Origin of the sequence: Streptomyces sp. NPDC047043, assembly GCF_040644055.1 — a bacterium.
In the GTDB taxonomy this organism is placed as follows: Bacteria; Actinomycetota; Actinomycetes; order Streptomycetales; family Streptomycetaceae; genus Streptomyces.
Map to the genome: position 1 here is coordinate 111,665 of NZ_JBEYVO010000020.1, position 57,671 is coordinate 169,335.

Annotated in this window: 45 protein-coding genes, 3 pseudogenes and 1 riboswitch (2 of these 49 running past the window's edge); of the genes and pseudogenes, 25 read left to right on the forward strand and 23 right to left on the reverse strand. The window is 70.0% G+C overall.

Translation table 11 applies throughout. The features are described from left to right. Positions 1 to 187: the start of a helix-turn-helix domain-containing protein gene (locus ABZ880_RS29715; protein WP_361268681.1), read on the reverse strand. The gene continues 1,568 nt to the left of window position 1, outside the view; 187 of the gene's 1,755 nt are visible here — the first part of the coding sequence; its start codon is at positions 185 to 187; its stop codon lies off the left edge, out of view. Between the two features lie 144 nt (positions 188 to 331). On the opposite strand from ABZ880_RS29715, the gene ABZ880_RS29720 reads away from it, so the two are divergent. Both ABZ880_RS29720 and ABZ880_RS29725 read left to right on the forward strand, forming a co-directional pair. Then, positions 332 to 1,153 carry a HAMP domain-containing sensor histidine kinase gene (locus ABZ880_RS29720; protein WP_361268683.1) on the forward strand — a complete coding sequence of 274 codons (822 nt, stop codon included), beginning with the start codon at positions 332 to 334 and terminating at the stop codon, positions 1,151 to 1,153. Positions 1,154 to 1,161: 8 nt separating this feature from the next. Continuing rightward, positions 1,162 to 1,473, forward strand: a complete 312-nt coding sequence (locus ABZ880_RS29725) for a hypothetical protein (RefSeq protein ID WP_361268685.1) — start codon at positions 1,162 to 1,164, stop codon at positions 1,471 to 1,473. 39 nt (positions 1,474 to 1,512) lie between these two features. Here ABZ880_RS29725 and ABZ880_RS29730 read toward each other — a convergent pair whose 3' ends face one another. Together ABZ880_RS29730 and ABZ880_RS29735 are read right to left on the reverse strand one after the other, a co-directional pair. Then, on the reverse strand, positions 1,513 to 1,821 hold the full coding sequence (locus ABZ880_RS29730) for a MoaD/ThiS family protein (RefSeq protein WP_361268688.1): 309 nt from the start codon (positions 1,819 to 1,821) through the stop codon (positions 1,513 to 1,515). 36 nt (positions 1,822 to 1,857) lie between these two features. Continuing rightward, positions 1,858 to 3,255 carry a hypothetical protein gene (locus ABZ880_RS29735; protein WP_361268691.1) on the reverse strand — a complete coding sequence of 466 codons (1,398 nt, stop codon included), beginning with the start codon at positions 3,253 to 3,255 and terminating at the stop codon, positions 1,858 to 1,860. A 166-nt stretch (positions 3,256 to 3,421) separates the two neighbouring features. Between ABZ880_RS29735 and ABZ880_RS29740 the strand changes: the two genes are divergently transcribed. From ABZ880_RS29740 to ABZ880_RS29750, 3 genes are all read left to right on the forward strand, one after another. Beyond that, positions 3,422 to 3,913 (forward strand): flavin reductase family protein, encoded by a 492-nt coding sequence (locus ABZ880_RS29740; RefSeq protein ID WP_361268694.1) that lies wholly within the window; start codon positions 3,422 to 3,424, stop codon positions 3,911 to 3,913. Positions 3,914 to 4,026: 113 nt separating this feature from the next. Beyond that, entirely contained in the window at positions 4,027 to 4,446 is a 420-nt protein-coding gene (locus ABZ880_RS29745) for a nuclear transport factor 2 family protein (RefSeq protein ID WP_361268697.1), read from the forward strand. A 117-nt stretch (positions 4,447 to 4,563) separates the two neighbouring features. Next, positions 4,564 to 4,797 carry a DUF5302 domain-containing protein gene (locus ABZ880_RS29750; protein WP_361268699.1) on the forward strand — a complete coding sequence of 78 codons (234 nt, stop codon included), beginning with the start codon at positions 4,564 to 4,566 and terminating at the stop codon, positions 4,795 to 4,797. Between the two features lie 136 nt (positions 4,798 to 4,933). Here ABZ880_RS29750 and ABZ880_RS29755 read toward each other — a convergent pair whose 3' ends face one another. The 5 genes from ABZ880_RS29755 to ABZ880_RS29775 all read right to left on the reverse strand — a co-directional run bounded on the left by ABZ880_RS29755 (position 4,934) and on the right by ABZ880_RS29775 (position 10,011). After that, positions 4,934 to 5,380 carry an SRPBCC family protein gene (locus ABZ880_RS29755; RefSeq protein ID WP_361268702.1) on the reverse strand — a complete coding sequence of 149 codons (447 nt, stop codon included), beginning with the start codon at positions 5,378 to 5,380 and terminating at the stop codon, positions 4,934 to 4,936. Between the two features lie 105 nt (positions 5,381 to 5,485). Next, positions 5,486 to 6,364 (reverse strand): MBL fold metallo-hydrolase, encoded by an 879-nt coding sequence (locus ABZ880_RS29760; RefSeq protein WP_361268705.1) that lies wholly within the window; start codon positions 6,362 to 6,364, stop codon positions 5,486 to 5,488. Positions 6,365 to 6,376: 12 nt separating this feature from the next. After that, positions 6,377 to 6,445, reverse strand: a riboswitch (guanidine-III (ykkC-III) riboswitch). A gap of 54 nt (positions 6,446 to 6,499) precedes the next feature. Further along, entirely contained in the window at positions 6,500 to 7,336 is an 837-nt protein-coding gene (locus tag ABZ880_RS29765) for a maleylpyruvate isomerase family mycothiol-dependent enzyme (RefSeq protein ID WP_361268708.1), read from the reverse strand. Positions 7,337 to 7,826: 490 nt separating this feature from the next. Beyond that, positions 7,827 to 8,948, reverse strand: coding sequence for an acyl-CoA desaturase (locus ABZ880_RS29770; RefSeq protein WP_361268711.1), 1,122 nt, complete (start codon positions 8,946 to 8,948; stop codon positions 7,827 to 7,829). A gap of 7 nt (positions 8,949 to 8,955) precedes the next feature. Beyond that, a complete protein-coding gene (locus ABZ880_RS29775; protein WP_361268714.1) occupies positions 8,956 to 10,011 on the reverse strand; it encodes a ferredoxin reductase in 1,056 nt (351 codons plus the stop codon). 87 nt (positions 10,012 to 10,098) lie between these two features. Here ABZ880_RS29775 and ABZ880_RS29780 point away from each other — a divergent pair, with 87 nt between their 5' ends. The 4 genes and pseudogenes from ABZ880_RS29780 (at position 10,099) to ABZ880_RS29795 (ending at position 12,385) form a co-directional block, all read left to right on the forward strand. Next, a complete protein-coding gene (locus ABZ880_RS29780; RefSeq protein ID WP_361268717.1) occupies positions 10,099 to 11,238 on the forward strand; it encodes a helix-turn-helix domain-containing protein in 1,140 nt (379 codons plus the stop codon). Between the two features lie 269 nt (positions 11,239 to 11,507). Then, entirely contained in the window at positions 11,508 to 11,846 is a 339-nt protein-coding gene (locus ABZ880_RS29785) for a thioredoxin domain-containing protein (RefSeq protein WP_361268720.1), read from the forward strand. Positions 11,847 to 11,853: 7 nt separating this feature from the next. Next, positions 11,854 to 12,111: pseudogene (locus tag ABZ880_RS29790) on the forward strand (CocE/NonD family hydrolase C-terminal non-catalytic domain-containing protein); the annotation flags it as partial. A gap of 121 nt (positions 12,112 to 12,232) precedes the next feature. After that, entirely contained in the window at positions 12,233 to 12,385 is a 153-nt protein-coding gene (locus ABZ880_RS29795) for a hypothetical protein (RefSeq protein ID WP_361268722.1), read from the forward strand. A 74-nt stretch (positions 12,386 to 12,459) separates the two neighbouring features. On the opposite strand, the gene ABZ880_RS29800 is transcribed toward ABZ880_RS29795, so the two are convergent. Next, positions 12,460 to 13,059 carry a hypothetical protein gene (locus ABZ880_RS29800; RefSeq protein WP_361268725.1) on the reverse strand — a complete coding sequence of 200 codons (600 nt, stop codon included), beginning with the start codon at positions 13,057 to 13,059 and terminating at the stop codon, positions 12,460 to 12,462. 43 nt (positions 13,060 to 13,102) lie between these two features. Then, positions 13,103 to 18,304 carry a family 43 glycosylhydrolase gene (locus ABZ880_RS29805; RefSeq protein WP_361268728.1) on the reverse strand — a complete coding sequence of 1,734 codons (5,202 nt, stop codon included), beginning with the start codon at positions 18,302 to 18,304 and terminating at the stop codon, positions 13,103 to 13,105. A 290-nt stretch (positions 18,305 to 18,594) separates the two neighbouring features. Here ABZ880_RS29805 and ABZ880_RS29810 point away from each other — a divergent pair, with 290 nt between their 5' ends. Beyond that, positions 18,595 to 19,005, forward strand: a complete 411-nt coding sequence (locus ABZ880_RS29810) for a hypothetical protein (RefSeq protein WP_361268730.1) — start codon at positions 18,595 to 18,597, stop codon at positions 19,003 to 19,005. A gap of 79 nt (positions 19,006 to 19,084) precedes the next feature. Then, on the forward strand, positions 19,085 to 19,876 hold the full coding sequence (locus ABZ880_RS29815) for a VOC family protein (protein ID WP_361268733.1): 792 nt from the start codon (positions 19,085 to 19,087) through the stop codon (positions 19,874 to 19,876). Positions 19,877 to 19,910: 34 nt separating this feature from the next. Here the strand turns inward: ABZ880_RS29815 and ABZ880_RS29820 are convergent, their stop codons facing one another. Both ABZ880_RS29820 and ABZ880_RS29825 read right to left on the reverse strand, forming a co-directional pair. After that, complete coding sequence (locus ABZ880_RS29820) at positions 19,911 to 20,165, reverse strand: EF-hand domain-containing protein (protein WP_361268736.1); 255 nt, start codon at positions 20,163 to 20,165, stop codon at positions 19,911 to 19,913. 93 nt (positions 20,166 to 20,258) lie between these two features. Then, entirely contained in the window at positions 20,259 to 22,445 is a 2,187-nt protein-coding gene (locus ABZ880_RS29825; RefSeq protein ID WP_361268739.1) for a SpoIIE family protein phosphatase, read from the reverse strand. 209 nt (positions 22,446 to 22,654) lie between these two features. Here ABZ880_RS29825 and ABZ880_RS29830 point away from each other — a divergent pair, with 209 nt between their 5' ends. After that, positions 22,655 to 25,117: a SpoIIE family protein phosphatase gene (locus tag ABZ880_RS29830; protein ID WP_361268742.1), complete on the forward strand. Its 2,463-nt coding sequence runs from the start codon at positions 22,655 to 22,657 to the stop codon at positions 25,115 to 25,117. 22 nt (positions 25,118 to 25,139) lie between these two features. On the opposite strand, the gene ABZ880_RS29835 is transcribed toward ABZ880_RS29830, so the two are convergent. Next, positions 25,140 to 25,352 carry a hypothetical protein gene (locus tag ABZ880_RS29835; RefSeq protein ID WP_361268745.1) on the reverse strand — a complete coding sequence of 71 codons (213 nt, stop codon included), beginning with the start codon at positions 25,350 to 25,352 and terminating at the stop codon, positions 25,140 to 25,142. Positions 25,353 to 25,734: 382 nt separating this feature from the next. Between ABZ880_RS29835 and ABZ880_RS29840 the strand changes: the two genes are divergently transcribed. Beyond that, entirely contained in the window at positions 25,735 to 27,207 is a 1,473-nt protein-coding gene (locus ABZ880_RS29840; RefSeq protein ID WP_361268748.1) for an FAD-binding protein, read from the forward strand. A gap of 251 nt (positions 27,208 to 27,458) precedes the next feature. Here ABZ880_RS29840 and ABZ880_RS29845 read toward each other — a convergent pair whose 3' ends face one another. The 3 genes from ABZ880_RS29845 to ABZ880_RS29855 all read right to left on the reverse strand — a co-directional run bounded on the left by ABZ880_RS29845 (position 27,459) and on the right by ABZ880_RS29855 (position 33,206). Continuing rightward, complete coding sequence (locus ABZ880_RS29845) at positions 27,459 to 28,079, reverse strand: hypothetical protein (protein WP_361268751.1); 621 nt, start codon at positions 28,077 to 28,079, stop codon at positions 27,459 to 27,461. Continuing rightward, a complete protein-coding gene (locus ABZ880_RS29850) occupies positions 28,076 to 29,779 on the reverse strand; it encodes a PHP domain-containing protein (protein WP_361268754.1) in 1,704 nt (567 codons plus the stop codon). Before ABZ880_RS29850 ends, ABZ880_RS29845 begins: the two co-directional genes overlap by 4 nt. 1,216 nt (positions 29,780 to 30,995) lie before the next feature. Further along, positions 30,996 to 33,206 carry an NACHT domain-containing protein gene (locus ABZ880_RS29855; RefSeq protein WP_361268756.1) on the reverse strand — a complete coding sequence of 737 codons (2,211 nt, stop codon included), beginning with the start codon at positions 33,204 to 33,206 and terminating at the stop codon, positions 30,996 to 30,998. A gap of 590 nt (positions 33,207 to 33,796) precedes the next feature. Between ABZ880_RS29855 and ABZ880_RS29860 the strand changes: the two genes are divergently transcribed. Next, a complete protein-coding gene (locus ABZ880_RS29860; RefSeq protein WP_361268759.1) occupies positions 33,797 to 34,216 on the forward strand; it encodes a hypothetical protein in 420 nt (139 codons plus the stop codon). Beyond that, positions 34,209 to 38,738, forward strand: coding sequence for a hypothetical protein (locus ABZ880_RS29865; RefSeq protein WP_361268762.1), 4,530 nt, complete (start codon positions 34,209 to 34,211; stop codon positions 38,736 to 38,738). Before ABZ880_RS29860 ends, ABZ880_RS29865 begins: the two co-directional genes overlap by 8 nt. A 186-nt stretch (positions 38,739 to 38,924) precedes the next feature. Here the strand turns inward: ABZ880_RS29865 and ABZ880_RS29870 are convergent, their stop codons facing one another. Then, positions 38,925 to 39,947 carry a LacI family DNA-binding transcriptional regulator gene (locus ABZ880_RS29870; RefSeq protein ID WP_361268765.1) on the reverse strand — a complete coding sequence of 341 codons (1,023 nt, stop codon included), beginning with the start codon at positions 39,945 to 39,947 and terminating at the stop codon, positions 38,925 to 38,927. 432 nt (positions 39,948 to 40,379) lie between these two features. Between ABZ880_RS29870 and ABZ880_RS29875 the strand changes: the two genes are divergently transcribed. The 5 genes from ABZ880_RS29875 to ABZ880_RS29895 all read left to right on the forward strand — a co-directional run bounded on the left by ABZ880_RS29875 (position 40,380) and on the right by ABZ880_RS29895 (position 47,115). After that, on the forward strand, positions 40,380 to 41,648 hold the full coding sequence (locus ABZ880_RS29875; RefSeq protein WP_361268768.1) for an extracellular solute-binding protein: 1,269 nt from the start codon (positions 40,380 to 40,382) through the stop codon (positions 41,646 to 41,648). A gap of 88 nt (positions 41,649 to 41,736) precedes the next feature. Continuing rightward, entirely contained in the window at positions 41,737 to 42,609 is an 873-nt protein-coding gene (locus ABZ880_RS29880) for a sugar ABC transporter permease (RefSeq protein WP_361268770.1), read from the forward strand. Positions 42,610 to 42,641: 32 nt separating this feature from the next. Then, positions 42,642 to 43,568 (forward strand): carbohydrate ABC transporter permease, encoded by a 927-nt coding sequence (locus ABZ880_RS29885; protein ID WP_361268773.1) that lies wholly within the window; start codon positions 42,642 to 42,644, stop codon positions 43,566 to 43,568. A 95-nt stretch (positions 43,569 to 43,663) separates the two neighbouring features. Further along, positions 43,664 to 44,521 (forward strand): glycoside hydrolase family 43 protein, encoded by an 858-nt coding sequence (locus tag ABZ880_RS29890; protein WP_361268776.1) that lies wholly within the window; start codon positions 43,664 to 43,666, stop codon positions 44,519 to 44,521. A 116-nt stretch (positions 44,522 to 44,637) separates the two neighbouring features. Then, positions 44,638 to 47,115, forward strand: a complete 2,478-nt coding sequence (locus tag ABZ880_RS29895; protein ID WP_361268779.1) for a carbohydrate binding domain-containing protein — start codon at positions 44,638 to 44,640, stop codon at positions 47,113 to 47,115. A 66-nt stretch (positions 47,116 to 47,181) separates the two neighbouring features. Here ABZ880_RS29895 and ABZ880_RS29900 read toward each other — a convergent pair whose 3' ends face one another. Further along, positions 47,182 to 47,445: a hypothetical protein gene (locus ABZ880_RS29900; RefSeq protein ID WP_361268781.1), complete on the reverse strand. Its 264-nt coding sequence runs from the start codon at positions 47,443 to 47,445 to the stop codon at positions 47,182 to 47,184. Between the two features lie 27 nt (positions 47,446 to 47,472). Here ABZ880_RS29900 and ABZ880_RS29905 point away from each other — a divergent pair, with 27 nt between their 5' ends. Then, positions 47,473 to 48,276, forward strand: a complete 804-nt coding sequence (locus ABZ880_RS29905; protein ID WP_361268783.1) for a TetR/AcrR family transcriptional regulator — start codon at positions 47,473 to 47,475, stop codon at positions 48,274 to 48,276. Here the strand turns inward: ABZ880_RS29905 and ABZ880_RS29910 are convergent. Further along, positions 48,165 to 50,087, reverse strand: a complete 1,923-nt coding sequence (locus tag ABZ880_RS29910; RefSeq protein WP_361268785.1) for a cellulase family glycosylhydrolase — start codon at positions 50,085 to 50,087, stop codon at positions 48,165 to 48,167. The two genes, ABZ880_RS29905 and ABZ880_RS29910, sit on opposite strands and share 112 nt — an antisense overlap. 355 nt (positions 50,088 to 50,442) lie before the next feature. Between ABZ880_RS29910 and ABZ880_RS29915 the strand changes: the two are divergent. Together ABZ880_RS29915 and ABZ880_RS29920 are read left to right on the forward strand one after the other, a co-directional pair. Beyond that, positions 50,443 to 51,066, forward strand: a pseudogene (locus ABZ880_RS29915) (hypothetical protein); the annotation flags it as partial. Between the two features lie 63 nt (positions 51,067 to 51,129). Then, positions 51,130 to 51,993, forward strand: coding sequence for a peptidase (locus ABZ880_RS29920; RefSeq protein WP_361268788.1), 864 nt, complete (start codon positions 51,130 to 51,132; stop codon positions 51,991 to 51,993). Positions 51,994 to 52,085: 92 nt separating this feature from the next. Here the strand turns inward: ABZ880_RS29920 and ABZ880_RS29925 are convergent, their stop codons facing one another. Beyond that, complete coding sequence (locus ABZ880_RS29925) at positions 52,086 to 53,066, reverse strand: DUF4436 family protein (protein ID WP_361268790.1); 981 nt, start codon at positions 53,064 to 53,066, stop codon at positions 52,086 to 52,088. A gap of 362 nt (positions 53,067 to 53,428) precedes the next feature. Continuing rightward, complete coding sequence (locus ABZ880_RS29930; protein ID WP_361268793.1) at positions 53,429 to 53,836, reverse strand: VOC family protein; 408 nt, start codon at positions 53,834 to 53,836, stop codon at positions 53,429 to 53,431. 253 nt (positions 53,837 to 54,089) lie between these two features. On the opposite strand from ABZ880_RS29930, the gene ABZ880_RS29935 reads away from it, so the two are divergent. Together ABZ880_RS29935 and ABZ880_RS29940 are read left to right on the forward strand one after the other, a co-directional pair. Then, positions 54,090 to 55,196: an FAD-dependent oxidoreductase gene (locus tag ABZ880_RS29935; protein ID WP_361268796.1), complete on the forward strand. Its 1,107-nt coding sequence runs from the start codon at positions 54,090 to 54,092 to the stop codon at positions 55,194 to 55,196. 75 nt (positions 55,197 to 55,271) lie between these two features. Next, positions 55,272 to 56,051, forward strand: a complete 780-nt coding sequence (locus ABZ880_RS29940; RefSeq protein WP_361268799.1) for an SDR family oxidoreductase — start codon at positions 55,272 to 55,274, stop codon at positions 56,049 to 56,051. A gap of 33 nt (positions 56,052 to 56,084) precedes the next feature. Here ABZ880_RS29940 and ABZ880_RS29945 read toward each other — a convergent pair. Together ABZ880_RS29945 and ABZ880_RS29950 are read right to left on the reverse strand one after the other, a co-directional pair. Continuing rightward, positions 56,085 to 56,198: pseudogene (locus ABZ880_RS29945) on the reverse strand (alpha/beta hydrolase); the annotation flags it as partial. 21 nt (positions 56,199 to 56,219) lie between these two features. Next, positions 56,220 to 57,671, reverse strand: partial view of a SpoIIE family protein phosphatase gene (locus ABZ880_RS29950; RefSeq protein WP_361268802.1) — the end only. Its footprint extends 1,467 nt past the window's final position; 1,452 of the gene's 2,919 nt are visible here — the last part of the coding sequence; its start codon lies beyond the right edge, outside the window; the stop codon is at positions 56,220 to 56,222.

A 57,671-nucleotide genomic window follows, 5' to 3' on the forward strand; every position in this document is an offset into this window, starting at 1 on the left:
CGGCGCAGGTCGCGAGGGAACCCTCGAAGTCGAGATCCGGCTCGTAGGGGATGTCGAACCGCTCGGCGGGGACACCGGCCGTCAGGGACCGGCGCCAGGAGGCGAGGATCTGCGTGCGCACGGAGGCGCCGGGGCTGTCGCCGCTGAGGAACCGCTCACGGGCGTGCTCGACGTGGGCACGTTCCATCTCACCACCACCTTGCGGTGCGGGCCGCGTTGCAGGAGGAGCAAGTCAACGATACGGCGCAGTGGTGTTTCCGGAAGAAGCGAACTGTCTCAATCTGGAACAGCCATGGCGGGATCCGTCCCGTGTCCTTGTTCCATGACTTCGATGACGCAATCCACTGCGGATGTACGGCCGTTGCTGCACGAGATGGCCAATGAGTTCGGCGTCCTGTACGGCACCGCGGAACTGTTCGCGGTGTCGCCCGGACTGTCCGAGCAGCAGCGTCACGACGCGAACGTCATGCTGGACGCCCTGCGCAGACTGGCGGAGTTGCTCGCGTCCGACGGCGCCGAGGCGAACCCGTACCGGCTGACGGCCGAGTTGGCGCACGAGCTGCGGACACCCCTGCAGGCCGTCATCGGATTCGCCGAGATGCTGCAGGCGGGCGAGGCGCGGGACGACTGTCTGCGCGGTGTGGTGACCGCCGGGCGGCACATGGCCGGACTGCTGGACGACGCGATCGTGGGTCGTGCGGGGCAGACCAGGACGTCGGTGGGCGCGGCGGTGGCACAGGCGGTTCTGCTGGCCTCGCCGCTGGCCCGGGCGGCAGACGTCCGCCTGGTGGCGATCCGGCGCACGGCACAGGATCTGGTCGGTGCCGATCCGCTCCGGTTGCGGCAGGCGGTGCTCAACCTCCTCACCAACGCCGTGGCCTGCAGTCGGCCGGAGGGCGAAGTGAACGTCGTGGTGAGCAGGCGGGCGGGCACCGTGACCATCGCCTGTCACGACTGCGGGCCGGGTCTGACCGCCGACGAGATCACGGAGTTGCTGAACCTGCGCCGTGGCGACCGGGCGCACGGCCTGGGCCTGGTGATCACCCGTGAACTCGTCGGCGGAATGGGCGGAGCCCTGGGCATCCGGAGCGTCCCGGGCCGCGGTTCGTGCTTCTCGATCGATCTTCCGGCGCTGTCACAGGGCCGGGACTAGCGCCCCCGATGGCCCGGATCCTCGTCGTGGAGGACGACGATCGGCTACGTGAGCTGCTGGAACGCCAGCTGGTGAGGCTCGGGCACCACGTGCTCGCCGTCGCGGACGTGGCCACGGCGCTGGGGCGCGGCCGGGCGGGGGAGTTGGCCGTCGTGCACCTCGGAGTGCCCGGCGGCGGATGGGACCGCCTGGGGGTTCCCGTCGTGGGGACCTCGGGCGGGCCGCGGCATGCCCCGGTGCCGCCCGGTGTCGTAGAGCTGCTCCACAAGCCGTACACGCTCGCGGAGTTGGACGAGGTCATCGGCCGGCACACGCGATAGGGGGCGCGGTGTGCCGGCCGATGGGCCGGGGAGCAGCGGTCAGAAGGGGTTCTTGCTCCCCATGGGCGCGGCCGCGGGGGCTGCCTCCATCACCGTGATGGCGACGATAGTGATTCCCTCCAGACGTGCCTGTTTCGCGTTCTCCTGCGGGATCTTCCGGCCGTCGAGGGCGATCCTGATCCAGCGGCCCGGATCGCCGGTTTCGGTGGACAGCCTCCACATCAGCTCGGGATGAGCGTCGGCCAGCCGTGCCCACAGCTCGCCCACGGTCGTGCCCTCGCCGTCGACGACCCGCTGCCCTCCGGTGCACCAGGCCATGCCGTGCGGTACCTGTACTTTGACCGTCATCTTCACTCCCCGGATGGTCGGATCCTGGATGGCCGCTCAGTGCCAGGTCGCGTCCTGGTTGCGGATGCGGTCGGTGATGTAGCCCGGGACGTAGAACTTGTCGTAGTACGCCGCGTCCACGTTGTGCAGCTGGATCATGAAGTTGCACTGCATGGGGCTGAAGTTGACCGGGTAGCGGCCGTACTTCTCGACGTTGTGCCGGACGTCGCGCTTGACCGCCTCGATGGTCCAGTCCTCGTAGCGCAGCCGGGGGTTGCCCCGGAAGCTCTCCAACTGCTCCCGCTTGAAGGGCAGTTCGTCGAGCTCAGAGCCCGAGGCCCCGCCCTTGCCGAAGAAGTCGCCCTTCTTTCCGTAGCGGTAGGCGACCACCGCGTCGACGAGTTCGTCGATGCTGCTCCACCAGGGCGCGGGATAGCCCCAGCTCTCGAAGACGTCCTCGCGGCCGATCGAGTAGCGCTGGCCGTTGACCTCGTTGAACTTGAAGCCGAGCCCGTTCGCGATCTCCGGGAGACTGCCGAGCACCAGGTCCTCGGCGAAGCCGCAGAAGTTCCAGTAGCCGAGACCGAGCGCCTCGGCGGCCAGCTTGGCGTTGCCGATGGCGTGCCCGACGACGTAGTCGCTCGCCTGCAGGCACAGCTCCTCGAACTTCTTGTGCGGGTAGGGGAGCGTGAGGTTGGGGTGCTCGCGCAGGAAGTCCGCGCCGACGTTGGGCTCGCCGTCGTCGTCGACGATGTACCAGCCGGCCCACTCGTAGAAGGTGAGGAGCAGGTTGATCTGCTCGAGCGCGATCTCGCCGACCGGGATGATGACGGTGGTGCCGGGCTTGTTGAAGTTCCACTGCCAGGCGCCCATCAGCCGGTTCGGCACGCCCCAGGAGAGGTCGATGCGCCGGTCGGAGAGCTGGATGAGCCCGTCGCGGTACCACTGGAGGATCTTGTAGTAGTCGTCCGGGCCCTCGATCTCGACCGGCTTCTCGCGCTTGCGGGTGGGCTTCCAGAAGAACGTGCCGCGGTCGTTGACCAGGAAGAAGTGCACCTGCGAGTCGTTGCAGGGGCCGGGGATCGTCCGGCCGGCGACGCACAGGAACGTCGCCATGTCGACCCCGCACGGGAGGTCCATGACGATCTGGCCGTTCGGGCCGCCGGCCGCCCACAGGACCAGCGCCTCCTGGACCTCGGTCAGCGGCACCGGCTCGGCCTGGGACTTGTACTTGAACTCGCCCTCGGGCAGGAGCTGGGGCAGCCCGGTGGCCGGGTGGATCTCCTCCTCGCCCGTCTCGTAGGTGAAGCCGCGGCCGAACCGGCGGGTCCTCAGCTGCGACAGCAACTGGAACACCGGCGGGGTGTCCTCGAACGCGCGGGCCAGGTCCGCCTGCTCCTTGTCGGTGGGCTGGACCTTGCCGTTGCTCTTGACGTCGTAGGTGATCGCCGACATCTGACCGCCTCCTGCTGGGTGTTCGTGAACCGACGCGGTCCACGCTGAACCCGCTCTCTCGGCTGGAGGTAACGCCGGTCACAACGTCCGCTCAACGCGGGCGCGTTGACGGACGGTTGAGACGGCGTTGGGACAGGCGTGAGAGGCCCGGCGCAGGCTCTGCCCCATGGTGGTACACGCAGATCTCTCGCCCCGATTCCGCGACGCCATGGCGGCCTTCCCCTCGGGCGTCACGATCATGACGACGGTGGACCGGTGGGGACGGCCCTGGGGCTTCACCGCCAGCTCGTTCTGCTCGCTGTCGCTGGACCCGCCCCTGGTCCTGGTCTGCCTCGCCAAGACCGCCCGGTGCCACCCGGCCTTCCTCGAGAGCGAAGAGTGGACCATCCAGATCGTGGCCCCGCGCCATCTCTCCCTGGTGACGAGATTCGCCACCAGTGGCGCCGACAAGTTCGCCGGAGGCGAGTTCACCCCCGACGACCGGGGCGTTCCCTTCCTGCCGGACGCCCCGGTCACCCTGGCCTGCGTGGCCCATGCCCGCCACGACGGCGGCGATCACAGCATCCTGGTCGCCCGCGTCCACGATGTCACCGTCCTGGACGACCAGCCCCTGCTGTATTTCCGGCGCACTTTCCGGCCGCTGACACGTCTTTCGTGATTCTCGCAGGTCAGAGGCGCCCTGCGGGACAGCTCGAGGCTGGTTACGCTGGTGACAGACCGCTCGGCTCAACCGCTGTTGACGCGGTATCGGGAGAGCAGCGAGGTGGCGTCATGGCCCAGGCACCTGGCAGTCAGGCCGACGTGAGCGCAGTCCGCGAGTACGACGAGGTGCGCGAGGTGGTGCAGCTCTTCCTCGACGGCGAGGCGAAGGGCGACACCGCGAAGCTGAAGGAGGCCTCGCACCCGGACGCCCGGATGTTCGGCTCGGTCGCAGGTACCCGCTACGACATGCCTGTCGCGCAGTTCATCGAGCTGGCGGCGAAGGAACCGGGCGACACGGGCAGCCATCGCGCGCGCATCCTCTCGGTGCAGCAGACGGGCGACGCGGCCACGGCCGTGGTGGCCGAGGAGGGCTACTGGGGTTCGCTCTCCTTCATCGACTACTTCCAGCTCGCGCGCGTCGAGGGGACCTGGAAGGTGGTCAGCAAACTGTTCGCCCACACGTCCGGGGACGTGCCGCCGTCGACGTAGCCCACATGACGCCGTGCCCTGGCCGACCGGCCTGGTCGGCGGTGGCGGTCATGGTGTTCCTTCCGGTGCTCGGCATGACACGCTGTGTCCTCAACCGTGCGAACGCAGGAGGTCACCATGACTGCCGATTCTTCACCGCAGGACGGTCCGGAGCCGGCTGACGCCGAGCGCCCTCCTCTGGCGCCCGACGAGGAGGGCCAGTACGACCTCAAGCGCAAGTTCCGTGAGGCCCTCGCGCGCAAGCGCGGCGGGCAGACGGAGGGTGCCGCGCACACGGACGGGTCGAAGATCCGTGGCACGCACGGCCCGGCCGCGAACCAGCGGACGTTTCGGCGTAAGAGCGGGGGCTGATCAACAGCTCGTGATGCCGCGTGCGGGGCGTGGGCGCCAGGGTGGCGCCGACGGCCCGCACCGGCCCCGCTCCACGCCGACACGCCGATCGCCGTGGTGCGCCGCCGCACTCGTGCCAGTGCCGCCCCTGCCCCTCTCAGGACGCCTCCACCGCCGCCTTGATGCGTTGGCCGAACGCGGGCGCGTCCTTGCGTGCCGCACTCAGTGCGAAGCCCACCAGCAGCTTTCCGATGCCGTGGCCTTCGAGGACGTTGAAGATCCTCACCCTGGTCGTGCCCGGACCGGTGGACTCCAGGTCGTAGCCGCCCTCGTCCGCCGTGACGATGTTCTTCGAGATCTCCGCCCAGCGGATTCGGTGGGGAGCCTCGAATTCGGTGATCCGGAACTTCCGGCCCGTCTTCATGCCGGCGTCCTTGACCGTGCTCGTGAAGACCGTGCCCACGGCCGTCGGCCCCTCCGGATCCTTCGTGATCGCCTGGACCCGCGGGCTGAACTTGGGGTCGTTGGTGCCGTCGGAGAGGAAGGCGAAGACTTCCTCGATGGGGCGGTTGATCTCGGCTGTCGCCTCAAACTGACCGGCCACGGTTCCTCCTGTGCTCAGGTCGCTGGTGTTCCGGCTGAGTGCACGCTGCCTTGCCGAGCGTTTTCAGCCTATCGGCGCGATGCCACCCGTGCTCCTCGTCGGCCTTCAGCCGCTGGTCCCTTCGGGCCAGAGGACGAAGTCGGCGAACGCCCGGCGAGCGGGGCGGGGCCCGATCTCGTCCAGGGCCGCGCGCACGGCGTGCAGGTGGGCCGGGGTCATTTCGAGCGGGGGTTCGTCCGGCTGGTACGTGGTGCGGACCGGGTAGTCGACGCCGGGCTCGCGGGTCATCTCGATGTGGCAGCCCAGGACGTGGGTGACCGGACGGCGGTCGGCGAATGCGATCAGCCGGTCGATGGTCCGTGAGAAGGCCGGCCAGTCCTCGATGTACAGCCGTCCGCGGTAGACGGTGTCCCCCGTCAGCAGGAACCCGGTCCACGGGTCGTAGAAGGTGATCGCCGCAGCGTCATGGCCCGGAGTCGCGAGCGCTTCCAGCACCCGGCCCCCGAGGTCGAGAGGCCGCACCGCCTCCGGGTCGTCGGCGAACCCGAAGCAGGCCCAGGCCGCATCCCGGTCGCCACCCACCACGACCGTGTCCGGCCGGCCCAGGAACTGGCCGTCGCCCGCGACGTGATCGCCGTGCGAGTGCGTGTGGAGTACGACGAGGCCATAGGAGTCACGGGGGTTACGGGCCAGCCATGTCTCGACAAGGTCGTCGACGGTCCGGCGGACCGGAAAGAACTCCGGTGACGCCGTGGCACCCGTGTCGATCAGGACCGCCTGGCGCTCCCCGAACAACAGGTACAGGAACGGAGCCTCGTAGTTGATGGCCTTGTTCTGCCTCAGCACCACCGTGTGCCCGTCGTACCAGTGCACCTGAAGATCGGGGTCGGTGTTGTGCTTGGCCGACGGCGACCCGTGAATCCAGTCGACGCCCAGTGGCTCCGCGCTGAACTTCCGGACCCCGAGCTCGCCCGCACCGGACACGATGCCTCCCGCAGTGCGTCGTCTTGGCGGGCCGGGTACGGCGCACATCTCGTCCGGGAAGACACGCGCTCGCGTCTCCATCCGGGACGCTATCAGCGCACCTCGAGTACGGGCGAGCAGTTGCCCGGTAGGGGATCAGGGCGCCGTGAACAGCGTCGGGAAGCGGGGCGCGAGCCAGGGTTTGCGTCCCCAGGCGACCACTTGTCCCCGCCCGATGGCCCCCCACGGGTTGCGACGGCCCAGCGCGATGAGCAGGAAGGTCACGGGCTCGATCAGGATGGTGCAGTCCGGACGTTCCAGCGGCGTCGGGCTCACGTGCACGGCGCCGTCGCCCAGGCCGACGCCGAATGCCGCACCGCCCCGCAGACGGATTGCATAGCGGGCGGCCAGACCGGCGGTGGCGGCCGCGTCGACGACGCGCGGCATCACGGCGAGCATGAACGGCATGCACAGCCCGACCCGCTCGCGGTCGATCATGTGCGGGCGGTGCAGCGCGCGAGCGAGGTCGTAGCCGTGGCCCAGCATGTGCGTCAGCAGGTAGGACGCCAGCACGTGCCGGTCCATGGGGCCCAGAGGCGTGACCAGGGCCGAGCCGGCGGTGCTCTCGTCGCTCGCGGCCCGGCCGACGGCGTCGAGGAACACATCGGCCTGCTCCGTGATCATCGACGCCAGGGGCTGCGCCCCGCGCTCCCCGAAGGCGTCGAGGGACTGGGCGTTGGCCGCGGCCAGACTCTGCGGCGTGCCGTCTCCGTAGGGGCGTTCGCGCCCGGCTGCGAGGTCGGCCATCAGCTCGTTGGCCAGGGCCAGATGGGCGGCCGCCTCACCGAGCGTCCACTGCGAATCCGGTACGGGAAGCGTCGTGTCGGACGCGCTCTTCAACAGCGTGGCGATGTCACCCGCCGTCTCGCGTATCGCCCGTGCGAGCCGTTCCGGAAGCGGCCCGCGGATGTCCTGCTGCGCCGTAGGCTGCACGCCTTCTGGTCCCTCCCGCCTGACGCGCCCCTCGCGTATCCGGCGCGCCGTACCCAATCAGACGCGAGGACGTGCGACAAGCCCTCGCGCTCCACGGCGCTGCGGAGGGCCCTTGTCTGACGCTTCGTCAGTTCCCTGCTTTCTTCCCCGGCCTTCGTGGCTGTCATCGGTCCGCGCGGCCACGGGTCAACCACTCCGGGCACGTGCCGTTCAGGTCGCGAGGAACCAGAGCTGCTCGACGGCTTCGCCGCCCTCCCGCCGGGTGAAGGTGGCCGAACGCTTGCCCACCTCGCTGCCGCGGACGACGACACTCCGGTCGGGAGCGCGGATGCCCGCGAACGCCGACCGAAATGACGGCGCAGCCGGACACGGGGCTGCCGGATCCCGTGTCGTACGGTCTGATGTCGCGGCCGCCCACTGTCCGCAACGGATCTCACCGAACCCGGCGGTGCCGCCGGTACCGCCGAAAGATCTGAACCAATACCGGGAATCAGGCCGCGACGAGCTCCTGCTCGCGCTCCGGCGTCGTGACCTCGGGCTTCTTCTTGTTCGGCAGCGAGAGCCGGAAGACCTTGCGCCACGCGGAGAACACCTGCTTGGGCAGCGGCCCGGTGACGTACTCCAGCTCGTACTTCTCGAACAGCGCGCGCACCTTCACCGCGACCTCGGCGTACCGGTTGCTCGGCAGGTCCGGGAACAGGTGGTGCTCGATCTGGTGCGACAGGTTGCCGGTCATGAAGTGCATGGCCCTGCTGCCGCTGATGTTCGCCGAGCCCATCATCTGGCGCAGGTACCACTGGCCGCGCGTCTCGCCCTTGATCGACCGGCGCTCGAAGACCTGCACGCCCTCGGGGAAGTGCCCGCACATGATCACCGAGTGGGACCAGATGTTGCGGACCAGGTTCGCGGTGAACGTGGCGCCGAGCGTGGTGAGGAACGACGGGCCCGACAGCAGCGGGTGGATCACGTAGTCCTTGAGCACCTGCTTGCGGATCTTGCGGCCCACGGCCCTGGCCCGCGCGCGGAACTCCGGGTTCTTGCGGCGGCGCTTGTTCAGGTTCTTGCCCAGCTCCAGGTCGTACGCGGCGATGCCGTACTCGAAGAAGCAGGCGTTGATGAAGTTCCACAGCGGCTGGCCGAGGTGGAACGGGTGCCACTTCTGGTCCTCGTCGACGCGCATGATGCCGTAGCCGAGGTCGTTGTCCTTGCCGATCACGTTGGTGTACGTGTGGTGGAGCTCGTTGTGCGAGTGCTTCCACTGGTCGGACGGCGAGACGTGGTCCCACTCCCAGGTGGTCGAGTGGATCTTCGGGTCTCGCATCCAGTCCCACTGGCCGTGCAGGACGTTGTGGCCGATCTCCATGTTGTCCATGATCTTCGCCACGGACAGACCGGCGGTGCCGAGCAGCCACGCGGGCGGGAAGATCGAGAACAGCAGCACGCCCCTGCTGACCAGCTCGAGCGTGCGCTGCGCCGAGATGACCTTACGGATGTAGGCGGCGTCCTTCTCGCCGCGGCCGGCGATGACCTCGTCGCGGATCGCGTCCAGCTCGCGGCCGAGCTCCTCGATCTGCTCCGCGGTCAGGTGGGCGGTGGGGTCGATGGCGGTCAAGGTGCTCCTACCGTTCGATGTCGCAGGGGCCCGCCGCGGCGGACACGCAGGTCTGGATGAGGACGCCCGGCTCTGCCTCGGTGACCTCGCCGGTGCGCAGGTCGCGTACGGCGCCGGACTTGAGCGGCGTGACGCAGCCGAAGCAGATGCCCATGCGGCACCCGGAGGGCATGAGCACGCCGGCCTCCTCGCCGACGTCCAGCAACGGCGTGGCGCCGTCCGCGTCGACGGTCTTGCCGGTGGCGCTGAACGTGACCTCGCCGCCGTCGCCGGTGGCGACGACGCTGGGGCGGAAGCGTTCCGTGTGCAGGCGCTCTGGGACGCCGTGCTCGCTCCAGTGCTTCTCGGCGGCGTCGAGCAGGCCCGCGGGCCCGCAGGCCCAGGTCTCGCGCTCGGCCCAGTCGGGCACGAGTTCGTCGAGACGGGCGATGTCGAGCATGCCGTCCGTGTCGGTGTGCACCTCGATGAGCCGCAGCTTCTTGTCCGCGACCAGCTCGTGCAGTTCGTTGCGGAAGATCACGTCCTGCGGCTGTGGCGCGCAGTGGACCATGACGACGTCGTCGAACTCGGTGTCGCGCAGCATGCCCATCACCGGCGTGATGCCGCTGCCGGCCGTCAGGTAGAGCACCTTGGCGGGCTTGGCCTGCGGCAGCACGAAGTCACCGGTCGCCTGGTCGAGCTGGATCAGCGTGCCCGGTGTCGCCCTGCGGACCAGGTGGTTGCTGACCTTGCCGTCCGGGATCGCCTTCACGGTGATCGTGACGCGGCCGTCCTGGCGCTTTGTCGGTGAAGTGAGCGAGTACGCACGCCACAGGCGCACCCCGTCGACGTCGACGCCGATCCGCACGTACTGACCGGCCGTGTGGCCGCGCCAGCCCCGTCCCGGCCTGATCACGATGGTCGCGGCGTCACCCGTCTCGGGGTGCACGGCCTCGATGCGCCCACGCAGGTCGGCGCCCGCACGCAGCGGGCTGACCAGGTCGAGGTAGTCCGACGGCAGCAGCGGCGTCGTGACCATCTCCAGCAGCTTCCACGCCCTGCTGCGGAGGGCTGTACTCGTCATGGCTCCAGCTTGCTGCGCCTTGAGGCGTAAAGTCCTGACCGCAGGACGTGAATCTGGTCGGTGGAATTGTTCGCAGGGAATAAAAACGTGAGCCATGCAATCCGGAGGGTCAGCGAACTGGCCCTGGACGAGACAACGGTCACCGCACTTCGGGCCGCGCTGAAGACCACCGCCGACGAGGTCGTCCAGGCGATCATCGACGAGGTCCCTCCCTACGCCAACGCGCTGTCGGGCCATATGGGCGCCACCATCCGCCGAGCCGTCCGCACCGCGCTGGGGCACTACCTGGACCTCGCGAGCGGGAACGCCACGGGCGGCGACGCCGGTGACGCAGCCTACGAGCTGGGCCGCGGCGAGGTGCGCGACGGCCGCTCGATGGACGCCCTGCTCAGCGCCTACCGCGTCGGTGCCCGCGTGGCGTGGCGATGCCTGGCAGCGGGTGCCGTACCCGCAGGTCTGCCCGCCGCCGAGGTCGCCAAGTTCGCCGAGCTGACCTTCGCCTACATCGACGAGCTCTCGGCCGCGAGCGCCGCGGGCCACGCCGACGAACTGGCCGCCCGGGGCAGGGCCCACGAGCGCCACCTGGAACACCTGGCCCGCGACCTCCTCGCCGGCGCGAGCCCCGACGTGCTGCTGGCCTCCGCTCAACGGGCCGGGTGGCAGCCTCCGGTTTCGCTGACCGCGGTCCTGCTGCCCACCGCCCAGGCCCGGCCTGCCTATCGCACGCTCGACCCGAGCACCCTCGTCCTCGACGATCTGCCGGACGCCACCGGTGTGCTGCTCGTCCCCGATGCCGACCGATCACATCTCCTGCGGCAGCTGACCGACCGCACCGCCGTGGTCGGCCCGGCCCGGCCATGGGCTCGTGCGTCCGCCTCGTACGCACGAGCCGTACGGGCGCGCTCCCTCTCCTCTGATATTCGCGACACCGAGGACCACCTGCCCGAGCTGGTGCTGAGCGCCGACGTGGACGCGTTCGCAGACCTGCGTGCCCGAGCCCTCGCACCGTTGCGGACCTTGCCTGTCGCGACCGCACGGCGGCTGGAGGAGACGTTGCGGGCGTGGCTGCTGCACCAGGGCAGACGGGACGAGGTGGCGGCGGCGTTGTTCGTCCATCCCCAGACAGTCCGGTACCGGATGTCGCAACTGCGGGAGCTGTTTCCCGATCTCGCATCGCCACACCGGGTCCTCGAACTGACGCTGGCGGTCGGTCTCCGGGCCGGCTGACGCGTACTTCGACCGTCCACGACCGCGTCCGCGAGCGGCCCGGGAACCGTGCCTCGTTCTCGGTGCCATCAGCTGGCTCATGCGGCCCGGGAAGAGCGGTATGAGCCAGCTGAGACCCGGGCGTGCCAGGGCAGACGGGACGAGGCGGCGGCGCTGCGACGGCCCCGCGCCTTCCTTCCGACAGGTCAACCGGACCGACCGGGCCGGCCTGGCACACCGCGCGAGGGATGATGGGGATGGAATGACGGAACGTGAGGTCAGGAGCTTCCATGACGAAGCGGGTTCACCGACCCCGTGAGGACGCGGAGTTCAATTTCATCCTCGGGATGAGCGCAGTTCCGGTCCTCGCATACTTCACCGGGACATGGCCCAAGGCAATCGAGCCCTGCCGGGTGATGGACCTCGTCGTGGGTGGCATCGCCGACGACTACGCGGGCCGCCTGACGGCCGTCCGCGCCGACATCACGCGTTGTCCGGCCGCAACCGAGCGATACGGGATCACCGGAGCCCCGTCCTACGTCCTGCTCAAGAAGGGAGAGGTGGCGGCGCACGGAACGGGGCCGATGACCACCGCCGAGGTACGGAAGTTCCTGGACGGCCACCTCTGAGCGGCCGCTGCGGCACGTACGGCTCCTCGACGTGGCCCCCGACGGGAGCGCACGCATGATCGTTCGCGGTAGCGCCACCGCCGAGCCGGAGCCCCGGCGCAGGTCCATCTCGGACACCGGTTACCGGATGCGGCCGGGCCACCGCATCGCACTGTCGATCGCGAGCAGTGACTTCCCGAACCATCTTCCCAACTCCGGTACTGCTGACGACCCCTGGCTCACGCCTGCGTTCAAGCGGAGCACCCAGACCCTGCACGCAGGCCCCACAGACGGTTCCTGGCTCCGCCTCACCGGAAGAACCGAGCGACCAGGACGTACGAGCGCCTCACCATCCCTGCCAGAGGGCGTCGCGGCGAGCGTGGTGGGTGGCCGACGAAGGGCCGGGGTTGACCGCGCACGATGCCGCCCATGTCTTCGAGCGGTTCTTCCGCGTCGACCCCTCCCGCTCGCGGGCCCGCGGCGGCCACCTCGAACTCGACATCGCACCCGGCGAAGGCTGCACCTTCCGCCTCGTACTGCCCGGCGATCCGTCGGCGTGAGAAGGGGGCGAACACCACGGGCGCACCCGGAGCACCTGGCCCCGGATGCGCCCGCCGACGTACCGGCCTTGCAGCTACAGACCGTCGCGGACCATCGCGGCGACGATCTGGACGTGGCGGTCGGCCGCCGTGTTGGAGAACTCGTTCTCGTAGTTCAGGCCGTAGGGCCAGAAGTGGCCGCCGCCGGTGGACAGCGTGGCGCCCGAGCCGTCGAACTGCTTGACCAGCGCGGTGGCCTGCGCGCCGCGCCAAGTCCCCCCGCCGGCCAGGGTGTTCCAGCTGGCGTTGGTGCCCACGCCGATGGTGTGGGCCATCTCGTGCAGGGCGGTCCGCTCGGTCATGTAGCTGCGGTTGCTGCCGAAGCGGATGGTGCCGTTGTTGCTGCCGTCGGCGGTGCCCACGCCGGGGTCGTAGCGGACGGTGATGCTCTTGCCGAGGTCGCTGAGGTTGTTGTAGCGGGCGACCGCGGCGTTCATCGCCTTGGTGATCAGGTCGTACGCCGACTGCTGGTCCTGGGTCGGGTGGCTCGCCCGCTCCAGGGTCCAGGTGATGGTGGCCGCCGCCACCTGCTCCTGCGGCGCCGGGACCGTCTGCGGGGCGGCCTGGGCGATGCCCGGACCCGCCAGCAGGGCGGCCGCCAGCGCGGCGGCGGCCACTGTCTTTCGTGAACTCATGTGGGGGGTCCTCCTGTGGGGGTAGGAGTTCAACCGGTTCGGCTCACCGGGTGCGGTTGCCGATGGTGACGATGCCCAGGAGCCTCGGGCTGGTGGCGTTGTCGTAGACGACGTCGCCGCCGGACTTCTTCCAGATCCTGATGCGGAAGGTGTCCGGAGTTTCGGTGGCGGTGACGCGGAAGGCGTAGCCGCCGGTGCCGTTGACCGTGCCGGAGCCCTGATACACGGCCTGGGAGCCGGTGACCACGAGCCAGTCGGAGCCGGTGGAGCGGAACTGCAGCCTGGCCGGGCCGAGTTCGAGGGAGGCCTGGCCGGTGGGGGCGGTGGCTGCCTTCGGGTAGAACGCCGTGACGAGGAAGGCGGCCTTGCCCGTCAGGTCCGGCTTGGCGGGAAAGGCGCCGGCGGGGGAGATGAAGACACCGGTGCCGAACGCCGGTCCGGCGGAGCGGTCGTAGGCGATCAGTTCGGGGAGCGTCGTGCTGTCCGTGGCGCCGTCGTCGTCGGTGATCGTGATCACCGGGTGGCGGATGCCGGCCTTGGCGTAGGTGTGTGCGGCCCGGCAGCCGGCGGCGGTGACCGTGCCGGGCTGTGGGTTGCTGCCGTCCTTCCAGTCGACCGCGCAGGTGTGGGTGTCGTGCGCACCCGGGTCGGTGAACTCGGCTGTGACGACCGTGCGTTGGCCGACCGATACGGCGGACCGCGGCCCCTCGGCGGAGGTGATGGACGGCGCCGCGTTGGCCACCGTGACGGTTGTCGTGTCGCTGCTGAGGCCGCCGGTCAGGGTGACCGTGAAGGTGCCGTCGTCGGTGCAGGTGATCGTGGTCTTCGCCGCACCGGGGTCGGCGACGGTGCAGGGCGCTCCCTCCTCGACCGTCCAACTCGGGCTGCCCGCACCGGAGATGGTGCCGTTCAGCGCGATCGCGTCGCCTTCCGTCCCGCTGGCGTCCTCACCGGCGTGCACGACGGTCACCGGGTCGATGCTCGTCAGCGTGGGCGCGACCTTCTTGATCAGGCCGTCGGAGTCGAACTCCAGCTTGTCGATGGTGGTTTCGCGGTGCGTGCCGTCACCGCCGGGGATGGCGAAGCGGTGGTAGGCGATGTACCAGTCGTCGGTGTTCGGGACGTGGACGACGCTGTGGTGGCCGGTGCCCTTGATGCCGAGGGAGAGGTCCTTCGAGAGGATCACGCCCTGCTTGGTCCAGGGACCGGTGGGGGAGGGGCCGGTGGCGTACGCGACGCGGTAGTTCTCGTCGCGGGTGTCGTTCTCCGACCACATGAAGTAGTAGGTGCCCTTGCGCTTGATGACGAAGGAGCCCTCGTTGTAGCCGCTGGGGGTGATGTCCTTGACCTTCGAGGTGTCGATGGACGTCATGTCGTCGTTCAGAGGGGCCACATACGCATGCCCGTTGCCCCAGTAGAGATACGACTGCCCGTCGTCGTCCGTGAACACCGCCGGGTCGATCATCTGGCCGCTCATCTGGCCGGCCTTCAGCAGCGGCTGACCGAGCGCGTCCTTGAACGGGCCGGTCGGTGAGTCGGAGACGGCGACACCGATGTTGGCGTCGGCGCAGAAGTAGAAGTAGTACTTGCCGTCCTTCTCGGCGATCGTCGGCGCCCAGGCCCTGCTGTCCGCCCACGAGATGTCGGGACCGAGGTCGAGGATGACGCCGTGGTCCTTCCAGTGGACCAGGTCGGTGGAGGAGTACGCCTTGAACTGCGTGCCGCTCCATCCGTCGAAGCCGTCGGTGGTCGGGTAGAGGTAGAAGGTGTCGCCGAAGCGGACGATGTTCGGGTCGGCGTTGAGCCCCGGCACGACCGGGCTCTTCATGACGAGCGCGGAGACCGTCCAGGTGCGCTTCTTGCCGTCGGACCCGGTCACTTCGTACGACACCGGCTTGCTGAAGTCCTGGACGCTGCCCGAGGCCGGGCTGATCGCCGCGCCGTGCGCGAGGGTGAACTGCGGTGCCAGGGCGGTGAGATCGGTGCCTTCCTTCATCGGCAGCGTGATCCTGCTGTCGGCGTTGTCGACGATCGCGTCCACCTTCAGCCCGGACTCCGTGGCCTTCGCGATGCCCGCGGTGTTGCCGCTGAGCTCCATGACCTCCGCGGCCGACAGGGCCCGGTCGTAGATGCGGAAGTCGTCGACCTCGCCGCCGAAGTACGGGTCTGCCGAGTACAGGGAGCGGCCGATGTAGCCGCTGTAGTCCTTGTTCGCGTCGTACAGCTCGGACGGTTTGATGGTGGTCGTCGTGCGGGCCGCTTCGATGCCGTCGACGTAGAGGACCATCGTGCCGGTCGAGCCGTCGAGGGTGACGGTGACGTGCCGCCACTCGCCGGGCGTGAGCTGCGAGCCGGCCGTGAGCTTCGACTCCGCCGACCAACTCGCCTTCGTGATCGCCGAGTAGAGGCTGGAGCCGCCGTTGGAGGGTGTGGCGAACAGGTACTTGTTGCTGTCGGGCCCGAGCCCGAACAGCCACTGGAAGCTGTCGCCGCCCTTCCACTTCGCGTACGTCGACACGGTCACGCTGTCGGCGTTCTTCAGCACGCCGTTGGGGATCTTGACGTAGGGGGAGGTGGCGGAGTCGCCGGACATCTTGAAGGAGCCGTCGTGCACGCCGGTGCCGAAGTCGGGCGTACGAACATAGGTGCCGTGGTAGCCGTGGCCGCTGGAGTCGACCGCGATGTTGCCGGACGTCTCGTCGAAGGCGTAGTCCAGCAGCAGGTCGGCCGGGACGTCGGCTCCCTCCTCCGACACGGTGACCTCGGCCTGCACCGGGATCGCGGCGCCGTCCGGCAGGCTGCCGGTCACCGTGAAGGTGCCGGGCTGCGCGTACTTGGACTCCGGTACGTCGTCCCAGCTGACGGAGACCGGACGCTTGACGCCGTCGGCGTACGTGGCGATCACGGTGGCGGGCAGGACCGGCGCCTGACCGGTCTTGGTCTTCACCGTCACGTCCTGGACGCTCTCCACCAGCTGGTCGGGCTGGTAGGCGCGCAGCAGCCGGTCGTACTCGGCCTGGGTGACCGGCAGGACGGTGCCGTGGCGCGGCTTGGACGGGAGGTCGTAGTCGGTGACCGGGGTCCAGTTGCCGGAGTCGAGGTCGGTCGTCTCGAACGGGATGTAGCCGCGGCCGCCGAACTCGTCGAGGAAGGCGTACCACTTCTCCTCGGTGTTCGACTTGAACACCAACGGCCCCTCGGCGGCACTCATCGCGCCCTTGCCGATGCCCTCCGCGACCGCGGTCCAGGACGGGTTGAGGATCGAGTCGCTCTTCTCCTCGAAGATGAACTTGCTGTTGGGCGTGGAGGAGGTGTTGTTCCGTTCGTCCTTCGACAGCCGGTAGTAGGTGCCGTTGTTCTGGATCATCGTGGAGTCGATGACCGAGTAGCCGCGGTCGATCCAGACCTTGGGCTCGCTGAAGGTGTAGAAGTCGCGGGTGGTCGCGTACATCATGCGGTTGTACGTGTCGCCGGAGTGGTCGGCGTTGTCGTACAGCTTCGAGGCCCAGAAGACGACGTACTCGCCGAGCTTCGCGTCGTAGAACGCCTCCGGCGCCCAGGTGTTGCCCGCGCTGTCGGGGGAGATCTTGACCAGGCGCTGGTTGGTCCAGTGCACCAGGTCGGTGGACTCCCAGACCATGATGGACTTGCTGCCGGTGCGCTGGGCGGCGTCCCAGTCGCCGTTGCCGTAGATCCTGAGGTCGGTGGCGATCTGGTAGAACTTGTCGCCCTCGGGGGAGCGGATGATGAACGGGTCGCGCAGGCCCTTCTCGCCGAGCGTGGAGGTCAGGACCGGCTTGCCGTCGTTCAACTCCCGCCATTTCAGCGGGTCGTTGCCCTTGCTGAGCGCGGCGTAGAGTTGTTCGCCGTCCGCGGTGCCCTCGCCGGTGAAGTAGCTGAACATGTAGCCCTTGAGGGCTTGTGTCGCGGGGAGTTCGGGGACCTTCGCGGTGAAGGTGCGGGTGGTCCTCGCCTCGCCCTTGGTGACCGTGGCGGTCAACTCGACGGTGGTGGCGCCGTCGCCGTGCGCGGGGCGGTGGACGACGCCGTCGGCGGAGACGACGTCGGGGCGGGCGGAGGACCAGGTGACGTCGGTGCTGTAGGCGCCGGTCGCGGGGAGGGTCAGGTTGCCGCGTACGTCGTCGAGGTTGTGGATGCTCAGGGCCTGGGCGGCCTGCTCGGTGGCCGTCTGGTCGTCGAAGTCGGGCAGGACCGTGACGTCGAAGGTCCTGGTGTCGGTCACGGTGCCCTTCTTCAGGGTCGCCGTGAGGGTGGCATGGGCGTCGGGTTCGCCGGCGGCGGGGCGGGTGACCTTGCCGGAGTCGGACACGACGGCGGTGTTGTCGCTGGCCCAGCTGATCGAAGAGCCGCCCGCCGTGCCGGTCGTGGGCAGGTCGAGGTCGGCCGTGACCGCGCTGGTGTCGCCGAGGTTGAGTGCGGCCTTGTCGTCGGCGACGCCCTGTGTGTCGACGGGCAGGGCGAGTTGCTCGACCTCGGAGGAGTTCAGGGCCCGGTCGTAGATCCGGAAGTCGCGGATACGGCCCTTGAAGAGCTTGTCGCCGGAGTAGACCGACTTGCCTATGTAGTTGGCGGTGGTGGTGCCCGAGCCGATGGAGCCGGGAGTGATGGTGACCGAGGTGTTGCGGCCGACCTCGACGCCGTCCTCGTACAGCACACCGGTGTTGCCGGTCTGGGTGTAGGTGAGGTGTTTCCAGACCCCGCGGGTCAGGTTGTGCGAGTCGCCGGGCCTGGTGGTCTGCTCCGTCGACCAGTTGCCGGTCGCGATCGAGGTGCGCAGGGAGTTGCCGGTGGTGAAGAGGTAGCCGTTGCCGTTGCTGCCGCTGGAGTTGCCGAAGCCGTAGATGAAGTACGGGGTGGTCTGGGCGGAGTCGAGCAGCACGTCCGCCGAGACGGTGATCGAGTCCATGCCCTTCATGACGTTGTCCGGCACGTTGAGGTAGGTGTCGGAACCGTTGAAGGCGAGCCCCTGCCCGGCGGCCGACCAGTCGGCGGTGCCGCTCACCGTGGCGTCGCGGCCGTTGCCGGAGGCGTCGGTGACGGTGCTGCCGGAGGCCGCGTCGAGCTTGTACCAGAGGGCCAGTCCGTCGGTGACGTCCGCGGCGCCGGCCGCCTGCGCGGGCAGTACGGGTGCGGCGAGGCCGAGGAACAGCGACACGGAGGTCAGGGCGGCGAGGCGGCCCGCCCGGCGTCTCGCGCGGGTGCGCGGACGTGCGAGGTACGTCATGTGGGGATCCCTGCGGAGGCATGGCTGACGGGGGACAGGGCAAGGCAACGGGGCACAGCAAGGGAGAGCGAGCCGACAACGGGCGCCTTGGCCAAGGGCGCCCGGTCGTTGCGGCTGTGTGACGTCGTGTTGCGAGAGTGTCAATCGGGGCGTGGTGCAGCGTCAAGAGGTTTCGAACGATGTCCGACAGGCCGAACGCATTGCAGTCCTGGCCTCCAACAGCCGGAGATCCGTGCGATGTTGGAGGCCTTACCGTGGGGCGACGGCATCGGACGGGGGCGGGATCAGCGGTGGACGAGGACGAGTGGCTGCGCCGGCACGGGTTGCACCCTGACCCCCAGGGGCTCGACGAAGTGCGCCAACTGCTTCGGCAACAGACCGAGTTCGAGCGGGAGGCCCAGGGCCGAGGCGACACCGAGCTGATGAAGCTGTGCTGCGTCCAGCTCTTCAACGCCGCCGTCCTCGACGACGTCCCGCTCATCTGGCAGGCGAAGTCGGCCGGCATGGATGCCGATGCCTCGATCGACATCCAGCTGCTGTGCGGAGGCGGGCTTGCCGCCACCAAGGCCCATATGGCGTCCGACCCGTCGGAGACCGGCAAGGCCGCGCTCCGACGTCTGGTCGCCTGCGAAGCAGCCGGCGACTTCGACGACTTCTCCGTCGCCCGGCAGGCTTCCTTCTACGCCTCCTACTACGCGTAGCCGCGCAGCGCCGACGCGCGCCTGTCAGTGGCCGGTGGCAGGCTGAAGTCGTACGGGATTCGTGAAAGGGGGCCCACCCGTGATCACTACCGACTTCGCTCCTGGTTCTCCCTGTTGGCTCGACCTCGGCGCTCCCGACGTCCAGGCGGCCGCGGCCTTCTACGGCGCCGTGCTCGGCTGGGACTTCGAGTCCATGGGGGAGGGGATGGAAGGGGGGATGTTCCGCAAGGACGGCAAGATCGTCGCCGGGCTGGGCAAGCTCACCGAGGAGGGTGCCCGGTCCGCCTGGATGATCTACTTCTGCGTCGACGACGCCGGCGCCACGACACAGGCCGTGGAGCGCGCGGGCGGCACGGTACGGGTGGCGCCGAGGGACTTCGGCGACGACGGCCAGATGGCGCAGTACAGCGACCCGCAGGGGGGCCAGTTCGCCGTCTGGCGGCCCGGGAAGATCACCGGTTTCGAGCTGGCGGACCAGCCCGGCTCGCTGTCCTGGACCGAGCTGTACACCACCGATGCCGCGGCCGCGAAGGAGTTCTACGGCGGCGTCTTCGGCTGGCAGTTCGGCGACATGCCGATGCCCGGCGGCGGGGGAGCCTACACCCTCATCACTCCGGCCGAACTCCCCGAGGACCGTATGCACGGCGGCCTCATGCAGGTCGCCCCCGAGGACCTCTCCCTTGCGAACGGACGGTCGTACTGGCACCCGGTCTTCGCGGTCACCGACTGTGACGCAGCGGTCGCCAGCGTCACCGAGAACGGCGGCAGTGTGCAGATGGGTCCGGCGGACATGGAGGGGGTGGGCAGGCTGGCCGTCTGTCTCGACCCGTCGAACGCGGACTTCGTGGTGCTCGCCCCGGCCGAAGGCTGAACGGGCGCAGAACGCGGAGCGGAGCTTCCCGGCGTCAGTGCCAGCCGAAGCGCCGGTCCACCACGGCCGCGAACTCCTCCAGCGTCACCACCGCGTCCCCGTTCAAATCGGCGGCGTCGAACAGGGCGGAGGAGGAGTCGGCGTCTCCCAGGGCCCAGAACGGCAGATCCCCGTCCGCGGCGAGCGTCGGGCCCTTCGTCCGCAGGGCGATGATCACCTCGTCGCGCGTCAGGGTCCCGCTGTGGTCGAGGTCGAGAGCCTCGAACAACTTGCGGGCCTTTTCACTCATCGTGTCCCCCTTGGTCCTTTCAACGGCGGACAGGTCCACCTGCCTCGCTCGCGAACTCATGAACGAAAACGCCTCTCCCGTCACCCTGGTTCCCTACAAGGCCCGGGCGACCAGAAGGGCGACGTCGTCGTGGTCGTCGGGATGGCGCAGGCCGTAGAGCAGGAGGTCGCAGGTTTCCTCCAGAGGGCGGTGGGGCTCGTCGAGGAAACCGAGCAGGACGTTCAGACGGTCGTCGATGGGGTGGTGGCGGGTCTCGACGAGACCGTCGGTGTAGAGGACCAGCAGGTCACCGGGGTCGAGGCGGGTCGTGATGGTCTCGAAGGGGATGCCGCCGACGCCGAGCGGGGCACCGGGCGGCAGGTCGAGCAGTTCGGGGGCGCGGTCCGGGCCGGACAGTGCGGGCGGCATGTGGCCCGCGTTGGCGATGCGGCACAGCCTGGTGCGCGGGTCGTACACCGCGTAGAGGCAGGTGACGATGTAGTGCTCCAGGTCGCAGGTGATCTTGTCGAGGTGCTGGAGCACATCGCCGGGTTCGAGGTCGAGGTCCGCGTAGGCGCAGGTGGCGGTGCGCAGCCGGCCCATGGTGGCGGCCGCGTCGATGCCGTTGCCCATGACGTCCCCGACGACCAGGGCGGTCTTGTCGTCGTCGAGCGGGATGACGTCGTACCAGTCGCCGCCGACCTCGCTGGTGGCCTGGGCGGGCTGGTAGCGGGAGGCGAGTTCGAGGCCGGCGTGGCTGGGCGGGTGGTCGGGCAGCAGGCTGCGCTGCAGGGTGAGGGAGGTGTTGCGCACGCTCTGGAACCAGCGGGCGTTGTCGATGGCCACGGCCGCGCGGCCGGCCAGCTCGCTCGCGAGGACGACGTCGTCCTGGTCGAACGGGAGCGGGTTGCGGGTGCGCTTGAGGTCGAGGGCGCCGAGGATCTCGCCGTGGGCGATCAGCGGCACGGCGAGATACGAGTGGACGCCGGCCCGGGCCAGCAGCGAGCCGGCCTCGGCGTCCCGGGCGATGCGCGGCAGATCGTGGTCGCCGACGTGCCGCACCAGGACCGGCCGCCCGGTGTGGACGCACAGTGTGACCAGGCGGTCCCCGTCGTAGGCCGCGAGGCCGCCGGGCGGGTCGGCGGCGCGCAGTGCCTCGGTCGGATGGGCGGCCTTGAGCGCGAGGGCGCGGAAGAGCTCGGGGCCGTTGTCGGGTCTGCGTGAGCGGCGGCAGGCCAGGGCGGAGTCGAGGACGTCCACGGCGACCACGTCGGCGAGCTGGGGCACCGCGATCTCGGCCAGCTCACGGGCCGTCTCCTCCACCTCCAGTGTGGTGCCGACCCGCACGGAGGCGTCGGCGATCAGGGCGAGGCGGCGCCGGGCCCGGTCGGCCTCGGAGGCCGCGCGGTGGCGTTCGGTGACGTCGACGACCGAGGCGGCGGCGCCCAGGACCCGCCCGCCGGGGTCCTCCAGGCGGTAGAAGGACAGCGACCAGGCATGCTCGTGCTCGGGGTCGGCCGGCGGTCGGCCCACGTGGTACTGGTCGAGCAGCGGAGTGCCGGTGGTCAGCACCTGACGCAGTGCGGACTCGATGGTGTCGACGTCCGGAAGGGGCAGGGTCTCCCTGAGGCCACGGCCCACGTGGTCCTCGGCCGGGATGCCGTCGATGCGCGCCAGCGCCGGGTTGACCAGCAGATACCGCAGATCGGGGTCGAGGAGCGCCAGACCGATCGGCGACTGGTTGATCAGCCGCTCGCACAGGGCCAGGTCGGTCTCGACGCGCTGGAGCAGGGAGTGGTCGGCCGCGATGCCCAGGGCGTAGACGTCCCCGAGATCGTCCTGGAGGCGCATGTTGCGGAACTCCATCACCCGGGTGCTGCCGTCCTTGTGCCGGATGGGGAAGGCGCCGGCCCAGCTGCGGCCGGTCTCCAGCACCTCCGTGAACAGCCTGACCACCGCCTTCAGGTGCTCGGGGTGGATGAACAGCCGGGCCGCGTACTTGCCGAGCGCCTCCGGCGCGCTGTACCCGAACAGCTCCTCGGCCTGCGGCGTCCAGAACACGATGCGCCCGTCGGCGTCGACGACCATCGCGGCCACGCTCAGGACATCCAGCAGCCCGGTCGGCGGGGACGCCTGGACGGCCTGCACATCACCTTCGGACGGGAAGGACTCGCCGCCCTCGGACCGGAAGGTCTCGGCACCGTCGGGCAGGACGGATCGGGCACCTTCGGGCCGCGAGGACTCGGGACCTTCGGGCCGCGAGGACGCGTCACCTTCCGTCTGGGAGGATTCGGCTGTCATCCCGGAACCACCTCCACCGTTCCGCGGGATCCGGTTACCCGGCCGACGCCGCCGCACACCGGGTTCCGACCAGCGGTACTTCCATGGTCCCTCCGGTCCGGGGAGGGCGGAAGCGCTGCGAGTCACGGCCGCGGATGCCGCCGGTCCCGTGCGCATCGGCCGGTCAAGCAGGAACATGGTCGTGTACAGCACCGACCCGGATGGCACCCATGGATCCTGCGCGAGAAGAGCCCGACGGGCCCATGCCCGCGGGTCCGCGCGATCTCCTCGACGCGTCCACGGACGCGGCGGCGATCGTGACCGCGAAGGGCGTGGTGGCCGGCTGGACGCGCGGCGCCGAGACACTGCTCGGCTGGCCGGCGTCCGAGGTCGTCGGCGGCTCCGCCGCGCTGCTGGTGGCGCTGCCCGGGGACCCGGCGCGGGTGGTCGGCGTGGCGGAGCGGTGCCGCGCCGGAATGGGGTGGAACGGCCGGATCCCCGTACGACGCCGCGACGGCCGCACCCTCGACGTCGACCTGCGGGTCTCCGCGTCGTTCCGGATGGGCGGTGACGAGTGCTTCCTGCTGTCGGCGCGGGAACAGCGCCGGCAGTGGACGGTCGGCCAGTCCGTGCTCGACGGGTTCCTGACCCGCTCCCCGGTCGGCATGGCGGTGATGGACCTCGAGCTGCGCTACGTGTGGCTGAACGACACCCTCGAACGCTTCGGCGGAGTGCCCCGCGAACAGCGGCTGGGGCGCCGGCTGAGCGAGCTGCTGCCCGGGCTGCAGGCGGCCACCATCGAGGGACTGATGCGCAAGGTCCTCGACACCGGAGAGCCGGTCCTCGACTACGAGTACCTGGGGTGGAGCTGGGCCGATCCGCACCGCCAGCACGCCTACTCCACGTCCTTCTTCCCCCTGGTGGATGCCGACGACTCCGTCTCCGGGGTCTGCTACATGGTCCAGGACGTCACCGAGCGCTGGACCGCCCGCCGGCTCCTGTCGCTGGTCAACGAGGCCGGGGCCTGCGTCGGCACCACCCTGGACGTGATGGTCACGGCCCAGGAACTCGCCGACTTCGCCGTTCCGCGGTTCGCGGACTTCGTCGTCGTAGACCTCCTGGAGCCCGTTCTCAGTACCGAAGGGCACGGTGCGTGGCTGACGGATGCGGGACCGGCTGGGGCCAGGCCGGAGATGCGCCGCGCCGGGATGAGTTCGGTGCGGGAGGGGTGCCCGGAGGCCGTGGCCCGGATCGGGGACCGGGTGGACTTCCTCCCACCGTCGCACGACGTGCACCTGCTCATCGACGGCGAGCCGATCCTCACCCCCGTGCTCGACCCGTCCGACGAGCTGTGGGTCGCCGAACAGCCCGAACGGGCAGAGCGGATCCGGGAGTTCGGCCTGCACTCCCTCATCTGCGTACCGATGCGGGCCCGCAACACCGTCCTGGGCCTGACCACTTTCGTTCGGTCGCTCAATCCCGTTCCGTTCCAGCCCGACGACGTCCTGCTGGCCCGGGAGGTGGTGGCGCGGGCGGCGCTGTGCGTCGACAACGCCCGCCGCTACACCCGCGAGCACACGGCGGCCGTCACCCTCCAGCGCAGCCTGCTGCCCCAGGCCATCACGGGCGGGACGGCGCTGGAGGTGGCCTCCGCGTATCTGCCGGCGGACCCGACGGGCGGGGTGGGCGGCGACTGGTTCGACGTGCTCCCGCTGTCCGGGGCCCGGGTGGGTCTCGTCGTCGGCGACGTCGTGGGGCACGGCATCACCGCCGCGGCGGCCATGGGCCGGCTGCGCACCGCGGTGCAGACCCTCGCCGACATGGAGCTGCCCCCCGACGAACTGCTGGCCCACCTCGACGACCTCGTGCTGCGGCTGAGCGCCGAGAAGACCGACGACGAGGCGGCCGAGCGCAGCACGACCGCCTTCCTCGGGGCGACCTGCCTGTACGCCGTCTACGACCCGGTCACCGGGCGCTGCACGATGGCCCGGGCCGGCCACCCGCCGCCCGTCGTCATCGCCCCCGACGGGACCGTGTCCTTCCCGGAGCCCCCGGCCGGACCGCCGCTCGGCCTGGGCGGGATGGCGTTCGAGTGCGCCGAGATCGAGCTCGCCGAGAACAGCCTGCTCGGCCTCTACACCGATGGCCTCATCGTGGGCGCCGACGGCGACATGGAGCGGGGCATGTCCCGGCTCGGCGACGTGCTCGCCGCATCCGGCGCCGACCTCAACAGCCTGTGCACCTCCGCGGTGCGGCAGCTCGTGCCCGAACCACAGCCCGACGACATCGCCCTCCTCCTGGCGCGCACCCACGCCCTGGGCGCCGACCGGGTCGCCTCCTGGGACGTGCCGGTCGACCCGTCCGCCGTGGCCGACATCCGGGCCCGGGCCACCCACCAGGTGGAGGCCTGGGGTCTGGAGGAGCTGGCCATGACGACGGAGCTGGTCGTGAGCGAGCTGGTCACCAACGCGATCCGCTACGCCGAACCGCCCATTCGCCTACGACTGCTCCGCGACGCCCGCCTGACCTGCGAGGTCGCCGACGCCAGCAGCACGGCCCCGCGCCTGAGGCACGCCCGCAGCACGGACGAAGGCGGCCGCGGCCTCTTCCTCGTGGCCCAGCTGACCGACCGCTGGGGGGCCCGCTACACGGCCGAGGGGAAGATCATCTGGGCGGAGCAGGAGATCCCGTAAGGCCGACAGGCATCGGCCGCGTTCACGAACCGCCGACTTCGCCGTCGAACTCGCCGCCGAATCCCGGATGTTGAGACCCAATACGGGCGAACTCGCCGAGCGCACCCAGGACGTGACGATCACCGCGGGCGCCTTCACCACGCTGCACACCCATCACCATCACCGGCGACCCCTCCACCGCCACACCGCCGTCTGGCGCATCGGCGACTGGAACGGCACCCCGGCCCGGCTTCAAGAACGCCTCCCTCGTCACCTACGCCCACCCCTCCGACTCCCACGCGGCCACCTGGACCGCCGACACCTACGTCATCGGCAGCTCGCCCCAATCGGCCTGGCCCGCCTACCAGTTCAAGGAGATCAACAAGGGTCTGCCGGTCTCCTTCACCCTCACCGCCGCCAGCGGTTCGGCGGGCGGCGGGGGGATACCTCAGCCCCGGCTACGGGTTCGACGCGCTCGATCTGCTCTGACGACATGGCCGATCGGCCGCTGGGTTTCTGGTGCCCGGCGGCCGATGATCGGGTGTACCCGCGAAAAGTCGACCAACTCCCTTAAACTCAAGTGGAATTACTCATTCCGGATTACTTCCGGCCGGATTACTCCCGAGGTGGTAGCGCGCATGTCTCACACACCGTCACGACGCACCGTCCTGCGTGGTCTCACGGTCACGGGGGCGGCGGTGGTCGGCTTCGATCCGGCCACCCGGAGCTGGGCCGTGACCGGAGGTGGGTCCGGCCGGGGCCTGGCCGGCATTCCCCGGCTGGACGGGACGCTCGTCACGGACGAGTCGTCACTCGCGGAGGCCTCCGACGACTTCGGCCACATCGTGCACCGCCGGCCCCTCGCCGTCCTGCGCCCCGGGTCGGTCCGCGACGTCGTCGCCATGGTCCGGTTCTGCAACCAGCACCGCCTGCAGGTCGCACCGCGCGGTCAGGGCCACGCCACCTTCGGGCAGGCACAGGTGAAGGACGGTCTGGTCATCGAGACGGCGACCCTCGCGGACATCGGCCCCCTGGGGCCGGACCGCACCACCGTCGCCGTCGGCGCCGGCGTCAGATGGAGCGAGGTGGCCAAGGCCGCGATCCCCCACGGCCTGACCCCGCCCGTCTTCACCGACTACCTCGAACTCTCCGTCGGCGGCACCCTGTCCGTGGGCGGCCTCGGCGGCCAGACCCACCGGCACGGCGCCCAGGTCGACAACGTCACCGAACTCCAGGTCGTCACCGGGGCCGGCGAACTCGTGCGCTGCTCCCCGTCCCGCCGCCCCGACCTCTTCCACGCGGTCCTGGCCGGCCTCGGCCAGTGCGCCGTCATCGTCGGCGCCACCCTCCGCCTGGTGCCCGCGCCCGAGACCGTACGCCACTACCTCCTGCCCTACGACGACCTGGAGACCTTCCTCGAGGACCAGCGCACCCTCGTCCAGGAGGGCCGCTTCGACTACGTCGAGGGCCAGGTCTCGGCCGACTCCGACGGAGCGTTCAGCATCTACACGCTGGAGGCGGTGGCCTACGGCCCGCCGGTCGGCCCCACCCCCGACGACACGCTCCTGCTGCGCGGCATGCGCCACGACCCGTCCGGCGTCCAGGCCTCCGACCTCGCCTACTACGACTTCCTCGACCGGCTGGCCCCCGCCGTGGCCGCCCTGAAGGAGGCGGGCCTCTGGACGTACGCGCACCCCTGGCTCAACCTCCTGCTCCCCGGAGAGTCCACTCGGGCCCTCACGGCAGAGGCGCTGGACGCCCTGACCCCCGCCGACTTGGGCCCGGGCGTCGTCCTCGTCTACCCGATCCTCCGCGCCCGCCTCACCACACCCCTGCTGCGCACCCCTGCCGACACCGTGCCGTACCTCTTCGCCGTCCTGCGCGCGACCCCGCCCGACGACACGGCCACCGTCGACCGCCTCCTGGCCGCCAACCGCTCCGCCTACGAAGCCACCGCAGCGGCAGGCGGCACCCAGTACCCGGTCGGCAGCATCCCCTTCACCCACGCGGACTGGCGAACCCACTTCGGCTCGGCCTGGCCAGGGCTCGAAGCGGCGAAGCGCACGTACGACCCACGCGGGATCCTGGTCCCGGGCCAGGGCATCTTCTAGCCCTGCGGGCCGTCGCCACCGATGCTTCGACGCCGGTGGCGACGGCATGCCGATGCCCGCGGACTGGACGGATGGCCAGATGGCCAAAGACCGCCCTTGGCACCAGCCCGCGTACACCGAGCCTCCCGCACCCCAGGGCTTCGACCTCGGGAGTGCCGGCGACGAGGAGGTCCGCTCCTACTGCCTCCAGCACTCCCGCGCCTTCCTCTCCCGGGTGGCAGTGGGCGATTCTCGCGGCTTGGAGGGGGTGATCAGGCGTGGTCCGCGCAGCACGGTGTGGGGTTGGGTACCTCGAAGGGTGCCAGGGTGCCGCCGACGGCGGGTACCAGGGCGAGGGTCAGGTGTCCATCGCGCCATTCGGGTCGTACGTGGTCACGGGTGAGTACGGTGGCCGAGGCGTCGGGCCCGGGACTCGTCGGCGGCATGCCCACCACGGTGACCCGGTCGATCGCGGTCCGGGTGAGCAGGTCGGCGACGGTGACCGTGCCCGTGAGACGTTCGGCCGCCGGATAGAGCACGGCTCGGCCGCCACGCCGGTGGGCGTGTTCGTCGGCGGCCAGGGCGGCCGTGCGGGCGACCTGGGCCGGGCCGTGCTCTCGGCCGCCCAGGGCCGCGCCGGCATCCGGATCCAGCACGTCGGCCAGGCGCTCCCACACAGCCTCGGCCGCGTGGACGTCGGGCAGGGCGAAGGAGACGGCCACGCCCCGGCGTTCGTCGGTGCGGATCAGGTGGGTGCAGGCGAACGTGCCTGGAGGAAAGTCGAGTTGGTCCACCAGATGGTGGATCAGGTGGTCGGCCTGGCGCAGGTTCGCCGTCCCGGCGTCCACCCCGATGACGGGGCGGACGCCGGGTGCGTCGTGCGGTGTGGTCATGCGGGCAGGACCCACATCGGGTTGGAGTAGAACCACAGGTCCTTCCACGGGTCGGCGTCGCCGAGGACGTCCATGGCCGGTCCCGCCGGGTCCACGGAGGCGCCGTTGATGCCGACGGCGCTGCGGTTGCCGTCGGTGCCACGAAGGCGTATGTACACCGGCGTGTCCAGCCGACCGAGGGAGTACGTCAGGCGCACCGAACCGGTGGACTTGTTCACGTCGAAGGATTTGACCACCTTGGTGGTCGGGGTGGCGAAGGTGTCCTTGTCGGAGACCGTGCCGGTGACATCGCCCTGGATGACGTCGACGCGGGCCAACTGCGGGACGAACTGAGACCAGTTGGGTCCGTTGGCCAGGCTGATCTCGACGACCAGGTCGACCTGGCTGCCGCGGTGCACCTGCAGCACGCCGCCGAGGGTGACCGCGCGGCTGCCGGAGCGCAGCTGGGCGTTGAGGCCGCTGATGAGTCCGCCGTGGTCCACCCAGACGCGTCCGGCCCTGATGCCGTCCATGACCGCCTTGTACGAGAAGGAAGCCGCGCCGACGTGGGTGCGGGAGTACTGGCCGGGCCAGTAATCGCCGTCGGTGAGGTTCAGGCCGCCGCCGTAGACGGGGTCGTTGTACTTGCCGTTGGCGTTGAAGTCGCCGCCCGGGCCGCGTACAGCGGTGTCGGCGTAGACGTTGTGGGAGTCGGAGTTGGCAGTGATCCACCACGGCTTGCCCTCGGCCAGCAGGCTGTCCCACAGACCGCCGACGGTCGCCGTCATCCAGTCGAAGCCGCCCCAGGTGCGGTAGCTCTCCAGCGGGTAGCCGGCGAACGAGTCGGCGCTGGGGCTGTTGTCGTAGAAGCCACGCCCGGAACCCGGGCCGTTCGGCGCCTTGATACCGGCGGCCTGATGGCCGGGCGCGCCCTCCATGCCGACCGCGATGGTGGGCTGCGCATCGCGCCAGGCGCGAATCTCGTGCGGGGAGTCGATGCCCTTGCGCGCCGGGTGGTTGGCCAGGAACAGCGCGTCCTTGACCTTGCGGCGCTGCACCTGCTCGGCGAGGAAGTTGACGCCCGCGATCGCCAGCGCCTCGTTCGCCGGCGTGCTCGCGGTGGCCTTCTTGACCGCGCCGTCGAAGGAGTTCTCGAACTCCTTGAGCACCGCGACCTCGTTCTTGCCCGGGTGGACGAAGACGGTGCCGTGCTCGGCGGCCGGGATGTTCCACTCCAGGCCCTGGAAGACCAGCGTGTCGTCGATCTGGTCACGCGCGGCCACGATGTCCGGGTTGACCTTCTCCACACCGATCTTGGCGTGCGCCTCGCTGCCGTGGTCGGTGATGACCATCCAGTCCAGGCCGTGCGCGTTGGCCTGGCGGACGTGGTCGATGACCCGGTACTTGGCATCCGAGCTGTACTGGGTGTGGATGTGGTGGTCACCGGCCAGCCACAGGTACCCGCCGGAACGTCCGCCCGTGGAGGCGGCCGACGCGGGCACCGCCGCGGCGGCCTCGCCGGCCCCGGCCAGGACGCTGCCTGCCGCAAGCCCCGCACCGAGCAGGCCGGTGCGCCGCAGCATGGAGCGCCTCGAGAGCTGGCTGGGGGTCAGTTCCTCGTCCGGAACGTTCATGTCGAGTGCGGGCGGCAGGGACGTGGAGTCGCCGTTGACATGGTGATGGTGGTGGTGACCGTGGTCGTGTCTGTGGCCGTGGCTCATGCTCAACTCCCGCTGGCAGCAGGCGTACACGCTTGGGACGTGCAGATTCTGAGAAGGCCGTATGAACAGCGGGGGTCTGGGTGATAGTGAGGCAAAGAACTGCTCGTGTGCACCAAAAGCGCCAACAGCCGCTGCCTGAGGACACTTCGGCGCCATGCGTGACAAGGGAACACGGCAACAGCGTTCGCCCGTCTGTCGCTGCCGGTCGCACGGCGTAGGCGAGCATCCATGTGCCGGTGTGGGTGCGTCGCGTATGCACTCTCGAGCGTGAGGAAAAGCGCAGCATCATGGTCCTGACTTGGGAACGGTCAGCAGCGGAGCGACTGAAGAGAGCAGTGCCGTGCCGCGACAGCGGCGCCGTCGGCGAGCACACGACGGCGCCTTGGTTGAGGGTCCATGAGGTCAAGGTGTGCGAGGGTCGCGGCTGGCACCGTCCGGCTCCGCCGCTCACGCGGCAGGGGCGTGCGATGAGCAGATGGACCGGGCGCCTGTGGGGGAGCAAGATGCCGTTCGGCACGGGAGTGGCGCGACATCTGGCCACGTCACCAGGACTCGGCCTGCAGGAACAGCGCGATCACCTCCACGAAGAACCAGACAGAGAACACCAGACACGCGAGCCACAGCCCCCACAAGACCCAGCGGGCCTCTCGTCGTATACGCATGGCCGGATCATCCCCTTCCTGGTCCTGGCCTTGTGATCATCCGGTGTGTTCTGTGCGCACCCACAAGGCGATCCAGCGATGGCGCTAGAACCGGGGCGAGCGCCTCGGCGTACGCCTCCGAGAGGTGGTTGTCGTCACGGTAGACGACGGTGTCGCCGACGACGGGGCAGATGGCGGTGCGGAGGGCGGTATGGCGGGTCGCGTCCGGCAAGTGGTTGGCGCAGACGTGTAGTTGCAGGGAGTTCCGGGCGGCGCAGTCGATCGGGTCGCCCTTGGGCCATGGGGTGTCGAGCAGGGCGGCGACCGGGGCGCCGGAGGGTGTTCTCGAAGCCGGTGGTCCACTGGTGGAGGGGGTCGGCGGCGGGGCGGGCCGGGTTTCCGGCGTCCGAGGAGGAGACGACGACCGGGGCGGGGCGCAGGGTCTTGATCCTTGCCAGGGCGTTGGAGCGCCAGGTGTCGCAGGCGGTGTACGGCGTTGCCGCTCCAGGGTGCACGTCCCAGCTCATGCCAGTGCTGCGTTCACGACCGCGAGTACCGCTTGCGTGGGGCGCCGGCTATGTCAACGGTCGTCCCTCCGCGTCTTCGGGACTTGTCGCGCGGGGCAGGGTCGCAAGCGGCGGGGCTTCGGTGTGCCGGGCGAGGCGGCGTTGCAGGTCGATGTGGCGGAACTGGTGGACGGGTCCGACCTGCCGTAGGACGCCACGCGCCTGGTGAGCGTCGGCGAGGAAGGCCATGAGGTGGCGTGGCAGGGCCCCTCGGTTCCGGGTGGCCAGGTACAGACGGCTCAGGGTGAAATCGCCCCAAGCGGTGCGGTGGAGCGCGGCGGCCAGGCCAAGGACCAGTCCGCTCCAGAAGCCGACGCCGGAGCCGAACACCGTACTGCCGACCAGCGCGTCAAAGGGATCTATGTCGTCCAGGTCACCGTTCAGATACCCCAGCAGAGTGCCCAGGAGGAGTCCGGCCAGGAGACCGAGGAAAGCACCGGTGCGCACGAAACCCCAGCAAGCCCTGCGGTCCTGCCGGAGCAGTTCCTGTGGACTCGTGACCGAGGAGAGGTCGGCTGGGGCGGCGCTCCATGCCGTGGCCAACCAGCAGACAAGTCCGGCCACAGCACCCCAGCCGACGCCGGCCACCCGGTCAAGGAGGAAGTCCAGTGCCGTGCCGACGAGGATTGCCGTCCCGAGCCCCAGTAAGAGGGAGCGGCGGTTCCAGGACCAGTGGCCCCGCACTGCCGGGGTGTTTCGTTCGCGCCGCCGGAATACGTGGTTGAGCAGCCATCCAGCGGGCAGGTAGGCGGCGCACACGGCCAACATCCAGAGCGGGGACCCCAGCAGGCCACCGTCCCAGCCCCCGAGGAGGAGCGGGATATTGGGCGCGGAGCAGAACAGAGCCAGCAGGTCCCCGAGGTCGTCCTCGGCAAAGAGTCCCAGAATGGCAAGGCCGAAGCTCAGTAGCGTCAGCAGGACCATCGCCGCGCCCAGAACCACGCCCGACAGCAGCCGCCGTACGGTCTCGGGCACCGCCAGCCGCAGCTGCCACCAGGCGAGGTCGGTTCCGCCGTGCAGGTCGTCCTCCAGGTGCCGGGCAAGGAAGGTGAGCGTCTGCTGGGCCTGGCTGCTCGTCCATCGCGCCTGATGGCCGGGAAGGGGGCGGTAGGCGGCGGGGATGAAGCCGTCGAAGAGCCGGGCTCCCACGGCTGCGGCGGTGGGGAAGCGTGCGGCGTCGCACAGCTCGGCCGGGTCGGGTAACGCCGTGAGGCGTTCGCCGGGGCGCGGGTTGTAGATCGTCCGGGCCAGGAACAGTGTCAGGGGTGTCTGCAGGGCCTGGCCGACGGGGGTGTCGGTGGGCAGGAGGTCCAGCACGGGCCGCCACCGCTCGGCGGAAAGGGTGCCTTCTCCGCCGGCGTCACGGCGCAGGTAGGCGGCCGCCTCCTCGGGGGCCACGCCGTCGAGTTCGATGCCGGCTGCCCCGGTGAGGCGCACGGGAACGCCTGCGTCGGCGGGCGGTTCGACGACGGCCTGGTACTCGACGGTGCGGCTGGTCAGGACGAGAGGGGTTCCCGGAGGCAGGGTGCGGTTCACGGCGTCCAGGGCCACGGCGCGGGTGTGCGCGGGCAGTTCGTCCAATCCGTCGAGCAGGGGAATGATCAGGCGCTGGTCCAGCAGGGCGCGGGCACGCGACGTGACCTGCCCGGGTCCGCCTGCGGCCGGAGCCGGAGTCGGCGCGGCAAGGCCCGGGTAGTCGGTGGCGAGACGTTCGGCCAGCCATGCGTCGAGTTCCCGTTGGCCGGGATCCCAGGAGGCCAGCGGGAAGATGACCGGGACCGGTGAGCCCGCCTCGCGCGACTGGAGCAGGCCCAGCAGGAGGCGTACGAGCAGCATCGTCTTGCCCGCGCCCGGCTCACCGAGGATCAGCAGGCGTCTGCCCGGTGCGCGGGCGGTGAAGACGTCGACGATCTCACCGTCGCTGCCCGCCAGACCCTCGGGGCCGCCGACCCACGCGGGCGGCAGTGCGGCCCGGTCGGAGGGCGCGCCGGTGGACATACGCACGAGAATGTCCCAGGGTTCCACCACGTCTGCGCGGGCGGGCCGCCAGGGGACCGGCAGCGCGTACGGGTCATCGAGCCGCCGGACTCTCGCCTCGGCCTGCCACTGGGTGCGCACCGCCAGCGCCAGTTCGTCGGTCATGGCCGTCAGGCCGAGGCTGTCTGCGTGTTCGCGCCGGTCGGCCCGGTAGCCGAGCCACGAAATGTACAGCGACGCCACACCGACGACGAGGCCAACGGCGGTGCCGGCGACCCCCAGCAGGTGTTCTGCGCCCCCTCCGCCACCCCAGTCAGCCGACTTCGCGAAGATCAGTCCGACGGCAGCGACAGTTCCCGCAACCAGGGCCCATGCTCTGTAGTGTCCGCGCCTGCTGTTGCCGCCGTCGCCATGTGCGTCCCCCGTTTGCATGGACATGAGGATCCCTTATCGCCCCGCAGGGCGACAGGCCGAAGCCGGACCGGTGGGCATCCAGCAAGCGCAGGAACGAGGTCGAGCGGACGGTCAACAGGCGTCGCCAGGGCTGGAGTACGGATCACCTCCGCTCCCGCGGGGACCTTCTCTCCCAGCAACTCTGTCCGGGGTCGGTCGGTTCACCTGCGCTCGCGCGAAGATCATCAATGGTGCCGGTTTCCACATCTCGTGATCCGAGGTGACGCCGGAGGCAGGCCAACTCCCGTGCAATGTGTGGTGTTTGTGTGATCCTTCCCCGCGGCGGGCACCCGGGCTGGGAGGATCACCGCTTGCCTGGAGAGCGTGTGGATGCTTCGGCTTCCGGCGGGGGCCGAGGACGGGGGAGGGGAAGCGACGTGGTGCTGGACATCGTTACGTTATCGGTCAGCGGTGGTGCGGCGGAGGCCGCCGACCTGGCCGACTGGCTGGACGAAGAGGACGCCCTGCGCGGACGAGTGCGACGTGAGGTCGGCCCCGTCCCGGACGGGGCCCTTGGCGGGGAACTCCAGCAGCTGGTCGTGGGCCTGACGTCCGGAGGAGTCGCGACGGCCACGGCCAGTGTGGTCGTGGCCTGGCTGAGGCGTCGTACCGGGAGCGTGACGGTACGCGTCAAGGGGCGTGACGGTTCCGAGCTCGAAGTGCGCGCGGACCAGGTCCGGAACATGAATCACGAGCAACTGCGCGCCCAGGTCGACCAGTTGGTGTCGGCAGCGTGGCGCGACGGTGCCAGGCGAGAACCGGGCGATGGCGCCGATGGCGAGGGCGCCGACGGTGAGTGACGTGGCCGGCGCGTCCGCCGGGGCGGGTCTGGGTGCGCTGGCCAGGCCGGGATCGCGCGTCCTGCTCGTGGGGACCGGCTCCCACCCGGACGGATCGCCGTTGCCCTCCGTCCCCGCGGTGGAGCCGTCGCTGATGGCGCTTGCCACGGTGCTGCGGGAGCAGGGCGGTGTGCCGGACGAGAACCTGACTGTCCTGGTGGATCCGGCCAGCCCGCTGGAGTTCGGCGAAGCGGTCCACCAGACGGCGAAGGATGCCGAGGACGCCTTGCTGGTGCACTTCGTCGGCCATGGCCTGGTGGGGCCCGACAACGGGCTGTACCTGGCGACGTGCGCCACCGACCACCTGGTGGACGGCCTCTCGTACAAGGCGCTGGCTTACCAGGCGCTGCGGCAGGCGGTCCAGCGCAGCGGCGCCCGTACCAGCGCGGTCATCCTGGACTGCTGCTTCTCCGGCCGGGCCGAGGCCCCGCCGGGGCCGCCCGCGCTGGACGCGGTCTTCGAGCAGGCGCTCGTGCGCGGAGGCTTCCTGCTGACCTCCACCGCGCGCGAAGAGCACGGGCTGGCCCGCCCGGGCGAGGAGTACACGGCGTTCACCGGCGCCCTGATCCGGCTGCTGCGCGACGGTGATCCCAGCGGGCCCGAGCAGCTGACACTTGATCACGCCTACCGCTACCTCAACCGGGTGCTGCCCGAGGAAGGCGCTCCGAGGCCGCGCCGGCACAGCAGCGACCGGGCAGGGGAGCTGGTCCTGGCCGGCAACTCGGCCTACAGTCCTCGCCGCCCGACGCCGCGTGTCCAGGAACCTCCCGCCCCGGACGCCGAGGCACCGTGCCCCTTTAGGGGTCTGCAGTCCTTCGGGGCCGAGGACGCCCGGTACTTCTTCGGCCGGGACGAGGCGATCGCGGACGTCACCCGCCTGGTCGGCGGCGGCGGTCTGAACGCGGTAGTGGGGGCGTCCGGCAGCGGAAAGACCTCTCTGCTGCGCGCCGGGGTGATCCCGGCGCTGGAGGCGCGCGCCGAAGGGTGGGCGGTCGCCACGATGAAACCCGGCACCGACACCCCGACGACCGAGCTCGCGCAGTGCTCCGCCGCGCTCACCGACCACGACCGGCCGGTGCTGCTGGTCGACCAGTTCGAGGAACTCTTCACGGGGGACGCGTCCGAGGACGAGCGGGAACGGTTCATCACCGGCCTCGCGAAACTCGCCGACGGCCCGACCACCGTCGTCATCGCCGTCCGGGCCGACTTCTACGAGGCCTGTACCCGTTACCCGGCGCTGGCCAGGGCCCTGGAGAGCCGTCAGGCGGTCGTCGGCCCCCTGCACCCCGAACAGATGCGAGAGGTGATCGAACGGCCGGCCAAGGCCGCCGGGCTGTTCCTCGAGGAGGGACTCGCCGACACACTGCTCCACGATGCCCGGGTGCACCACGCCGGTGAGCACACCGCCGTACTGCCGCTGCTCTCGCACGCTCTGCTGGCCACCTGGCAGCAGAAGTCCGGCACCCGGCTCACCCTGTGCGGGTACCGGGCCACCGGAGGAATCGACAAGGCGGTCGCCAACACCGCAGAAGAGGCCTACGAAGACCTGGACGCTGAGGACCAGCCCCATGTGCGCGGGCTGCTGCTGCGGTTGGTGCGCGTGGGCGAGGGTGTGGAGGACACCCGCCGCAGACTGCCCTTGGGGGACCTTGCCGCCCCGGGCCGGCTCGACACGGCCCGGCGGGTACTGCGGGCGCTGGCCGAGGCCCGCCTGGTCACCGTGGACGCGGACGGTGCCGAGATCACCCACGAGGCGCTGCTGTACGCCTGGCCGCGGCTGCGCGCATGGATCGACGAGGACCGGGCCGTCCTGCTTATCCTCCAGCAGCTCTCCGAGTCCGCCCGTGCCTGGGACCAGGCCGGACGGCAGGAAACCGATCTGTACCGCGGGCCTCGCCTGGACACGGCCGCCCACGCGGCGAGCGGGCAGCAGGCTACCGACGGCACGGACCGCGTCCTGGGCCCGGTCACGCGCGACTTCCTGGACTGCAGTCTGGATTACCGAAAAGGGCAGCAGCGTGCGGCGCAGCGCGCGCGGCGCACCCGCCGTACGGTGACCGCAACGGTCTGCGTCCTGGCACTGCTGGCCTCGGTCGTGGGCTTCATCTCCGTGCGCGAGCACCGGCAGGCCGCGCACCAGGCCGCCCTGATCCACTCCACCGACCTGGCCGCCGACGCGAGCGCGCTCAGTGCCACCGATCCGGGCCTGGCCGCCCAACTCGCCGTCGCCGCCTACCGCTCCGCACCCACGCAGGACGCCACCACCCAGCTCTACACCGCGCTCGCCGCGCCGCTGGACAGCGTCGTCGGCGACACCGGTCACCAGGTCCTGCGGATCGCGACCCAGCCGGACGGCGATCTGGCCGCGGCCTCCAGCACCGACGGCTCCGTGCGTATCTGGGACCTGGCCACCCCCACGGCGCCTGTCCTGGAGGCCACGCTCCACACCGCGGGGTCGGCGGCGGTCGCTCTCGCGCCGCGCGGTCGGCTGCTGGCGGCCGTCTGTCCGACCGCCCGTGACCTGTGCCTGTGGAACCTGGCCGACCCCCACAAGCCCAGGGTTGCCGGGCGTCTGCCCCGAGCCGCCGACACCCCGCACGGCCGTCTCAAGATCATGTCGATGGCCATCAGCCCTGACGGGACGCTGCTGGCCGCGGCATCGTCGTACGGCACCACTCTGGTCTGGTCGATCGCCGAGCCCGCGCACCCCCGTCTCGTCGCCGAACTGCCGACCCCGACCAGCAGGAAGTCCGACGCGCTGGCCGCGGTGGCCTTCTCCCCGCGCGGCGCTCTGCTCGCCACCACCGTCCTGGGCGGCAAGACCCGGCTGTGGAACCTCTCCCGCCCGTCCGCCCCGGCGTCCACGGCCACGATCGCCAAGGGATATGCGGCGGTGGCCTTCAACCCCGAAGGCACGTTGCTGTCTGCAGTCGGGGACCGCGACTTCGGTCTCTGGAGAACCGACAATCCGGCCAAGCCCCGGTCGGTCAAGGTCGAGGACTACGGCTTCACCGACTCGGGTCTGTCGAACCTGATGGCGGTGGCCTTCAGCCCGGACGGGAGCAGTCTGGCGGTCAGTGGCCTGGGCAGCTACCACAACGATGGCCAGCTGTGCCTGCTCAGCCTCTCTCCGGCGACGCTGACGGACTCGCCGTCTCCCACATGCACTCCGACCGGCTTCGGCACCCTGGCCCTGGCCCACCTGCGCGGAGGCGCCCTCCTGAGCGGAGGTCCCGACGGCGTGGTGCGATCGTGGCACACTGCTCTGCCCCACATCGAGGACGTCGATATCACCTATCTGCCTTCCGGGTGGGACTTCAGCCGCAGCGGACACCTCATGGCGGGGCCCGTCTCCACCTCTTCCTCCTTCTCCTCTCCCGCCTCGTCCATCGGCATCTGGGACACCTCCGCCTCGCACCGTGTCGCCACGATCAAGCTGTCCGACACGGTGGAGCAGGCGGACCTCGTCGGCTCGGAAAACACGCTGCTGAGCGTCGCGCAGGACGGCAGGGTCCAGCTGTGGGACCTGAAGGATCCGCAGCACCCCGTGCGAGGCGCGTCCCTCGGTACGGCGAAGTTCCCCACCATCGGGAGCTTCATCATCAGTACGGGCGTCTTCGCGGACAGGGCCGGTGATCTGGTCTCCGTCCCCGGCAGCGACGGCCGGGTGCACCTGTGGCGCATCACCAACGCGCGTCACGCGGCCGAGGCCGGCTCCTTCCGCCTGCCAGCCTCCGACGACTGGAGCGGCATCATGGGCGACGGCCGTACGGCCTTTGTCGCCACCCCCAAGGGAATCGAGTGGTGGGACACCAGCGATCCCCGGCATCCGGTCCACGGTGATACAACACGGCTCGCCGGCGCCAACCAGGAGAGCCTGATCGGCCAGGGCGACGTGGTGGCCGTTTCGATCCCGCAGCAGTCCGCGCCCTACGGCGGTAACACCATCCGCCTGTTCCAGGCCGTGGCCGGCCAGGTGCGTGCGTCGACCAGCCTCCAGGGGGTCGTCGGAACGGAGGTGGAGATGAGCGACGACGGCCAACTGCTGGCCGCCACCGGCAACGGTGACGGCACCGTGCGTCTCTGGGACATCAGCGACCCCCGGCACCCGCGCACCCGCGCCACCGTACGCACCCTCGACAAGACCAAGGGCATCGCGTTCGACCCGCACAACCGCCTCATGGCCGCCTGGAACTCGGACGACGGGATCCAGCTGTGGGACATCCACGACCCCGCCCGGCCGGTCTTCAAGGCAACCATCCCGTCCCCGGAGTACAGCAACATCGACGATCTGGACTTCCTCCCGTCGGGCAACAGACTCGCCGTGGCCCGCAGAGACGGGGTCTCCTTCTTCAGCACCGACCTCGCCGGTCTCACCGACCGGGTCTGCTCCTACACCGGTAAGTCCATGACCGCGGAGCAGTGGCACAAGCACGCACCCGGCATCCCCTATCGCGCCGCGTGCCCGAGTCCTGAGCGATGACGTCGGCGTCGTCCATGGCAATGCGGTTGTTGCCACGGTCCAGAGCTATGACACGACGTCACGGCTTGCGCGCAGACTGCTGCACGGTGATCAGAACCGTCATGGCTGCCGAGCCTAGGAACGCCAGCCATCACCGCCAACCCCGCCGCACCGCACAACCGGCCGTAAAGCAGGCCCGGTTGAGGATCAGCCCGCCCCGCCTCCCGGCGGCGGAGCCGTCGAGTTGCGCAGGACGAGTTCCGTGCCGACCTCCATGTGCTCCATGAGCAACTTCTGGCCCTCGATGAGGGAGAGCAGCGCGCGGGCCGCCTTCTGGCCCATGTCGTGCAGCGGCTGGCGCACGGTGGTCAGGCCGGGGAAGCTCTGCGCCGCCTGCGGGAGGTCGTCGAAGCCGACGACCGAGAAGTCGGTGGGCACATTGAGGCCGCACGCCCGGGCGGCGTCGATCGCGCCGAGTGCCATCAGGTCGGCGCCGGCGACGATCGCCGTAGGACGGTGTTCGGTGATCAGGCGGGTGGCGGTGCGGAAGCCGCATCCGTAGGAGAAGTCGCACGAGGCGACCAGCCGCTCGTCGACCTCCAGGCCGGCCAGCCGCATCGCGTCCTCGAAGCCCTGATAGCGGATGGAGGTGCTTTCCAGGTCCTCCTCGCCGCGGATGTAGGCGATCCGGGTGTGGCCCAGGTCGATCAGATGCTGTGCGCCCTGGCGCATCCCGTGGTAGTTGTCGACGGTCAGCCGGGGCAGGGGGACGTCCAGGCGCCGCGGGTCGATGATGACGCAGGGCAGTTTCTGCCGGCGCAGCAGCTTGACCGTGTCGTCCTCCAGGACGGGCGCGATCAGGAGCACCCCGTCGACGAGGCCGCGGGCCAGGAACTCGATCCGGTCCTTCTCCCGCACCGCGTCGTGGTACGAGGCGTTGACGAGCAACTCCTGCTCGGCGCTGGCCAGTTCGTCGGCGACTCCGCGGAGGATCTCCAGGCCGTACTGGCTGGTCAGGTCCAGGGCGATGAGGCCGACGAGTCCGCTGCGGCCGGCCTTGAGGTTGCGGGCCGAGACGTTCGGCCGGTAGCCGAGTTTCCCGGCCACCTCCATGACACGGCGGCGGGTCTCCTCGGAAGCCCCCGGCTTGCCGTTCATGACGTTGGACACGGTCATCGCGGAGACACCGGCCTCCTCGGCCACCTGCGCGATGGTCACCCGCCCTGCCACCCGAACTCCTTCTGCCCGACCCGGCCACCCGGCACGCGAAGACATTAGAGCCTGCCGCTCCTCGCGCCCGCCACATACTCAAGGAAACTTTAACGATAAGTTGCAGGTCGGTCAATGAAGCCTTGCATGAAGGCCGGGTTCGGCCCTGCTGGCGGGGCGGGCGTGAGTGGCTTGCGTCAAAAGTCCAGGAAGGTGCAGCTGTCGCAGCCCCGTGAGCCGGTCGCGGAAAGTTACGTATAGATGTCGGCTAAGTTTTGCGTTACAGTCCCGGTCCATCGGCGGGCAACGATCGCCGCAACTCGGGTCGACCGGCCCCTTTCGTACGTATCAGCGCTGCACCCACACGGCACAGGCTGATCGGTTCACAACCCCTTTCAACAACCCCTTCAGAGATGACCAGTCGGTGCGTACCGACGATGGGTGAGGTGTGCAATGAAGCGTTCTGGGAGACGTCTCGCGGTCGCCACCACGGTCGCCGCCATGGCGGTGTCGCTGGCAGCGTGCGGCGGCGGGTCGTCCGGTGCCTCCAGTGACGGCACGGTGACCATCCACGTGCAAGCCTGGAAGGGCGGCGGCGCGGAGCCGGCCAACGTCGCCGAGATCAACAAGGCGTTCGAGAAGGCCCACCCCAAGATCAAGGTCGACTTCGAGTACATCACCGCGAACGACACCTACACGCAGAAGCTCCAGCCCGAGCTGCTCGGCGGCAAGGCCGGCGACGTCATCATGGTCGACACCGACAAGATGAAGAAGTGGGGCGCCTCCGGCTACCTCGCCGACCTGTCCAAGGAGTCGTGGGCGAGTCAAATAGCCCCGGACGCCAAGCCGTTCGCGCAGTCCGACGGCAAGACCCTCGCCATGCCGATGGAGCTGATCGGCATCGGCCTGTACGCCAACATGGACCTGCTGAAGAAGGCGGGCATCAGCGAAGTCCCCGCCGACTGGCCGACGTTCCTCGCCGACCTGGCCAAGGTCAAGAAGGCCGGCATCAACCCCATCGCGCTGCCCGACAAGTCCGGCTGGACCGGCAGTTCGGTCTTCCAGGCCGCCGGGTCGAGCCTCGTCTACCAGAAGAACAAGCAGTGGGACGCCGACTTCCTGGCCGGCAAGGCGTCCTTCGACCCCGACTGGAAGGCCTCGCTGGGGCAGTTGAAGACCCTGGAGGACAAGGGCTACGTCAACTGGAAGAACCAGCTCGGCATCGACGAATGGGCCCAGGGACCGCAGGACTTCAGCGCCGGCAAGAGCGCCTTCTGGTACCAGGGCGCCTGGCAGGTCTCCAACGTCAAGAAGGCCGGCTTCCCGGTCTCCTTCGCGCCCTGGCCGGGCGGTGCCGCGGGCACCAAGCCCAACGGGATGCTCTTCTCCGGCACCATGTGGGCCGTCAACTCCCAGTCCCAGCAGGGCGATGCGGCCCGCGAGTACGTCAAGTTCTGGTCGCAGAGCGAGAACCTCGCCAAGTACCTCGACGCAGAGCACGCGGAGTCGCCGTTCACCGGCGGCACGACGCCGGAGAGCACCGAGACGACGGCCTTCACCACCGCCTTCAAGGACGGCCGTTACCGCATCCTGCCGTCCAACTCCTGGTACGCCGCGGCCGCCGAGACCGCGACCGGCTCCAAGATCCAGGCCTATCTGCTGGGCAAGGCGTCCGCCGCGCAGACGCTGAAGGACATCCAGACCGCGGCCGCCGCGAAGTAACCCGGCCACCCCTGGTCTGCCGTGGTGGGGGCGGGAGGACGGCTCCTGACCGCCCCCACCACGGCCATCCGGGCAAGAGGAGGACCCCGTGTTCCACCGACGGCGCGCCACCATGGCCGCCTTCCTGCTTCCGGCGATCGTCGTCTACGGCCTGTTCATGCTGTATCCGCTGGCCCGCGGCGTCTATCTGAGCATGACCGACAGCCTGGGCGGTCCGATCGCGCACTTCGTCGGCACCCAGCAGTACCGCGCCATGGCCGACGACCCGGCCGTCTCCGCGGCCCTGTGGCACACCGTGCTGTACGCGGTCGTCGTGGTGGTCGTGCAGAACGGCCTCGGCCTGCTCTTCGCGGGCATGCTGTTCCGCCGCCCCAAGGTCCGCAAGGTGCTCAACGTCGTCCTGCTCACGCCGACGCTGATCTCCCCGGTGATGGCCGCCTTCATCTGGTCGTACCTGTTCGCCCCGACCGGCGGCATCAACGCCCTGCTCGACCTGGTCGGCCTGCACGGTCTCAACCACGTGTGGCTGGGCGACACTTCGACCGCGCTGTACTCGGTGGCCGCCGTCAACATCTGGATGTTCACCGGCTACTCCTGCGCGATCTTCCTCGCCGCCTACATGAACCTGCCGACCGAACTGCTGGAGGCGGCCGCGCTGGACGGCGCGAGCGGCTGGCGGCGCTTCGTCGCCATCGAATGGCCGCTGCTGGCCCCCGCGCTCACCGTCAACGTGACCCTGAGCCTCATCGGCTCGCTGAAGGTCTTCGAGTTCCCCCTCGTGCTGACCAACGGCGGCCCGGCCGGGGCCACGGACACCCTGACCCTGCTGGTGTACCGGAACGTCTTCGGCGGCGGGAAGTTCGCCTACGGCGTCGCCCTGTCGGTCGTCCTCCTGGTGACCGTGGTCGTCCTGTCCAGCGCCACCTCCTCCCTGCTCCGGCTCCGCGAGCGACGCATCTGATGGAACCCGACGGAAGCTGACGGATCGCCACCATGACTACAGACACCACCGCGCCGGACGTCCCGTCGGTCTCCGGCACCCCTTCCGCCACCCGCCCCGCAGGCAGTCGTACGACATCCACGGCCTGCCGCGGCCGGCTGCGCCGCCTGACCGGCGGCCTGGGCACCGTGCTGCTGTGCCTCGGCACGCTGCTGTTCGTCCTGCCGTTCCTCTTCACGGTCGCCACCTCGCTGCGCACCGCGGCGGACGTGGCCCGCTCCCCGCTGGGCATCCCGCACTCGCTGACCCTCAAGAACTTCTCCGACGCCTTCAGCCAGATCCACTACGGGCCCAGCACCCTCAACACCCTGCTGATCACCGGCTTTTCATGTGTGGCCGTCACCGTGATCGGCTCGCTCGCCGCCTATCCGCTCGCCCGGATCACCCAGCACTGGTCCACGGCGGTGTACCGGCTGTTCATCCTGGGCACGTCGATCCCCGTGTTCGTGGTGGTGGCGCCGCTGTACCTGCTGATGCGCGACCTGAACCTGCTGGACAGCTACGCGGGCGTCGTCCTCATCTACACGGCCCTGAACCTCCCGGTCGCCGTGTTCTTCTACACCAGCTTCATCCGCGCGATCCCGGCCGACCTGGAGGAGGCGGCGGCACTCGACGGCTGCGGGGCGTTCCGCACCTTCTTCACGATCATCCTGCCGCTGCTGCGGCCGGTCACCAGCACGCTGCTGACCTTCATCTCCCTGCAGATCTGGAACGACCTGCTGGTCCCGCTGGTCTTCCTGCAGGACCCCGGCAAGCGGACCGTCATGGTCAACGCGTACTCCTTCATCGACCCGCACACCGTGCAGCCGACGACCCTGTTCCCGGCCGCCCTGCTCGGTGTCCTGCCGCTGCTGCTGATCTTCGTCTTCTTCCAGCGCCAGGTGGTGGCCGGCATGTCCGCCGGCGCGGTCAAGTCCTGACCCACACCGGCCAGTCGGGCCGCGGCCCCAGACACACCACGAACTCACCGTCCGGGGCTGCCCCCTGCCCCGGCGTCCCGGAAGGACCTCCCACGATGTACGTGGTCTCCTACTTCACCAACGCCGACGAGGCGCTGCACCTGGCCTACAGCCACGACGGCCACGACTTCGTGAGCGTGAACGGCGGCCGGCCCGTGCTGCGCGGCACGGTCGGCACCGGCAGACTGCGGGATCCCTTCATCGGGGTGGGCCCCGACGGCCTGTTCCACCTGCTGGCCACCGACGGCTGGACGAGCCCCCACATCGTCCACGCCACCTCGGCCGACCTGCTCAACTGGTCGGAGCAGGAACTCCTGCCGGTCATGGCCGACGTGGACGGAGCCCACAACGCCTGGGCACCGGAGTTCTTCCTCGACCGCCAAGCCGGGCTGTACCACCTCATCTGGTCGTCGGTCGTCGAGGCCGGCAGCACCGCCGAGGGCCGCGACTACGAACACATCGGCCAGGACCACCGCATCTGGCACTGCACCACCGAGGACTTCCGAACGTTCTCGGCCCCGGCCGTGTTCTTCGACCCCGGCCACTCGGTCATCGACGCCACTGTGCAGGTGCTGGACGGCGGCGGATTCCTCATGGCGTACAAGGACGAACGCGGCAGCAACGACCTCGCCACCGCGCACAAGGACATCCACCTGATCACCTTCGACACCCCGGGCGGTCCGTCCACCTCCGCCGTCGGGCCGGTCACCCCCTCGGTGGTGGAGGGGCCGTCGATCTTCCGGCGCGGCGACGAACTGGTCATGATCTTCGACCACTTCCTCGAAGGCAGATACGGAGCGGCCCGCAGCAAGGACGGCGTGGACTGGGAGCCGGCCTCCCTGGCGCTGCCGCCGGGCATGCGGCACGCCTCCGTCCTCGACACCTCTCTCCTGGCCTCGCTCCCGACGCGCTGAGCCGGCCGCCCTCCCCAGAATCCGGGCGGATCCCGTCTTCCGGCCGCCCGGTGCAGGAAGCCCCGCGCCGCATCCCGCGGCGCGGCGGACACCGTCACCCATCAAGGAGCGTCGCGATGAAGCGTCGCAGATCGGACCGCCCGGGCCTTCGGGCATCCCGCATCCTCACCCTGCTCGCCACCCTGGCGGGCGCCCTCCTCCTCCCGGCCCACACCGCCCTGGCCGCGGGCACCACCTACTACGTCAACTGCTCGGCCTCCTCCAACGGCAGCGGCACCCAGGCCAGCCCCTGGAACTCCGTCACCGGCGTCAACAACACCACCTTCGCGGCGGGCGACAGCATCCTCTTCGCCGCCGGCACCACCTGCACCGGCCAGCTCACCCCCGGCGGCTCGGGCACCTCCGGCAGCCCCATCACCATGGGCTCCTACGGCAGCGGCGCCAAGCCGGTCATCGACGCGAACGGCGCCACCGGCCCCGTCATCCACCTGCTCAACCAGCAGTACTGGGAGATCGGCGGCCTGGACCTGACCAACGCCGCCTCCTCGCCCGCCTACCGCTCCGGCGTCCTCGCCGAGAACAGCTCCGGCGGCGTCCTGCACCACATCCGGGTGCACGACATGAACATCCACAACATCACCGGCTACGGCGGCGGCTGGTACTCCACCAACGCGGGCGTCGGCGTCCAGACCGACCACACCACACCGGTTTCCACCTGGGACGACGTGGTCGTGGAGAACAACACCTTCGACCACGTGGACCGCATCGCCGTCGCCGTCACCCCGGACGGCGACGGCCAGGGCACCGGCCTGACCACCGGCACGGTCATCCGCAACAACACGATGACCTACGACGGCGCCGACGACATCCTCGTCGTCAAGAACGACGGCGCCCTCATCGACGGCAACAAGGCCGGCTACGGCGGCGCCAAGAACACCTGCCCGCCCTCCGGCCAGTACTGCAACGGAGCCTCCGCCGGCATCTGGATGTCCGGCAGCTCCAACACCGTCGTCCAGAACAACGAGGTGTACTGCCACGTCAACGGCGCCGACGGCACCGGCTACGACGTCGACTGGGGCAACCACAACACCACGTTCCAGTACAACTACAGCCACCAGAACCTCGGCGGCTTCATGCTGGTGATGCCGCCCTTCACCATCGCCAACGAGCCCACCTCCACCGTCCCCAGCGACGGCACCGTGATCCGCTACAACATCAGCGAGAACGACGGCACCAACTCCGGCTGCCCCGCCTCCGGCACCCCCACCCACGGCACGGGCGTCTTCCACTTCGTCGGCAACATCCCCAACCAGAGCGGTAGTTCGGCCGCCGTCCCGCTCATCTACAACAACAGCATCTACGTCAACAAGAGCGGCCTGAACACCCCCATCCTGTACTCGCGGCGGGGATCGAGCGTCACCGGAACCCTCTCCTTCCGCAACAACGCGGTCTTCAACTACGGCACCGGCGGCTACTTCACCACCAGCTCCGGCTCGGTCTACTCCAACAACCTCTTCTACGGCACCCACCCGTCCTCCGAGCCCGCCGACTCGGCGAAGGTCGTGACCGACCCCGAGTTCCGCAACCCCGGCAACGCGGCCACCTCCTCCTCGTACACCGACAAGAACGCCTACCAGGTCCACCCGTCCTCTCCCGTCATCCGGGCCGGCACGGTCATCAGCGACAACGGCGGCAAGGACGCCTTCGGCAACACCGTCTCCGCTACGGCCGCGCCCAACATCGGCGCCTACAACGGCACCGGCGGCAACCTCGTCTCCAACGCGGGCTTCGAGTCGGGCTCCTTGAGCCCCTGGACCAACAGCGGCGCGGCCCCGTCCGTCACCTCGTCCAACGCCCGCACCGGCGGCTACGCCCTGACCACCCAGGCGAGCGGCAGCGGCGCCAACCAGACCCTCACCGGGCTGAGCCCCAACACCACGTATCTGCTGACCGGTTGGGCCAAGGTGGCGAACGCGGGCGAGTCCCTCGCCATAGGCGTCAAGAACTACGGCGGCACGGAGACGTTCACCAACGTCGCCACGACGTCGTACACCCAGGCGGCGGTCCTGTTCACCACGGGCTCCTCCAACACCGCGGCCACGGTCTACTGCTGGAAGAACACCGGCGGCAGCGGCGCGGGCTACTGCGACGACCTCGCGGTGGAGGCCCTGTCGTCGGCCACCAACGCGGTCACCAACCCCGGCTTCGAATCAGGCGCGTTGACCCCCTGGGCCCAGAGCACGGGCACGGCGTCCAGTGTGGTCGCCTCGAACGCGCGCTCCGGCACGTACTCCCTGCAGACGGGGAACAGCGCCAGCGGCGCGATCCAGACGGTGAGCGGCCTCGGCTCCAGCGGTACCTATCTGCTGGCCGGCTGGGCCAAGGTGGCCACCGCCGGTGAGGAGGTGGCGGTCGGCGTGAAGAGCTTCGGCGGTACGGAGACGTACCTGCGGACCTCGACGACGTCGTATGCCCAGCAGCCCATCTTCTTCACCACGGGTGCCTCGACCACCTCGGCCGCCGCGTACTGCTACAAGAACTCGGGCTCTGCGGCCGGGTATTGCGACGACTACACGCTCGTCAAGCTTCCCTGATCAATCCAACTCCCCAGGAGGCCCTGGCTGGGCGGGTCGGCACGTGCCGACCCGCCCACGAGCGTGTCAGCCTTGTGCCATCCCTTTGCGCACCAGGTACTTCGCGCGTCCGCGCCGCCCGATCGCCTCGGCCGGTGCGAGCATCGGCGGTACGAGCCACGGGAACGACTCCAGGATCCGGCACAGGATCGAGTCGCTGTACGGCAGGAAGTGCTCGAGCCGACGCTTGCGCAACGCGCGCTCGACGACCTTCGCGACGTCGTCGGCCGTGCTCACCTTCCCGAGGAAGTTGAGCAGGCTGCCGTCGTGTGTCGCCTCATGGAACAGCATCGGGGTGTCGACGGCGCTCGGGTGCCCATGAGCGCCGAACCCGCCGAGCCCGTGCAGTCACCGAGCAGGCGTCGTCGCTCGCAGCGCGCCACGAGCGAGGAACTCGTCGAGGCAGCGATCCGCGTCATCGGCAGGGAGGGCGTCGCCGCCGCCACGACCCGCAAGATCGCCGAGGAGGCCGGCGTCCCGCAGGGCACCGTCCACTACTGGTTCGCCGACAAGAACGAACTCCTTCAGGACGTGGTCCGCTCGATCGTCGAACGCCTGGAGAAGTCGGTCGCGACGGGAGACCTGCCCGACGGCGGAACGACGGCCGAGGACCTGCGGGTGGGGCTGAGCGCCGCATGGGCCGTCGTGGCCGGCGACGAGCCCGGCGTCCAACTCGGGTACTACGAGCTCACCGCGCTCGCGCTGCGGAATCCGTCGATGCGCGAGCTGGCCCGGCATCAGTACCGCAGCTACCGCGACGTGGCAGCACACGCCCTCGCCCCCCCTGCTCAAGGGCGTCGACCCGCAGCGGGCTGCCGCGCTCGCCCAGTTCGCGGCCGTCACCTTCGACGGCCTCGTTCTCGCCTGGCTCGCCGATCCCGAAGGCACGCAGCCCGAACAGGTCCTCGACCTACTGGCCGACGCCGTTCTCCAGGCGAAGGACAGCACTCCCGACATCCCCGCGCGCGGGCCCGGCACCGACACCTGACCCGTTCAGGCACCGACGTGCATCAGGGCTGCAACGGGCTGCACAACAGCGCCGCCGGACCCTGCGCGCTGCCCACCCGGGTGGTGAAGGCGATCCCGGCGGCGTACTCGTCAGCCGCGCACTGGCCCTTGTAGTTGCCGTGGGCGAAGTCGCCGCCGGCGCCGTCGGCGGGACGGTTGTCGGAACGATCGAACCAGACCGGACGACGGCCGAGACCCAGCGGGGTGCGGGCGGGCGCGCACAGGGCCGCCGACACGCGCTCGCCCCGCCGGCTGTAGCCGAGGAGGAACTGCCCTGCGGGGCACTGCAGTTTGGTGTAGCCGCTCGCCCAGTCGCCGCCCGCGGGGACGTAGCGCTCGTCGGTGACGACCGTCTGGGTGTTGCCCGCGGCGCGCAGGTCGCCGCCGGTCGTGTCGGTGCACAGGCCGCGACCGCCGCTGTGGCTGAGGCCGATCAGCCTCAGGCCGTCGGGGCAGGCCGCCTTGTAGGCGCCAGGGTCCCAGTCGCCGCCGGCCCGCACGCGCAGGGACTGCACGGCGTCACCGTGGTCGGCGGCGAGCATGCGCCAGACGGGCACCGGCGCGACGTACCCGGTACGGCTGGCGGATGTCATGAGGTGATTCCAGCCGGTGGCGCGCCAGTCGCCCTGGTCGAGGATGCCGTACCGCTGCCCCGCACTGTCGTAGCGCAGGAGAGCCCAGTCGTCATGGCCCTCCCAGCCGACCAGCGGCCAGTAGGCGAAGTCGGCGTCGTGGTCGGCGAAGTAGTCGGTGATGTTGCCGAACCAGGCGCGGGCGGCGCTGCCCGTCTCACCGGAGCCGATGCCGAACTCGCTGATCCACACGGGCGCGGTGTAGTGCTGCCCCTCCGTGGTGACGAAGAAGGCCTGATCGGCGAGGACTTGGTAGAGCTGATCGCGGGTCAGGTCCTGGTAACGGGGGTCGTGGGTCTCGCCGACTCCGGTGGCTCCGCTGTGCCGGGGACCGGTGTAGCCGTAGAAGTGGGCGGAGTAGACCAGCTTGTGGGCGTCCACGAGGGTGTGCGACAGCGTGCGGGCGGGCGTGAGCGTGGGGCGGTCGTGCGGCAGGCCGTCGACGGGCACACCGGTCCAGTTGATGCCTTCGATGACGATGAGGAGGTTGGGGTTCGCCTCGCTGAGGATGCGGTCCGCGGCGAGCTGGGCCGCGGCGTACCAGTCGTGGGCGTCGCCCAGGCCCCAGTTGGGGTCGTCCAGGACGTCACGGCGTACCTCGTTGTAGAGATCCGCGCCCACGACACGGGAGTTGGCGGCGTACCGGCGGGCCATGAAGACCCAGTCGTCGGCCCACTGCGAGGTGGACTGGCTGCTGTTCCAGCGTTCGTTGCCGTCGATGCCGCAGCACCAACGGGACGTGTTGGTGTGGTTGTTGAGGATGACCGCGAACCCGGCATCGGTGAGGCCGGCCACGACGGCGTCGTAGACCTGCAAGGGTGTTTTCCCACGCAGCTGCGGGTTGGCGGCGACGGCGGCGTCCGGAACCGGCGCCGTCGCGTGGATCATCTCGTTGGAGAACGGCAACCGGACGCTGTTGAGGCCGAGTTCGCGGAAGTCGGCGAGCAGTTGGGGCAGCGGGGCGCGGTCCAGGCCGAGAGGGATGCCGTAGGAGTTCTGGCCGGCGTGGTGGTTGGCGGGATCGGCGGTGCTGCCGCTTCCCGTCCACGAGCCCTGCGCGCCGTCCCAGTTGGCCGACTTCAGTCGGAAGCGCCGGCCCTGGGCGTCGACGATGTACCGGCCGCGGGTGGACAGCGGCGGCTGCCAGGTGTCGGCCGCCGGGGGAGCGGTCCGGGTGGCGGCCTCGGTGGCGGGAGGAGCGGGGGTGGCGGCGACTGCGGTCGGCGCCGTGGTCAGCAGCGTGAGAAGTGCGGCTATCGCTGACAGGTACTTGACAAATCTGAAGGTCTGCATCTGGTCCTCGGCGAGTGCGCGGTGGGGAAGGGACGAGCAGCGGCGCCACTTTACGAAGCAGCAGGGGCCAGGTCCATACCAGTCGCCCAGGCGGGGAGCGGAGGAGCCACCTCCACCGGACAGCCGATTCTCGCCACGCCCCGAGCCCGGTGTCTCGGCCGAACGGCCGATGCCCGCGACGACGACCTCAACCAAGAATTCAGAGGTCACCCGCTGAGGCCCTGACCAGCGCGAATACGCGTTTCGGTCCGCCGTGCACCGAGACCGGAGGGCCTGGAGTCCGTGCAGGCTGTCCCACCCCTGAACGGAGTCGTCGCCCCATGACCGCTGCTCTCGAACTGGTCGCCGCCCCTGCGGAGCGAACCAGGCACGCGTGGAGGCCGTACCGGCGCACGACCACCGCGAGGCCGCCGTGCTGGCCCCGCACGTCAACCTGGCGCGCGGCTGGAACACACAGTTGGACATGGAACGCGGCCGCCTCTTCTACGACGGGACGTTCTCGGCGACGAAGTACCGGGCCTGGCTTGACCGTTGGGCCGTGCGCTTCGTGGTGCTCCCCGACGCCGAGCCCGACCGCTACGGCGAGGCCGAGGCGGACCTGGCGCGCAGCCGGCCGGCATGGCTGGAGCCGGTATGGAGTGACGCGCACTGGAAGGTCTACCGGGTGCGGGACGCGGTTCCGCTGGTGTCGGCCCCTGCCACCGTGCTCCACACCTCGGACGACGCGCTCGAGATACGGACGCCGCGGCACGGCTCGGTGATCGTACGGGTGGCCTACTCGCCTTGGCTGCACGTTGAGGGCGGCTGCCTGCGCAGGCAGGGGGAGTCCACCCGGTTGACCGTCAACGGGCCGGGCGTGTACCGGATTTCCTGCGAGTACATCAGCAGGCTGGAGTGGTGGCACCCGCAGGAAGCCGCCAGTCATGACGGTCCAGACCTGCCCGCGCGGTGCCGAACATCCGGTGTTCGTGCATCTTGATGTGCTTGACGTGTCCTTCGCCGCCGGATGGCCGAGACGGCGCACGCCGCTTACGTTGGGATCATGCGGCTGAGAGCACTCGGGCCCTGCGCACTCGCGCTGGTCGCCGCGGCCACCCTGCTGCCGACCAGGCAAGCTGCCGAGACCGTGACCACGGTGACGTACAGCAAGACGGAGCGCACCCAGGCCCTGTCGTACTGGACCCGGGAACGCATGCGGCAGGCAGGCGCGAGCCTCGACGAGGGCACGACACCCGCGGACCAGCAGCCCTGGCGGGGCCCGCGCATCGCGCCGATCGGACGCCTCTTCTTCGTCGACGACAAGGGCGAGGACAGCTGGTGCACCGCCACCTCGGTACCCGCAAGGAACCGCTCGGTGGCGCTGACCGCCGCCCACTGCACGCAGGTCCCCGCCTCACCGGGCAACCACTACATCTCGCTGGTCTTCGTCCCGGGCTACGCCAAGGGAGCCATGCTGTACGGGGCCTACGCCGTACGGGCGTTCACGATGCCACGCTCCTGGGAGAGGGACGACACATACGATGTCGCCGCGCTGGTCCTGGATCCGCGGTCAGGACGCCGGCTGGCGGACGTCGTGGGCACTCAGCCGGTGGCCTTCACCGGCAAACCGGGCGGGAACGTCGCCTTGTTCGGCTACCCGGCCACCCGCCCCCAGCGCGGTGAAGAGCTGATGTCGTGCACCACGACCGCGCGAGCGGCCCGTGGCAACGGCCAGGCAGCCCCCTGCGGCATGGGAGGTGGGGCAAGCGGCGGACCATGGCTGGCTCGCTTCGACCCCGCGCAGGGCACCGGCACCGTGACGGGCGTAACCAGCTACGGCAACGGGCCCACCGACAGCACGATGACCGGGGCGGAACTCCTCGGCCCGCTCGCCCGGCAGGTGTACGACCAGGCACAGGGCAGGTGAGCACGGCAGGTCACCGCCCGGGAGGCGGTTCATGCCGCCGGCGGCCGGCCGACCTGGGCGGACCCGCGAACGGCGCGTGGCCACGGGTTCCGTCACGGCTCCGGTCGTCGGCCCCTTACCCGCCGGGGGCCGGGCCGGTGGCGCAACCGCGGGGAGCGCAGCGCGGCGGTTCGCGATGGGTCTGGGACGGGGCCGCCGGTCCGGTGTTCGACAAGGACGCCGTGCAGGACGAGCCAGGTGAGACTCAGGGCGATCAGCGCCTCGGCCCAGTAGAAGGCGGCGTAGTCGAGCAGGCTGCCGTTGGGCGGGTTTCCCGAGGCCGCGTTGCGCAGACCCACCAGGGCGAAGAGGCTGCCGGCCATCCAGCCCAGGGCGCCCCAGACCAGGCCGCGGCCCTGGCGCACGACCAGCCAGCAGGCGACCACCACCGCGAGGGCCACCGTCCACATGGCGGCGATCATGAACCAGGCGAGGATGAACGTGCTGCGTGACCGCTCGACGTCGGCGGTGACGGCGGCGACCCCGTCCTCGTAGTCGCTCGTGTGCGGTGTGATGGCGAAGTAGGGGTCCTGGTCCCGGAAACGCAGCGTTACGGGCACCTGCTGATGGTCGGCGATTGCGCCGACCACAAGAGTGGCGGCGTAGCGGTCGAACGGGTAATCCGACGCCGTCCCCTCGGTCAGGGGCACGGAGATCTCCTTCAGCCACGCCGTGCTGTCCGCCTTGAGCGGCAATGTGTTGCCGTCCGGTGCGTTGGTGATCAGTGTGATGTCTTCGACCGGTGATCCGTCGCCGTCGCCGTACTTACCGTGCGGTGCGGCGGTCAACTGCAGCGTGGCGGTGCGCTGTTCGGGATCGGTCTGCCGTATGGCTGCTTCGATGTCGAGCCGGTCGCGCGGCGCCGGTTCCGCGCCGACGGTCAGGCTCTTCTGCCGTGCCACGCGATCGTCCAGGTACAGCCCGATGCCGGCGCCGCAGACCGCCAGCAGGACGACGAGCAGGACCAGGCCATGGCGCCAGGACGGCGTACGCGTGGGAAGTCGCGCCCTCGGGTGCCGAACTCGTTGTCCCACAGGACCTCGACTTCCACGTCAGCCCCCGAGTCGCCACCGGCCATCCTCACTCATCAGGAGCGGCCTCGCAGCCGGAGGGGCTCACAGTGCGTGAGCCGATGGGGCTGGTGCTCATGGGGTTCCCCTCAGGCGCCACACGCCGCTTAAAGCGCTTTAGACGGCGGTGCCGTGCGGGTCGCCCCAGGGGCGTGTCAAGGGTGCTGCGCACGTCCGCGCGGACGCCTGGGCGGGCCGGGAGTCCGCACACCGGATGCCACGTCCGCATGTCATCACAAAGTCCTGACACGCCCCCGAAGCACAAGCGTGCTCTGCGCACCGTCTAAAGCGCTTCAAAAGATCGCCGGGCGGGATCCGCGGGGCTGTCAGTCGTCGCCGCGGCCTGCCTTGGCGCGCTGGCGAAGTGAGATGCGGTTGCCGTCCGGATCGAGCGCCTCGATGCGGATCCCGAACGGGTAGTCCTCCGGCTCGGGCCGGTCGAAGGTCACGCCCCGTTCGCGAAACAGCTCGACGTCCTTCCTCAGGTCGTCCGACTCGAGGAAGACCGGCCCGGGCGCGACACTCGCCCCGGCCTCGGCCGGCTGTCCCGCGGCCGGAGCATGCGGCCACAGGATGATCTCGAGGGGGCCGCCCGGGGTGCCCACGGTGAGAAAGCGTCCGTCGGGGCCGGGATAGTCGATGATCTTCTGCAGGCCAAGTTGTTCCGTGTAGAACCTCAACGCGCGGTCCTGGTCGGTGACATAGAGCGTCACGTACATGACGTTGGTCAGCATCGTGGTGTCCTTCCATCGCTCGGAGCCGAGTGGTCACCTCCCTGACGGACCCCGATGCGGGTTTGTGACGGAGGGGCGGAAGCTCGCGCAGGCTGCTGCCGGACAGCGGGCGGTGGCCCTCATCCCCACCCGGTGCCGGGTCGGCACCGGGTGGTGATTCACGGAACGCGCACAAAGCTTCATGTGAACTTTAAGTTTCAAGGGCTAGGCTCGTCGCACCCCCATTCCCCCCACATGTAGCAGGAGACTCGTTGTGCGCGACGGCGACGTAGTGGTGATCGGCGGCGGTTACGCGGGTGTCCGGCTGGCGAAGCGGCTGGACTCGGTGGCGCGGGTGACGCTGGTGGACCGCAAGGAGGTCTTCTTCCACCGCATCGCCTCCCTGCGTGCCGGAGTGCGCCCGGACTGGTCGGTGACGCCGTTCATTCCGTACGACCGACTGCTGAGCAACGGCCGGGTCGTCACCGGCAAGGCGCTGCGCGTGGACACCGCGGAACGGCAGGTCGTGCTGGCGACGGGGGAGCGGCTGCCGTACGACGTGGTGGTGATCGCGACCGGCGCCGACTATCCCGAACCGGCCCGCTTCACCGGCACGACCACCGAAGAGGCGATGAAGTCCTTCGCCGGTCACCAGCAGCAGATCGCCGCCGCCGAGCACGTCCTCGTCGTCGGCGGCGGGCCCTCCGGCGTCGAGCTCAGCGCCGAGGTGCGCCTGGCCCGGCCCGACGCCCGGGTCACGCTCGCCCACTCCGGACCGGCGCTGCTGCACAACACCGGCAGTGAGCGGGCCGGGCGCAAGGCGCGGGCCTGGCTGGAGGCCCACGACGTCGAGGTACGGCTCGACTCGTTCATGTCGCCCGGCTTCGAGTTCGGCACCTATCGGGACGCGCGCGGCAGCGTCATCGCCGCGGACCTCTCCTTCTGGGCGACGGGCACCACGCCCAACACCCTCTGGCTGCGACTGGGCGGACACGGCGACTGGCTCAACGCGGGCGGGCACATCAAGGTCGACCGGACACTGCGGGTCGAGGGGCATCTGGATGTGTTCGCGGTCGGCGACGTCAACGACGCCACCGAGCTCAAGATCACCCCGGCCGCGCTCGCCCAGGCCGACCTCGCCGCCTGGAACATCCGCACCTACCTCAACAGCTCCGGCAAGCACCGCAAGCAGCCCCGTTTCTACCGGCCGATCCACCGCACCCCGCTCATCGTGCCCTTCGGCCCGGCCGACGGACTGACCATGCTGCCCGTCCTCGGCGGCGAGAGCGCGGTCCTCGGCAGCCGCACCTCCGTGCTGGCCAAGGCGAAGACCCTGATGACGCCGTACATGAGGCGCCAGCTCGGGTACACCGTCGGCTGAATCGGTTCTGCGTCTGAGTGCGTGCCAGGGCCCGCGACGCCGAGCTGATCCGCGAACAGGCCCTAGGGTGCGGGCATGAGCTCGCAGACGTATCTCTCCGAACTGTTCTCGCTGGACGGCCGGGTCGCCGTGGTCACCGGCGGGAGTTCCGGCATCGGGCGTGCCGTCGCCGGGGCCCTCGCGCGGGCCGGGGCGAATGTCGTGGTCGTCGCGCGCAAGGAGGCGGAACTCGCCGCCACCGTCGACGAGTTGGTGGCCGACGGCTGCCGGGCCGCCTGGGTGAGCGGCGACCTGGCGACCCGCGACGGTGTGCGCGCGGCAGCCGAGCAGGCGGTCGAGGCGTTCGGGGAGCCCGACATCCTCGTCAACAGCGCAGGCATCAACCTGCGGCCGCCCATGGGCGAGTTGGGCGAGGAAGTATGGGACACCACCATGGCGGTGAACCTGGAGGCGCCCTTCCTGCTGGGCCAGCGGTTCGGCCCCCGCATGGCCGAACGGGGCTTCGGGCGGATCATCCACATCACCTCGCAGCAGGCGCACCGGGCGTTCGTCCAGAGCGGGGCCTACGGGGTGTCCAAAGGGGCGCTGGAGTCCCTGGCCCGTTCGCAGGCGGAGGCGTGGTCGCCGTACGGCGTCACCTGCAACACGCTCGTGCCGGGTTTCGTGATGACACCGCTCAACGAGCGCCTGTCCTCCGACCCCGAGAAGGTGGCGGAGCTGGCCGCGCGGACGATGGTCGGGCGCAACGGTCTCGCCGAGGACTTCGCGGGCGCCGCGGTGTTCCTGGCGAGCGGCGCCTCCGCCTACGTCACGGGGCAGGCCGTCTTCGTCGACGGCGGGCTGTCCGTGCACTGAGCCGACGCGGACCACTGGCCCCAAGTGAGCTGCTCAGCCCCGGAGTTCGGTGAGGAAGTCGATGAGCGCCTCGTTCACCTCGTCGGGACGTTCCTGCTGGATCGAGTGGCCGCAACCCGCCAGCTCGACGGGCTTGCGACGCAGGTTTGCCCCGGTCCGGGAGTGCCTTCAAAGGAGCGACTCCCAGTCGCCCTCGACATCACCCCCGAAGCCCGCCGCCTGCAGGAACTTCAGGTCCGCCGCATCGGACGACTGCTCTTCCCGGCCGTCGGGCAGCGGCAGTTCGGCCCAGATGCACTTGCCCGTCGGCGTGTAGCGCGCGCCCCAGCGTCCGGCCAGGGCCGAGATCAGCTGCAGGCCGCGGCCGCCCTCGTCGGTCTCGGTGGCGCGGCGGATGCGGGGCATGGTCTGGCTGCCGTCGAAGACCTCGCAGATCAACTCGGCGCCGTACAACAGGCGTAGTCCGACCGGGCCCTTGGCGTGGCGGACGACATTGCCCACGAGTTCGCTGGCCAGGAGTTCGGTGGTGGCGGAGAGGTCGTCCAGGCCCCAGGCAGTGAGTTGCTCGCGCACATGGCGGCGGGCCTGGCCGGCCGCCCTGGGATCCTGGGGGAGTGGCCAGGAGGCCATCCGGTCCGCGGGCAGGGCGTGCAGACGGGCGACGAGGAACGCCGCGTCGTCGGCCGCCCGGTGCTCGGTGGGCAGCAGACCGGCCGTGAGCGTGTCGCACAGGCGCTCAAGGTCGACGGCCGTGCCGTTCTCGTGTGCCGTGCTCAGCAGCCGGGCCAGCTCCGCCATGCCCTCGTCGATCTCGCGTTTCGCCGACTCGACCAGGCCGTCGGTGTAGAGCACCAGCAGGCTGCCGTCGGGGACTTCCAACTCGCTTGTCTCAAAGGGGGGTTGGGCCGCACCGAGCGGCGGGTCGGCGTCCGGCTTCGGGAAGTGCACGGTGCCGTCCGGGTGGACCAGTGCGGGCGGCGGGTGTCCGGCGCGGGCGAGGGAACAGATCCGGGTGGTGGAGTCGTAGAGCGCGTACAGGCAGGTGACGTACGACGCCTCGCCCATGCCCGTGACGAGGTCGTTGAGGTGGCCCATGATCTCGTCGGGCGGCAGCTCGAGATCGGCCAGCGTGTGCACGGCGGTGCGCAGCCGGCCCATGGTGGCCGCCTCCGGCAGGCCGTGGCCCATGACGTCGCCGACGACGAGCGCGACCCGTCCGCCGGACAGCGGGATGATGTCGTACCAGTCGCCGCCCACGTCCGCGCCCTGCGCGCCCGGGAGATAGCGGGCGGCCGCGGTGCACGCGGGCAGCTCCGGCAGCCGCTGGGGGAGCAGGCTGCGCTGGAGTTCGCGGGAGCGGGTGTGCTCGGCGTCGTAGAGCCGGGCCCGCTCCAGGGACTGGGCGACCAGCGCGCTGATGGTGGTCAGCAGCGAGCGTTCCTCGTCGGTGAGCAGCCGCGGACGGTCGAAGGCCACGACGCACAGCCCGAAGGTGTGGTCGGAGGCGGTCAACGGCAGGAACGCCCACGCCTGTTTGCCCGCGCGGGACGGCAGGTCGGCGATGTCGGGGTAGCGCGAGGTGAACTCCTGCGGGGAGGACAGGAACAGCGGTATGCCGGT

Coding starts and splice junctions, on each gene's coding strand:
- ABZ880_RS29720 (WP_361268683.1), top strand. CDS start 332: ATGACGCAATCCACTGCGGATGTACGGCCGTTGCTGCACGAGATGGCC.
- ABZ880_RS29725 (WP_361268685.1), top strand. CDS start 1,162: ATGGCCCGGATCCTCGTCGTGGAGGACGACGATCGGCTACGTGAGCTG.
- ABZ880_RS29730 (WP_361268688.1), bottom strand. CDS start 1,821: ATGACGGTCAAAGTACAGGTACCGCACGGCATGGCCTGGTGCACCGGA.
- ABZ880_RS29735 (WP_361268691.1), bottom strand. CDS start 3,255: ATGTCGGCGATCACCTACGACGTCAAGAGCAACGGCAAGGTCCAGCCC.
- ABZ880_RS29740 (WP_361268694.1), top strand. CDS start 3,422: ATGGTGGTACACGCAGATCTCTCGCCCCGATTCCGCGACGCCATGGCG.
- ABZ880_RS29745 (WP_361268697.1), top strand. CDS start 4,027: ATGGCCCAGGCACCTGGCAGTCAGGCCGACGTGAGCGCAGTCCGCGAG.
- ABZ880_RS29750 (WP_361268699.1), top strand. CDS start 4,564: ATGACTGCCGATTCTTCACCGCAGGACGGTCCGGAGCCGGCTGACGCC.
- ABZ880_RS29775 (WP_361268714.1), bottom strand. CDS start 10,011: ATGACGAGTACAGCCCTCCGCAGCAGGGCGTGGAAGCTGCTGGAGATG.
- ABZ880_RS29785 (WP_361268720.1), top strand. CDS start 11,508: ATGACGAAGCGGGTTCACCGACCCCGTGAGGACGCGGAGTTCAATTTC.
- ABZ880_RS29800 (WP_361268725.1), bottom strand. CDS start 13,059: ATGAGTTCACGAAAGACAGTGGCCGCCGCCGCGCTGGCGGCCGCCCTG.
- ABZ880_RS29805 (WP_361268728.1), bottom strand. CDS start 18,304: ATGACGTACCTCGCACGTCCGCGCACCCGCGCGAGACGCCGGGCGGGC.
- ABZ880_RS29820 (WP_361268736.1), bottom strand. CDS start 20,165: ATGAGTGAAAAGGCCCGCAAGTTGTTCGAGGCTCTCGACCTCGACCAC.
- ABZ880_RS29825 (WP_361268739.1), bottom strand. CDS start 22,445: ATGACAGCCGAATCCTCCCAGACGGAAGGTGACGCGTCCTCGCGGCCC.
- ABZ880_RS29830 (WP_361268742.1), top strand. CDS start 22,655: ATGGATCCTGCGCGAGAAGAGCCCGACGGGCCCATGCCCGCGGGTCCG.
- ABZ880_RS29840 (WP_361268748.1), top strand. CDS start 25,735: ATGTCTCACACACCGTCACGACGCACCGTCCTGCGTGGTCTCACGGTC.
- ABZ880_RS29845 (WP_361268751.1), bottom strand. CDS start 28,079: ATGACCACACCGCACGACGCACCCGGCGTCCGCCCCGTCATCGGGGTG.
- ABZ880_RS29850 (WP_361268754.1), bottom strand. CDS start 29,779: ATGAGCCACGGCCACAGACACGACCACGGTCACCACCACCATCACCAT.
- ABZ880_RS29875 (WP_361268768.1), top strand. CDS start 40,380: ATGAAGCGTTCTGGGAGACGTCTCGCGGTCGCCACCACGGTCGCCGCC.
- ABZ880_RS29885 (WP_361268773.1), top strand. CDS start 42,642: ATGACTACAGACACCACCGCGCCGGACGTCCCGTCGGTCTCCGGCACC.
- ABZ880_RS29890 (WP_361268776.1), top strand. CDS start 43,664: ATGTACGTGGTCTCCTACTTCACCAACGCCGACGAGGCGCTGCACCTG.
- ABZ880_RS29895 (WP_361268779.1), top strand. CDS start 44,638: ATGAAGCGTCGCAGATCGGACCGCCCGGGCCTTCGGGCATCCCGCATC.
- ABZ880_RS29900 (WP_361268781.1), bottom strand. CDS start 47,445: ATGCTGTTCCATGAGGCGACACACGACGGCAGCCTGCTCAACTTCCTC.
- ABZ880_RS29905 (WP_361268783.1), top strand. CDS start 47,473: ATGAGCGCCGAACCCGCCGAGCCCGTGCAGTCACCGAGCAGGCGTCGT.
- ABZ880_RS29910 (WP_361268785.1), bottom strand. CDS start 50,087: ATGCAGACCTTCAGATTTGTCAAGTACCTGTCAGCGATAGCCGCACTT.
- ABZ880_RS29920 (WP_361268788.1), top strand. CDS start 51,130: ATGCGGCTGAGAGCACTCGGGCCCTGCGCACTCGCGCTGGTCGCCGCG.
- ABZ880_RS29930 (WP_361268793.1), bottom strand. CDS start 53,836: ATGCTGACCAACGTCATGTACGTGACGCTCTATGTCACCGACCAGGAC.
- ABZ880_RS29940 (WP_361268799.1), top strand. CDS start 55,272: ATGAGCTCGCAGACGTATCTCTCCGAACTGTTCTCGCTGGACGGCCGG.